The following is a 57,671-nucleotide window of genomic DNA, read 5'->3' on the forward strand; positions in this document are numbered from 1 at the left end:
TACTGAAGTAGGAAAGTCAGTAGTTGGTGATGAACTGTATTCCTCGCAAGGTGCTAGTTGGCAGCTAAATGGGCGCTATGATTATGGTTTTACAGAAGACTTTGCGGTATATGCAGGCTATCAGCACATCAAGGGTAAAAATACTCTTAACAATGAGAAGGCGCTGACTGCAGGATTGAGCGCCAATGTGAATAAGAGTGTGTTGTTAGATGTCGACTTAAACCACGGCGAACAGGAAGATTATCTGGCATTCAACATGAGAAGTAAGCTTTGGGGTCAACAAATCAGCTCAAGATATGAAACAAGGCGTGACAGAGAAGAAAGTGATAACTCTAACCGTATTAATCTAAGAGTGCTAGGAGGGGTTTCACTGGCTAATATGCCTAAAATTGCTTATCGTTTTGAATATAATGCTTTGCAAAATGAACAACAGGCGGATCGCCAGAGCTTGCAATCGCTCGTGAGTTTAGGAAATCAATGGGGGCGATTTAGTAATCAGCTCACTTGGCAGCAAATCGATGGTAATAACTCTGATGTAGGTGGCTACTTCCGCTGGCAAAGAAGGCTTTTTGGAATATATAGCCGTTTTACTGCTCGCTATGAAATGCAGCCTAAGGCTGAGTTCAGCTCTTTGCAGGCTGAAATTAGTAAACAGCTCACTGATGATGTCGATATCAGTTTCACTCACTTTAGTAATTATCAGCAACCATATCGTTACAACAAAATGGGGCTCAGTTGGAACCACGATGATTTTAGGCTTTTTAGTGACGTTAAACATGACAGTAACGATGAGTGGAATATCAGCCTATCCAGTCAATTGAGCATTGGCACATCACAAAGTCTCAGTGATGTTTTTATTACCTCTAAACGCTTAACTAGAGCTGGTTCGCTGATGGTAAAAGCTTTCATAGATGACAACAATAACGGCTATCAAGATCAAGGTGAAAAGCCGCTGAAAGGGGTTGTGGTCAAGGCTCGACAAAATTATGCCAGAGCCAAAACCGACGCAAGCGGCATCGCTTTGCTCCCTTCTATGGTCAATTATAAAAAAACGGACATTGTGGTTGAGCCAGACAGTATTCCAGAACCCTTTTTGGTGCCAGCTTCTGAAGGCTTTTCTTTTACTCCTCGCCCCGGCTACGTAGAGTACGCAGAAGTTCCATTTGTAAACTCATCTGAAGTAGAGGGGATCGTTGAGTCTTCTGCGGGAGGTAAACGTAAAGAGCTGAGCTTTACCAATGTCAGTCTTTATGACAGTCAAGGAAATGAAGTAGCAAAAACGAAAACCGCATATGATGGCTTTTATTATTTCTTAGGCTTAAAGCCTGGCACATACAAAGTGGCTGTTTCAGACACAGAAAAACTTGGGCTGGCAAGCGTTGAGGAAATCCAAGTAGAGTTAAGTGCCAAAGGGGATGTGCTGTTAGATGTCAATCATGAGCTAAAAGCATTGCAAAAGTATGAGCAGGAGTACGCAATAGCTGGCCGCTTTAAAACAATGCGGATCCTCAAAGTTTATGCTGCGATTTTAGCACAGCGTTACCCCAACATCTTAGCCTCTGGATTTAAATACGCGAAAAAGCATGATGAAAATGAATACTTACTTATTCTTGCACATGCAAAACAAGGCCGAGCGGCAAAGGTTTGCCAAGCATTGGCACCATTCAATGTTGTGTGCAATCTAGAATCACTCACTATTTATGGAAAGGATAACAATGAAACGAGTTAGTAGGCTTGCTATTGCCATGGTGACGATTGGATTAGTTGGCTGTGAAGCAACGGCAGAAAAAGCCCAGCTTAAGCCCCTAGAAATAAAAAAACAATTAGCTCTGTTGAATTCTCAGGTTGCGGAATTACAAAAAGAGGTGGCACAACTTAAAGAGGTCAAGCAACAAGTCGCGCGCTTTGAAGAGGTTCAGCAAGACTTAGATATTATTGCTGAGCAACTTACTGAAACCCTAGTTCTAGCACAAGACGGTAGTAGTAAGGTGATAGATAATAATGGGCAAAACACTAAACCGGGCCAGGGAACACAAACGTTAAAACCTGAGTTTGCAATTCAACTGGCTTCTACGACTAACTATACAAAAGCAAAGCACACTTATAAAAAGCTAAAAAAGAAACTTCCCGCACAGTTTCAGCATAGTGAAGTTAACATTGAGCAGGTAAGAATCAAAAATACGGATTATTACCGGCTGAAACTCGGTGCATTTCAAGATAAAGCAGCGGCATTTAAAGGTTGTCAAAAGTTGAAAAATATTGGATTAAATTGCCTAGTTAGCCACTATACCAGCCATAAGCTATAACTATGGTGTGACTTTTGCATTGGATCAAGCCAAGGTAACAATAGGCTTGGTATGATGAAATTTCTAATTTGGTTTACAGTCTTATTTATGGTTGCGTGTAGCAACACCAGCACGACCTCAACCAGCAATAACACAGTAGATGCAAACACCCTTCCTAATATTGAGAGTTATGGTGCGCAGCTGGCGCAATCACTGGGACAGCATGTGAGGCCATATAAACCCAACTCCACGGTTGCCGTGACGAGCTTTTTCAAAGCGGACGCATTGCAGCAAGTGACAACAGGGCAAGGGGCAGGGTTGAGTGTGGCACTGCAAGAGTCATTAATTACTCACCTCACTCAAATGGGAGCCGATGTTGTGGAATATCGTCTGTCTGAGTCTTTATCTTTACAAGATGCTGCCGATAACATGCTAACAAGAGAGTTAGCTAACGTGGTTCAACGCCAGAAAATTGACTTGGTAGTAGTAGGGACGATTGTAGAAACTCAAGATGCCTATCTGGTTAATGCCAGACTAGTTGGTACCTTACACAATAAAGCCGTTTCTGCAGCAGCAGTCAGCATTCCAAAGTCGGTCATGTGGGGGACGCAAAATGTCACTCACCGTGATGGCCAGTTGATCCGAAGCCAATATTAGTGGAGCAGGCAATGTTTAAAAATTTAGTTAGTGTCATTTTACCGCTTACATTGATGGTCGGTTGTGCCCAAGGGAGCTTTTTCGCTGTAGAGGGGGCGCCTGAACAGCAGTCGAGAAATGGCTTTGCAAAGGATTCCATGTTTCAAAGCAACCCCAGCGGAATGAAACAGTTTTCGATTAGTCAGCAAATGGCGGGCAAAAACGTTACCCATTATGTCCAAAGCATTATGCAAGACATGGTGGCCAACATAAAACACGTGAATGAAAAAACGCCCATTGCCGTTACCAGTTTTGTTTTTTTGGATAAAGATTTTAATCAAGCGTCGTTATTGGGCAATCAATTAGCAGAGAGTTTTATTCACGAATTGCATACCTTTGGTATTCCAGTTGTGGATTTCAAAACCACGGATTACATCCGAGTGACCCCAGAAGGGGATTTCGTATTTAGTCGAGACTTCCTTGAGTTATCAGACGACCACCCATTTTTATATGTCTTAGGTGGTACCTTGGTTAACCATCAAGGTGGTGTAATGGTAAACGCCCGTATAGTTGGTCTGCGCAGTAAGAGCGTGGTCGGTACCGCGCAAGGCTTTTTACCACAGAATATCGTAAACGCCTTAGAAGATGGTGCGGCCTATGACGGTATTTTGCTTGAGCAAGCGAATTAGGAGCAGAGACATGAAAAACGCAGTTCTGTTCGCCACCACGTTAGCTCTGTTAGGTGGCTGTGAAATGACCGAACAGCAAGCTCAGCAAGGAGACAGCAAAGAGCAATCTGATATTGATGCCTTGTACGCCATGATGGCCGCACAAGAACAGCAAGCATTGGATGAGCAGTCGGCAATGACCCAGGACATGGGGTTCGTAAGCTATCGCCATCGTAAGCAGGTGGCAAATTATGCCAGCCAAATTGCGCTAGAGCTATCTGATACTATATTAGGACAGCAGCCAGAAGCGATTGCGGTTGCCAGCTTTGTAAACTTTAATGAGTCATTACGACAAACCAATCAGTTGGGGAACCAGCTGGCAGAGTCGTTAATGCATCAAATGCAAAAGTTGGGCTACCAAGCACTGGATTTTAAAGCGTTAGGAAAAATTGAGGTGACGCCCAGTGGCGACCTGAATTTTTCTCGTAAAGCCAGCCGCCTAAAGGTAGCTCAAGCACCAAGCCATGTACTAACAGGTACCATGATTTACCGCGCTCGCGGAGTCGAAGTGAATGCTCGACTGTTGGAGTTTGATAGCAACCTCGTGGTAGCGACTACGGCGGTGACTATTCCCTACTTTATCTTAGATGGCCAAGCAACGGCATCGAGATAACCCTAACCGCGCTGAGTGAGCTTTAGTTCCCTTTTGGACTGACAAAAAGCTCACCATTCCCTAAAGAAAAGCTTCAAAAAGTGATAGTAATCAGTATACTAGAAGCTAATAACGATTCCTTAAATGAATTGACTGTTTGCGGTAAGAAACTTGAGTGTAACAGTGGCTCCCGCAAATGGCGCAAGTATCAATACGGAACGTTATAAAGCTGCTAAGTGGATGTCCCCATAGTTTAATGGATAAAACTAGGCCCTCCTAAGGCTTCGATGTAGGTTCGATTCCTACTGGGGACGCCATTCTTCAAAGAGCAAAATCCTCCTCTTGCTCTACCTGAATTTCTACTAAGTCGTTTATTTGTACGTTGTTGAGTGGGCGTTTACTTATGTTCACCGCCACTGCATTTTGGGCGTTAACTTGTGTAACTCGAACCTTATTAATGGTCTTGATTTGGCGCATGTACTGCTTGCCGCGTGCGTTGGTAACTGGGCTGCTGTGCGCGATATTCAGTACTTGGCCATTTTCCAGTCCATGCATACGGCCAAGGTTAATAATCACTTGATCGCCGTCAACGTGCAGAATTTTACCGTTCGTTGCCAAGCAAGCCACGGCGGCATTTAAGTCTATGGTGACTTGTTCGAGTGTTAACTGGATTTCGTCGGCATAATCTGTGCGCCAGAAACGTTCGCTGTACACGTCTATTAGCTTGGTCTTTTTAAATGGCCAAACGCCTTGTGTGGCGTATTGCTTTTGCCACACACGTTCGTGCGATAAGGCATCAAAAAGGGCAAAGTCGATTTTAAAGCTACGCAAAAACTTATCGCTCTGCCAAAATGCAAAGTCACTGTTAAGCTTATCCACACTGGAAATATCGCTGATCTGGGAAAGCAAGACATATTGGCTATTGGTATTGGCGGTAACGGTTTCAATTAAACGTTCGTTATAATCAAAACGCTGGCTAAAAAAGCGTTCAACATTGATGGTTTGTGCGAAGTAGGGCACTGGCTCTAAGCTGGTGCTTTGGCTATTCATGGTTTGATAGAGCTTTTTACTCACCACCTTGTGTATGTCAAAGATTTGACCCAAGGTTGCTTGGTGTTTGTTCTTTAATTGACTTTGGGTGATGGCGATTTGTTTATTGTAGGCGCTGATAGGGCACTGCTGATCCTGTGGCATAATATCAATGTGTAAGGTGACGTGCCAGCTATCACCTACCCGTGACTCCGACACCACATTGGCGCTTTGCACTTGGGCGTTGGAGCGTATCTTTAATTCATCCTGAGTCAGCACACCATCGGTGACGGTTTGTACACTGCTGACATTGGCGCCAGAAAATAACAGAGCCTGGGTAATGGCATCGTTGACAGCCTTACGTTTGGCTTTTTGCTGATCACCACTTTTGATGTCAGCAATACCTGTTACTTCAAACCACTCCGCGCTAGCGCCACTGGCGTAAGATAAACTGATGAGTGATAAGCTTAGTACAATATGCTTGTTCATTTTGAGCAACCTAATTCATTAACTACCTTAATATCAGCAATACCTGTGCCAAATTTTGGCAGGATTCGTGCATATATCAACTAAGTGAACTCTTATACCAGTTCGCTTAACAAGTGGCCTACTCGAGGCGAACAAGGCGTAATGCGGACTGGTATTGTATTTATTGATTGTAGTGGAGATGGTTAGGATGAGGGTATTTAAATCACGTTACGTACTGCTTTTGGTCACCACATTCGCCTGGCTTAACGGCTGTGCCAGTATTGCAGACAAACACATCGAGTACGAAACAATAAAACCTGATAGCTATCCGGTACTCAAAGCCGTGGGTTATGCGCCGTTAAGTGCACAACCGGGAGCGACGGATGGCGAGAAACAGTTGATGGCAATCAAGGTTTCTAAGCTTGAAGCGTATCGTGAATTAGCGGAGCAACTGTATGGACAGAAGCTGACTGCAACAACCACGGTAAAAGGGGCCATTGCGCAAAATGATGGCTTAAAGAGTCAAGTTAATGGCCTTATCAGAGGCGCGAAAGTGCTCAAAAGCTACTCAGTCGGTGATACCTATGCCACGGAATTAGAGCTGGATATGAAAAGAGTGTACGACCTTTATATAGCGCAAACTAAGCCAAAGAAAATAAAAAAGATCCGCTACAGCATCAAATAACAGCTAACACATTGAAAGCCTAGTTTAGGCTTTCAAGTTCTTAACTAGCTTATTATCACTGCTTTTCACGCTGCCGTCTTCACCATAAGTCACTGACGCAGGCACACCTATCAAGATTTCTTTCAGCTCTCTGGTGCTAACATTGGCATGGTGAGCCGCTTTGGCGTTAACTTCATTTTTGCGCTTACAATCATTTAGCAGGGATTTAACTTGATCTACTAGGGGCGTTAGTTCTTCGTTTTTGAACAGTTCAACATCGACTTGAGCGAGTTCTTTGTCGAGTTGTTGTAGTTTTGTGATGTGTGAGAGTTTTTCCCGAGCGATATCTTTTAAGCTATCACCGCGGCGAGAGGCGAGTGCCTCAAGCTCGTCCACTAGAAGCTGGGTCAAAGCTTCAAGTGCACTAATTTGTTGCGATAGTTTGTGGTGGCAAAGCCGAACCGTATCATCCATAAATCTCGAACTCAAATGCTGCTATGTTTTTTGCCAGTTTATCGGCATCAATCTGGTACTTGCCTTCGGCAATGGCTTTTTTCAGCTCTGCGACTTTTTTATCGTCAAAACCGGAAGACTGTTGCGCCTTATCATTTACAGACTTCAACTGTTGTGCCTGTGGTGTTAGGCTCACTGAATCCGCAGCCGCTTTAGGTACTGCAGGTGCTTTATTATTGGTGGCATTGGCTTCGTTACGTTGTAACTCGGCTTTTTGTTGCTTAACATTGTTAGCAACGGATGTAGATTGATTTTGACCGTTAACTTGATTAACCATGATTGTAGACCCAATACTATTATACTCTCAGCCACTTTATCGGCTTGCGTAAGCATTACTTTAGCAAATTTTTTATAAATTCACCTCAACAGTTTCTACATCGATAACTCTAGCACGTAAGGTCTTGCCAGAGCGAGCATTTTTTACCCGAACTAAATCCCCTTTATTGCCGTCTTGCAGTGCTTCACCGGCTGTTTTTATGACCAAACCTCCGGATTTGGCAAAAATAGTCACGCCATCACCTTTGCATACCATACAAATATGACGCTGGGTGAAGGCTTGCCCCTCACGAATGTTGCGTTTACTGCGGCTGCCAATAATGAGCTTTGCTTCTTCTATATATGAAACTCGACGAAAACGTTTGGGTTGATACTCTTTTTTGATGTCTTCAGCCGTAATGATACTGCCTTTTTCGAGCATGTTGGCACTAACTAATACTGGGAATAGGCGGTCGATCCGGACATGGACGTATTGCGTCCAGCTGACTAAATCGTTGCAGCGTAATTGTACGGTAACCTGAGTATTAAAAGGGGGAGTCATGGCCGTAGCGCGCTCTAATGGCTGTTGACACTCTCGGGTCGGGATGCGGTCATCCAGCGGTATGGTGGTAACCGAGAGCTTGCTATCAGGGTTTTGTTCGATTTGAGGAGTAATAAAATCAATGGCAGCTTGCTCCAACATGTTGTTGTCATATTGCTGACAATGGGCATAGCCTATGCCTATAAAATAAGCGAACAAACAAAAAAATTGATTGTAATAGGTTTTTTTTAACAAACTCATGATGTTTCGACTATGCTTATGGGGTGAAACAAGGTATAAAGATTCTGCTTTAATAACTGCACCTAATCAAGGGTGTTTAACCATATCAGAGTCGAAGCAAAGATCGTTCCGATTAGCGGTTTATTCAGTAGGAGATTGAAATGGCAGGTGTTTTAGATTCGGTGAACCAACGTACCCAGCTGGTTGGGCAAAACCGACTCGAGCTATTACTTTTTCGGCTTCAAGGTCGACAACGCTTCGGTATTAATGTCTTTAAGGTCAGAGAAGTGCTGCAATGTCCTGCCCTGACCAGCATGCCAAAGTCTAATCCGCTAATCCGTGGTGTGGCTCACATTCGTGGTCAAACTATTTCTGTGATTGATATGTCGCTGGCGGTAGGTGGGCCTCCTATCCAAGATATTCGCAATTGTTTTATTGTCATCGCCGAATATAACCGCTCAGTTCAAGGGTTTCTAGTGAGTGCTGTCGAGCGTATTGTCAATATGAACTGGGAGAAAATAATGCCGCCACCATCGGGGGCTGGTCGTTATTCTTACCTAACCGCAGTAACAGAAATTGAAGATGAATTAGTCGAGATCCTTGACGTAGAAAAGATCTTAAACGAAATTTGTCCTATAGACACTGAGGTCAGTGCAGGAATTGTCTCTGATGGCGAGATGCAAAAAGATTTGGGTGAGCGTATTGTGTTTATTGCTGATGACTCGGCAGTAGCGCGAAACCAAGTCAAACGTGCATTAGAACCGTTAGGAGTGCAAACCGAGTTGGCTAAAAACGGTAAAGAAGCGCTGATCAGGCTTAGAGAAATTGCCGACATGGACTGTCAAAATAATGTCACCGAGCGCGTAGGCTTGCTGATATCGGATGTTGAAATGCCGGAAATGGATGGCTATACCTTAACGGCTGAGATCAAGGCGGATCCAAAGTTAGCGCCACTTCATGTTATTTTACATACTTCGTTAAGTGGAGTATTCAATCAGGCTATGATTGAAAAAGTAGGCGCAGATGATTTTATTGCTAAGTTTAACCCCGATGAATTAGCCGCAGCGGTTAAGAAATGGGTTCATTGTGATTAAAGCTGGTGGTAGCACTTGGAAAATAAGCATTTAGAGCAAAAAGAGTACGATCAATTTCGAACCTTTCTGGAGCAGCAGTGTGGGATCGTACTGGGCGACAACAAATTGTACTTGGTTAAAAGTCGGTTAGCTCCACTGATGGCGCGCTTCAATGTTGAGTCTTTGTCATCGTTAGTTGCTAAAACACTTAGCCCCCATGAACGGCAACTTCGTGCCGCGGTGGTTGATGCTATGACCACCAATGAAACCTTATGGTTTAGAGATACTTATCCGTTTGAGTTACTGAAAAATCGCATCCTGCCGGAGTTCAAAGACTTAAGAAGGCCAGTGAAAATTTGGTCGGCGGCAAGTTCGTCAGGACAAGAGCCGTATTCCATTGCCATGTCAGCTAATGAATACGTTAGTAAGTCGCCTGGCGCCCTCAAGATGGGCGTGCAGATAGTGGGTACTGACATTTCTAATACCATGCTTGATATGTGTAAAAACGCTGAATATGACGCTTTGGCGTTGGCGCGTGGATTGTCTCCAGAGCGGCGCAAAAAGTTTTTTACCGACAGCGGTAACGGTATGGCCAAAGTGGTGGAGCCAATTCGAAAAATGGTGAGCTTTAGACACCTTAACTTGTTGGACTCTTATGCTTTGATGGGCAAGTTTGATGTCATCTTTTGCCGTAATGTACTGATTTATTTTTCCCCAGAAGTCAAAGCAAAAATCATTGCGCAATTTGCACAGTCACTCAATCCTAATGGCTATTTGTTTTTAGGTGCCTCTGAGTCAATGGCTGGATTGAGTGATGACTTCACTATGATCCGCTGTAACCCAGGTATTATTTACCAGAAAAAATAGTCACTCTGCCATTAAGTTTTGCAACAGTGTCTCAAAACACTGTTGCAAGCTAGATTTCTACCTTTCGACTTATTCATTGTTTTGCCTTTGCCTTTGCCTTGCCTTTGCCGTTGCCATTGAGTTGCTGTTGCCGAACCTTGTCTTGCTTAGCCTTGCGATACTACTTCTGAAAATAACTTTTTCTCACCATAGTAAACCGTTTGGTGCTAATTTTTAGTAATAAACTGACCATCAACACTTACTTTAACCTTTACTTTTTTGCTCTATTCACTGTGATTCTGAGTGAGCATAAGTTTAATGAATTAGCCTCAAATAGATATACATCTCGCCTTTAAAGTAATATTACTCATTGAAATAAAAAGGAAAAAATAAATTTATATTTTGGCCTAAAGATTGCTTAATCACTGTGAGTCAAATTTTTGGAGTTTAACTATGGCTATAAGTTTCGATAAAGCACTGGGTGTTCATCAGCATACCATGCTGATCCGCTCGCAACGTGCGGAAATGTTAGCGAGTAATATCGCAAATGCGGACACTCCAGGATACAAAGCAAAAGATATTGACTTCGCAGGTGCCTTAAAAGCGGCAAAAGCGGGGCAAAGAAGCGGCAATGATATGGTTAGAACCGATGCTAAGCATCTCAGTGGTGGCACTAAAATGACCAACGCAAATGAACTATATCGCTCGCCAAATCAAGCAGATACAGGTGATGGCAACTCAGTGGATATACAAGTGGAACGGAACTTGTATACACAGAATGCATTAGAGTACCAAGCCAGTTTGCAATTTTTATCTGGTAAGTTCAGCGGCCTTAAAAAGGCACTGGGTGGTCAAGGAGCATAATTATGAGTCTTTACAACGTTTTTGATATTTCTGGCTCGGGCATGAGTGCCCAAAATGTGCGCCTGAACACCACTGCGAGTAACATTTCGAATGCCAACTCGATAAGCTCCAGCCAAGAGGGAGTGTATCGCGCTAGGCATGCGGTATTTGCAGCTGAACTTTCTAAAGCTTCAACATCCCAAAACAATGCCATGGGATCGTCCGTTGGAGTTAAGGTGTTAGGTGTGGTTGAAAGCGATAAGCCGCTTCAGATTGAGTACAGCCCCAACCATCCTAGCGCTGATGCAAATGGCTACATTTATAAACCGAATGTGAATGTGGTAGAGGAGATGGCAAATATGATTTCAGCCTCTCGCTCATACCAAACCAATGTTCAGGTTGCAGATGCAGCGAAGCAAATGTTGAGCAAAACCCTGCAGCTTGGTCAGCGCTAGATTGGGAGTAACAGCTGATGAGTAATGATGTAAATTCCGCTACTTCGTCGTACATGGATTCTCTGCGGTGGAATAAAGAAAATCGCACCACAGAGGAACAAAAAAACCGAGACACCTTAACGCAGGAAGATTTCTTCTCATTGCTTACTCAGCAGCTGTCTTATCAAGATCCAAGCAAGCCTGCTGACAATGATCAGATGATCGCGCAAATGACCAACTTCACCATGGCAGAAGGTATTTCGAAGTTAAATACGAAATTTGAATCGTTAAGCGCGTCAATGACTTCTAACTCAGCACTGCAAGCGTCTACATTAATTGGCAAAAAAGCATTGCTTGAGTCAAACATGCTTGAACACGGCGATGATGCTTTGTCAAAAGGTTCAGTTATAGTCGAGCAGCCTGTTGAAGAACTTAATATTGGTATTTATGACCAATCCGGAGCCTTGGTAAGAAAACTAGAAATGGGTCCACAGGCTGCAGGTGCAGTTAAGTTTGAGTGGGATGGTAAAAACCAAGATGGTGAACTGATGCCGGACGGTGATTACGAAATTAAAGCTGAGGGGATGATGAATGGTCAATACACTAACTTCCCATCTGCAACGTTTAGAAATATCGATAGTGTTAATGTCAACGGTGCAAATGGCATTGTAATTAATACGAAAGAAGGCGCGGTGCGCTTAACTGATATAGCTGAAATAGCTTAATTTAAAGAATTAACCTTAACAAAGAGGTGACGAAATGAGTTTTAATATTGCACTTACAGGTTTGTCAGCCGCGCAAAAAGACTTAGATGTGACGGCGAACAACATCGCTAACGTGAATACAACAGGCTTTAAAGAGTCTCGAGCTGAATTTGCTGACGTTTATGCAGCATCTGTATTTAGTTCAGGCAAGACTAAAAACGGTGATGGCGCTCAAACTACAATGGTAGCGCAGCAATTTCACCAGGGGTCTCTTAAGTTCACACAAAACTCGCTGGATTTAGCTATTACGGGTGAAGGCTACTTCGCAATGTCTGAAGAGTTTGGCTCTCAAGATTATGCTTTTACTCGAGCAGGAGCATTTAAGTTAAACAAAGATAACTTCATTGTTGATGCCCAGGGTAACTTTTTACAAGGCTTCCCTGTGGATGAGAGTACAGGCGACAATGAGTCGGTCAGTCTTAGCACCGCCAGTGCTATTCAGATCCCTGACTCATCAGGCTCACCAAGAGCAACAACTAATGTCTACTCTTCTTTCAACCTAGATTCTAGAGAGGTTCACAAACCGCTAGCTTTTGACCCAGAGGAAAGTGCGACTTATAACCACTCCACTTCGACAACGGTATACGACTCATTGGGTCAGCCCCATACGATGCAGTTGTTTTTTAAGAAAACAGATGGCATTGCACCGAATGTTGACAACGAGTGGCAGGTGTTTGCAACCTTAGATCAAAAACCTTTTGATTTAAGTGGTCAGGAACAAACCACTACTCCATACACACCAATTACAACCTTTGTATTTGATTCCGCTGGTATTCCTTCTACGACAGATGGCAACCCAAATACGGGCAGTACCTTTAATGAGTTAACATTGCCAAGTGGTGCAGGTGGTGGTGCTGGCTTATCTGACTTGCTTGGAAATGGTGCTAGCTTTCCAAGCGATGTAACCTTGAATTGGCGTGATGAGTCGAATACAACGGGTAAACTACCAACACAATATGCAAGTAAGTACGAGACCAAAGCGCTTGAGCAAGATGGTGCCACAGTAGGTAGGTTGTCAGGTATCGATATCGGTGGTGATGGTAAGATTGTGGCTTCATACAGTAATGGTGATCAGTCTTTCTTGGGTCAAGTAGCCATGGTCAGGTTTCCCAATTCACAAGGATTGCAGCAGGCAGGTAACACCTCTTGGAAGAAAAGCTTAACATCGGGAGAACCCATTGCCGGTGAACCTGGCTCGGGAACGCTTGGTGCAATAAACTCATCCGCCTTAGAGCAATCTAATGTTAATTTAACCAATGAGTTGGTGGACCTTATCAGTGCACAGCGTAACTTTCAGGCCAACTCCCGTGCCTTAGAGGTTAACTCAACGCTACAGCAGAACATTCTGCAGATCCGATAAACTATTATGCCCTCCAAAGGCTGCGCTCGTCGCAGCCTTTTTTATCCCTGTCAAAAACATCACTCATAACTTGGCACTAAGCTTGCAATAACCAATACAAGTTAGAATTTTAAGGGTCATCGTTATGGATAAAATGGTATATATCGCCATGTCAGGCGCGAAGCAAAGCTTACGCGGAGTGGCATTAAAAGCGAATAACCTTGCTAATGCCAATACGACTGGCTTCAAAGCCGATTTTGCGCAAGCCCGCTCAATGCAAGCGTTTGGTGAAGGGTTACCGACTCGAGTGTTTGCTATGCAAGAACGCCCTGGCACCAATATGACCGGTGGCGCTATCGTAGAAACCGGCCGTGAGCTCGATATTGCTGTGGATGATAAGTCTTGGCTCAGTGTGGTGGACGCCAGTGGTGAAGAAGCTTACACCAAGGTAGGCACGCTCAACATCCGTAATGATGGCGCTTTGGTCACCAGTCATGGCCGTCAACTAATTGGCGAAGGCGGTCCTATCGTTCTTCCTATTCCAGTAGATAAAGTGGTGTTTAGTGACGATGGCTCAATTCAAGTAAGGCCCCAAGGCGCCCCTGCCAACTTTTTGGAAGTGGTGGATAGGCTCAAGGTCATTGAAGCAGATAACAGCAAACTGGCGAAAGGCAACGATGGCCTGTTTAGACCAAAAGAAGACAAACTTGAAGACGGCATTTGTGGTTTTTGTGAAATATCACCCACTGCCAAAGTCCAGAGTGGCTTCTTAGAAATGTCCAATGTTAATCCAGTTCACGAGATGGTGGATATGATCAACCATCAGAGACAATTTGAAATGCAAATTAAGCTGATGAAAACAGCTGAAGAAATAGACGAGCGACACACTTCGCTCCTACGCATAGTATAAGCGTGAGGTAAGAGTTATGAATCCTGCACTGTGGATAAGTAAAACCGGCTTAGATGCCCAACAAACCGATATTTCGGTGATTTCGAATAACTTGGCAAACGCCAGTACGGTGGGCTATAAGAAAAGCCGTGCTATTTTCGAAGATCTTTTATATCAAAACATCAACCAGCCAGGCGGGCGCAGCTCTCAAGATACTGAACTGCCTTCAGGCTTGATGCTAGGCGCTGGTGCCAAAGTGGTTGCCAACCAGAAAAACTTTTCTCAAGGCAACATGCTCAGCACTGAAAATTCTCTAGATTGGATGATCCAAGGCCCGGGCTTTTTTGAAATCCAAATGCCTGACGGCACCACGGCGTACTCCCGAAATGGTCAGTTTACCACTGACGAGGAAGGGCGAGTCGTGACCTCTGGTGCGGGTTTCCCATTGCAGCCAGAAATGAATGTGCCAGATGATGCTCAATCCATTACCGTCTCACAAGATGGTGAGGTGTCTGTGCGGGTTAACGGCCAAGCTGAAAACGTGGTCATTGGTCAGCTGGTGATCAGCGACTTTATTAATCCATCGGGTTTAGAACCCATCGGCCAGAACTTGTACACCGAAACCGCGGTAAGTGGTGCGCCAGTGCAAGGCAACCCCAGCGTTGAGGGGCTAGGAAAAATTGTTCAAGGGGCATTAGAAACGTCCAACGTGAATGTCACCGAAGAGCTGGTTAATCTGATTGAAACGCAACGGGTTTATGAAATGAACTCGAAAGTCATCTCATCGGTGGATCAGATGCTTAGTTATATTAATCAGCAGCTTTAATTAGGGGGTAGTATGCGTGCATTATATTTAGCCATCGCAACCGTTGCAGCACTCAGTGGCTGTAGCACAACACAGAATAAACATGTGGTGCGTGATGATCCTTATTATGCACCTATCTACCCAGAAGAAACACAGTCGCAAATGGTCGCTACGGGTTCATTGTTTAATACCCAGTTTTCCAATGATCTATACGCCGATAAAAAAGCGTTGCGGGTAGGAGATATTATTACGGTGGTGTTAAGAGAAACCACGCAAGCGACCAAGGCGGCAAACTCCACGCTGGAAAAAGACAGTGAAGTGTCAGTGGATCCTTTAATAGGCTTGGGGGGAAATGCCATTAATATTGGCAGTGAGGCGATTCAGTTTTCATCGGGCTCGGCCTCTTCTTTTGAAGGAGACTCACAAGCTAATCAGTCTAATAGCCTATTTGGTAATATTTCTGTCAATGTGACGCGTGTTTTACCTAACGGCAACCTAGTGATCCGTGGTGAGAAGTGGCTGACCTTGAATTCTGGCGAGGAGTTTATTCGTTTAGAGGGGCTGGTGCGGCCTCAGGATGTCAAAGCGGATAATACCGTAGAGTCTAACCGTGTTGCTAATGCTCGAATTCAATATTCAGGCAAAGGCGATCAGCAAGAAGTGCAAAGTGCTGGTTGGTTAACGAGCTTCTTTATGAGCGCGATAATGCCATTTTAAGGGTGTAACAAATGAATAAGTCGATAGCAAAACTACTGTTAAGTTCAGCGCTGTTCGCTCTGACTGTGATTTCTTTTGGCAGTAAAGCAGAGCGAGTTAAAGATGTTAGTATGGTTGAAGGCGTGCGTTCAAACCAGTTGGTAGGTTATGGCTTAGTTGTAGGCTTACCGGGCACCGGCGAGCAAACCCGCTTTACCGAGCAAAGCTTCAAAGCAATGTTAAATAGCTTTGGTATTTCGATGCCGGCTAATTTAAAGCCAAAAATTAAAAATGTGGCAGCCGTTGCTGTGCATGCGGATTTACCTCCGTTTGTAAAACCGGGCCAAACCATTGATGTTACTGTGTCTTCTATAGGCAGTGCCGGAAGTTTGCGTGGCGGTACCTTGTTACAGACGTTTTTAAAAGGCGTGGACGGTAATGTCTATGCCATTGCTCAGGGCAGCTTAATTGTCGGCGGCCTAGGTGCTGAAGGGGCTGATGGTAGCCGAGTGGTGATCAACACCCCAACCGTTGGCCGCGTTGCCAATGGCGCTACAGTTGAACGCGCGGTACAAAGTCCGTTTACTCAAGGGGATTATATCACTTTCAATCTCAACAACCCGGATTTCACCACAGCAAAGCGCTTAGCAGACACCATTAATGATTTAGTCGGACCAAACAGTGCGAAACCAATGGATGCGGCTTCGGTAAGGGTAATTGCCCCACGAGACCCATCACAGCGAGTGGCGTATTTATCCACCTTAGAAAATTTAGAGTTTAAACCAGCAGACACCGCTGCCAAAATTATCGTCAACTCGCGTACCGGCACCATTGTGATCGGCAAAAATGTGAAATTACAGCCTGCAGCTATCACTCATGGCGGCCTCACAGTAACCATCGCTGAGCAACAAAATGTTGCGCAACCCAATGCTTTGGCAGAAGGGGAGACTGTGGTGACACAGCAAAGCATCATCGATGTTGATCAAGATGACTCACGGGCCTTTGTGTTTGACCCAGGTGTTAGCCTAGACGATTTAGTCCGCGCTATAAACCAAGTGGGCGCAGCCCCTGGCGATTTAATGGCGATTTTGGAAGCCTTAAAAGAAGCCGGCGCGATTAATGGTCAATTAGTCGTCATATAAAGGTTGTTTTATAATCAATAAGTTAGCCCCACAAATGTGGGGCTTTTTTTTGGTCTGTTTTTTGCATTATCTAAGTATGTGTTTACAACAGTGCTTAACAGTATGAATACCGACCAGCTGAAAAATCAGAGCTTTTTTGACTTAGGCAATCTTGACTCTATCCGTAAGGAGGCGCTTCAAGGTGCTGGCGATAAAAATGCGTCCGATCAGGCATTAGAAAAAGCGGCCAAACAGTTTGAGTCAATTTTTACGCAAATGCTGCTAAAGAGCATGCGTAAAGCCAATGAAGCACTAGAAGATAAAGATAGCCCCTTTAATTCCAGCGGAGTGAAGTTTTTCGAAGAGATGCATGACCAACAATTGGCAATGCATTTGTCAGATAAAGGCAGCTTGGGCTTGGCGGATCTTATTGTGCAGCAACTCTCGCCAAGTACTGAGGGCTTTAAGCCAGCGTCGGTGCTGCGAGGAGATACCGCTTTGCCTGCACGCTCAGAAACCAAGACCAACACCACTGTTAAGCCGAGTGCTGAAGATAGCATGGTGGTGACTAGTCAAACTGCTAATGAACAAGCAGCGAGTTTTTCTTCTCCAGATGAGTTTGTTGAAAAAGTATGGGACTACGCCAAGTCAGCGGCTAAGAAGTTAGGGTTAAACCCAGCAGTCATGGTGGCACAAGCAGCATTGGAAACAGGCTGGGGACAGCACATTATTAATAAAAAAGGCGGTGGCAGTAGCCACAACCTTTTTAACATTAAAGCAGACAGTCGCTGGCAAGGCGACAGTGCCAAAAAGTCGACACTTGAATTTGAGCAAGGTTTGCCAGTGCGCAAACAAGCTGATTTCCGGGCTTATGACTCAATAGCGGATAGCTTTGATGATTACGTCAGTTTCTTAAATGAAAACCCACGTTATCAAGAAGCACTTAATAATACCGCAGAACCTGCAGCCTTTTTAGACTCGTTACAAAAAGCAGGTTATGCAACTGATCCAAATTATGCCGATAAAATTAAGCAGGTATTGAAGCGTGTTGAGCTTCAAAGTATCGCTGCTTCATTGGTACGTTAAGGAGTAGACCCTCATGTCATTTAGCATATATGACATAGCAAATGCCGGTGTAAGAGCTAACTCTGAGCTTTTACAAACCACCAGTAAAAACATCGCCAACGTTAATACCGAGGGCTATGTACGTGAGCGTACTGAGTTCACAACCATGATCGATAATCAAGTGGGTCGTGGTAAAACTTATCGCTTACTAAATGAATTTGCGCAAAAGCAATTAAATAGAGATACCTCTAATAAAGCATTCTTTGATCAGTTTGTAACAGAAGCAAGCCGAGTAGATAGCTTGTTTTCTGAAGAGTCAAACAGCTTATCAACGAGCGTCAATTCGTTTTTTAATAATGTACAAGAAAGTTTAAACCAGCCTTCATCATCTGTAGCACGGTCATTGGTAATGACGGATGCACAAAATTTGACTGATCAAATGGATAGATTGTCAAGCATTGTGGTTGACCAAAAAGCAGTGGTAAATGAGCAGCTAGAAATCTTTTCAGATGAAGCAAATAACCTGATCCAAAATATCAGTGATTTAAATACCAAGATTGCGTCGATTCATGGCAATGAACGTGAGTCATTATCAAGTGGTTTATATAATGAACGTGATAAAGCAATTCGTGACTTATCTGAGTTGATTGATATCGAAACACTCGATGGTAATAACGGTGAAAAGCAAGTGTACTTAGGTTCTGGTCAAGCACTTGTCATGCAAAGTGGCACATTTAATCTGTTTTCATTCAGTGGCGACCCTGATCCGAACTTTAAAGAATTAAAACTTGATGTAAACGGTGGCAAAGCTGTGCCGCTTGAAGTCGATACAAGTAAGTTGAAAGGCAAAATTGGTGGCTTACTTGCATTTCGTGACGATATTTTAGTGCCAGCGCAAAATCAACTTGGTCAAATTGGCTTAGCGTTAGCCGATGCCTTTAACCAACAAAATAGCTTAGGTATGGACGCTAATGGTGAGATTGGCGGTGATATTTTTGCTATTCCAACGGTTGATGCGTTCGGTTATCAAGCTAATACGGGCACATCAACAATGACGGCAACCATTGAACCTGGTAAAGGCAGCGAATTGCCAGCAAGTGATTTTATCGTTACCTATACAAGCGCAAGCACCGTTGAGATTCAGGCAATCGATAATAAAGGTGAACCCATTGGTACAGCATCAACAGCGAATGTAACAACAGGTGTGATTGACTCTTCAACTATCACTGGCGGTGAAGCATTTGGTTTACAGCTCAATGTAACGGGTACAGCTAATACCGGTGATCAATTTATGGTGAAGTTGAACTCTCAGGCTGCAACGAGTTTACAGCTTGCAACTGAACGCCCTGAAGACTTAGCGTTAGCATCACCTATTCGGACTGCGAACGATATCAATAATACCAGTGATGCAAGTATTTCTGCTGGCACAGTATCCGATATTGACAACTCAACGGGTATTAACGTGGGTCCACCACCGAGTTTAGCGAATGGCGATATCACGTTAGTGAAAACGGCGAATGCGAACGAATATCAAATCACAGATGGCAATGGTACATCGACGTTTACTATTACACCACCTGCTGAAAATATTCTTGCCCAAGCAGGGGCGCCTTATGATGCCTACGGGTTTGACTTCAATATTGAAGGTTCGCCTGCCACAGGAGACACTTTTACCGTTGAGTTCAATACCGGTGGTTTTGATGATAACCGTAATGGCTTGCAGTTGGCTGATTTACAAAATGGTGAACTAGTGCGTCAAAATGTTGTTGCTAGTAGTACTGCGGATAATCACAAAACTCTAAATCAAGCATACACTGGTTTAGTATCAGATATTGGCGTAGTTACTTCGGAGGCACAAACAAGCCAACAGGCGTTCACCGCATTAGCAGATCAGTCAGAAGCTTGGTATGAATCATTATCAGGGGTGAACCTTGATGAAGAAGCGGCAAACTTACTGCGATTCCAACAATCGTATGCTGCATCGGCACAGGTACTTTCAACAGCACGTACTATTTTTGACACCTTATTAAGTGCGGCGAGGTAATTATGCGTATTTCAAATAACATGATGTATCAAAACAGCGTTAATAAAATCCTTGAAGGCCAGCAAGGTGTTGTTAATGCCCAAGAGCGTGTAACAACAGGTAAAAAGTATTTATCAACTTCAGAAAGTCCGTCGGCTTATTCTCAAGCAGCATTATATACGAATAAAATCCAGACGAATGAGCAGTACACTAAAAATATTAATCAGTTGAACAACCGACTCAATACTGAAGAAGCTGTATTAAGCAGTATCACAGATGCAATCCAGAGGGCTCAAACACTGACTATTCAAGCCGGTAATGGTACGCTCAATGCTAGCGATAAAGCATCAATCGGCAACGAGTTAGAAGAATTACAACAAACTATTTTGAGTTTAATGAATACTCGTTCTGAAGATGGTAAATATATTTTTTCTGGTTATCAGGATAGTACACAGCCCTATCAGTTTGACACTAGCACCGGTAAATACACTTATAGAGGTGATCAAGGTCAACACAGTATTACAATTGCAGAAGGAGTTTCTATAAAATCAAGTGATAACGGTTTTAATACATTTGAAATGGTGAATGCCCGTTTAAATGTAGAGTCGAATACAGCAACAACAACTGGGGCCATTACAGCATCAGTGTTTGTTGATTCACAAGCTGAGTTTGATGCCTTTCACAAACAAAATTACAATTATGATCCTTCTGCAAGTGCTAGTGCAAATACTTATACTGTAAGAGTTACTGCGGGTGCCACAACTTCTGACCCTGATGAATATGAAATTTTGCGTGATGGCGCTGCGCTTGTACCTGCACAAACGGGTACTGTTTCTGAAAATGGCCAAATAAACTTTGCTGGCTTGAATATTGAGTATTCAGGCGCTGCGCCCGGGGACATTAATTTTACCTTAGAGAAACCTCAAAAAGAAAATGTACTTAATACTTTGGAGTCGCTCATTCAAGGTTTAAACGATCCAACTTTAAATAATCGTGAGTATCGACAAGTGCTATCAGACGCAACAACGCAACTAGGCAACGCAAATGAGCAGGTAGTATTTACCCAATCAAGTTTAGGTGGGCGAATGAACGCAGTGAGTGCTATTAGTGACTCTAACAAAGCATCTGATATACAAAACCATGCAAGCCGAGCAAACCTTGTTGAAGTTGATATGGCAGAAGCCATTAATGAGCTCACTAAACAAGAAACTGCATTGCAAGCATCACAAGCAACATTTGGCCGATTAGCTAACCTTTCTTTGTTTGATTACTTATAAGCAGAAATAAATTGCCGCTTTAGTTAAAACAAAGCGGCAAAAGGCTCCCCTCTAAAAGCGGCAATTTATTGTCATACCGATACTCAATAATTAATAACTCCTTACTTTATAACCGAAGAGTAAAATTTTTAATTTAAAAACAGTTGTTTGCGTCTTTTTTTAACTTGGCATGTTTCATGCTTTAAATAGTTATCAATTATTTAATAGTGGTTCCTGTTAGACGTGTTGAACCACACTCTGTTTAATCTTTGGAGATGGTAAAATGGCATTAACAGTAAATACAAATGTAGCTTCACTCAATTCACAACGTAGTTTGGCAAACTCAACAAATGAGTTAGGTACATCATTCCAGCGTTTGTCTTCAGGCTTACGGGTAAATAGTGCAAAAGATGATGCCGCAGGGTTACAAATAGGCACCCGCTTAGCCACACAAGAGAATGGTTTAAATCAAGCGGCACGTAATGCGAATGATGGCATCTCTATTGCCCAAACTGCCGAAGGTGCATTAGAAGAAACAACTAATATGTTACAACGCATGCGTGTACTAGCAATTCAATCTGCTAATGGTTCAAATAGTGCAGACGACCGTGCTGCGCTACAAAAAGAGTTTGCTCAGTTAAATGAAGAGATCACACGTGTTGCTGATACAACTACATTCGGTGGTGTGAACGTATTAGACGGTAGTTATGCTGAAAATTTCCAAGTAGGTGCAGATGCAAACCAAGTCATCAGTGTTCAGATAACTACCGCTATGGACTCGACAGGTTTATCAACAGGTACTTTGAGTATTGATACTGAGGCTAATGCGCAAGCTGCAATCACAGCGCTTGATGCTTCATTAAAAACGGTAAATGATGTTCGTGCAGATCTTGGTGCGAAACAAAACCGGTTTAGCTCCACAATTCGAAACTTAACGAATGTATCAGAGAATGTTGCAGCATCACGTTCACGTATCATGGATGCTGACTTCGCTAAAGAAAGTGCGAACCTTGCCCGTAACCAGGTACTGCAGCAAGCATCAAGTTCAATGCTTGCTCAAGCCAATCAACAGCCACAAATAGCCCTATCGTTGTTACAATAATTTTTATAGTAGTAAAGTTAAAAGCCAGAACAATGTTCTGGCTTTTAACTTTTTGAGTTTTAATAAAAAATAATTTTTTATAAAAAAAGCTAAAGTAACGTTATGAAGCGCCGATAACTTAACTGTAGGCAGGAATCACTGAAGCTAATTACAAACTGTAAGGCTTGATTCCCATCTAGTTAAATTATTAGGAGGCTATCATGGCTTTAAGTGTAAATACCAATGTAATGTCATTAAACTCACAGCGTAATCTGTCTAATTCAACAAATTCGCTTTCTACATCATATCAACGTTTATCTTCAGGCCTACGTGTTAACAGCGCAGCCGATGATGCGGCTGGCCTCCAAATAGGTTCGCGTTTAGAATCGCAAATGAAAGGCCTAGACCAAGCGGCACGTAACGCAAACGATGGTATCTCAATTGCACAAACAGCAGAAGGTGCTCTTGAAGAAACAACATCAATGATGCAACGCATGCGTGTTTTAGCAATTCAATCTGCCAATGGTTCAAATAGTGCAGACGACCGTGCTGCGCTACAAAAAGAATTTGCTGAATTGAATAAAGAGATTGACCGCGTTGCTGATACAACTACATTCGGTGGTGTGAACGTATTAGACGGTAGTTATGCTGAAAATTTCCAGGTAGGTGCAGATGCAAACCAAGTCATCAGTGTTCAGATAACTACCGCTATGGACTCCACAGGATTGTCAACAACTGGTTTGAGTATTGGTACTGCAGCTACCGCCCAAGCAGCTATTACCGGTTTGGACGCTTCATTAAAAGCGGTAAATGATGTGCGTGCTGATTTAGGTGCGAAACAAAACCGGTTTAGCTCTACAATTCGTAACCTGACTAATGTATCTGAAAATGTGGCAGCCTCACGTTCACGTATTATGGATGCCGATTTTGCGAAAGAAAGTGCCAGCCTTGCGCGTAACCAGGTACTACAGCAGGCGTCAAGCTCAATGCTTGCACAAGCTAATCAGCAACCACAAATTGCACTTTCTCTTTTATAATCTATAAATTTTAAACTAAAATTAGAAGGACTTGTGTACTGGTTTGGCTAGTGTACAGGTCCTTTTTTGGTTTTAGAGGTGTCAAAATGGAAAACATTAATGCAAATCTCAATAAAGACACATTTACTTCGTTGAATGCCAAAGATGCAGAGCATGATCAAGTTACTAAGCTATCTGAGCAGCAAGGTTCAACCCCTAAAATAACTAAATTAATTGATAAACAAGCTGAAGATAAAGGGGTGGAACAAAGCTTGCTTAGTTCTGTCGATAAACTAGAAACCCTAGCTCAGCTAAATTCAAAGCAATTTAAGTTTCATATTGATGAGCAAACAAAATCTTCAGTGGTGGTTGTAACAGATAAAGAAACAAATGAGGTTATCAGGCAAATACCGAGTGAAGAAGTATTGGAACTTGCAAGTAAGATAGATGAACTTCAAGAGCAAATATTCGGGCAACCTTTAGGGGTTTTGTTTGATCAAAAAATTTGAGGAGTAAAGTATGGCTAGCATAACTTCAGCGGGCGTTGGTTCTGGGCTTGATCTTGAATCGATTATTTCTGCAACTATTAATGCGGAGAGAACAGTAAAAGAAAGCCAGATCAATGAGCGTGAAATCAATTACACCACAGAATTATCAGGAGTTGGTTCGTTTAAGGCTGCCTTAGATACGTTTAACAAAGTTTTTGCAAAACTGGGTGATGCTGAAACTTATAATTCGCGTAACGTTACATTCAGTAATGGTTTGGAGGAAACAGAGCAAGCGTTTGATGTTGAAGTTGGCAGTTCAATGCAATCGGGGGATTTTTCTGTTGAAGTTTTACAGCTTGCTAAAGGCTCTAAATTACAATCAGCTTCACTTGGTTCTTCGCAGGATACGGTTGGCGCCGGAAATTTGACATTCAATGCTGGGGATTCTGAATTTACGGTTGCTATTGAAGCCTCTGATACACTTGAAGACATACGAAATAAAATAAATAAAGCGAGTGAAAACTTTGGTGTTAGCGCGAATATTGTTAATAGTGACAGTGGTGCTGTACTAACATTTAGTTCATCTATTTCGGGCGATGGTAACACTCTTTCAGTAACTTCTGATGATGACTCTTTAGCTAGTATTGCTACAAGCACACCTAGCGGTAGTTCGGGTTTAACTATTCAACAGCAAGCTCAAGATGCTAATGCGTTGATAAATGGGCAAGCGATTAGTAGCTCAACGAATGAACTAAAAGACAAAATTCAAGGCACTACTTTGACTCTTAAGTCAGTAACCACAGAAGCACAAGAATTTAGTGTATCTGTTGACCAAGATGTAGTGAAAGAAACGCTTAATGAATTTGTCGATGCTTATAATACTTTAAAAGGTAAACTGGACTCTCTTTCTAATTCATCATCGGGTTCACTTGCTTCTGATAGTACTGTTAGAACTATGGAACAACAATTGCAGAGGATGTTTACTAATGAGTTAGGTGGTACTAATGATATTCAATCTCTGATGGAAATAGGTATAAGCTTTAACCGTGAGGGTGAAATGGAAATATCATCTATTGGTATAGGCTCAATGCAAAGCGGTGAAGAGTTATTAAATACCACAATTTCAGAAAAATACAGTGCATTACAAAGTTTTTTTAGTGACGATGATGGGCTGGTTCAAAAGGTTGATGGTTTAGTTGAACTTTACACAGGAAGCGGTGGTTCATTACTTAAAAGGGAGCAGGCTTTAAATGAGTCATTAGAGAAAGTTGAAACTGACCGTGAGGCGTTAAGTGAGCGCTTGGCAAACCTTGAAGCGTCACTAAGAAGCCAATATGCCGCTTTAGATAGTGTAATGGCACAGTATCAAACATCTAGCTCATATATTTCGAGTATTTTAACTAATACATCCCAAAGTTAGATAGAAGAGGTGAAAATGAATTTACGCGCAAACACTTATCAAAAAGCCCAAAAAGAGTTTTCTCTTACCGAGGCAGATCCGCACAAGGTTATTCAAATTTTGATGCGTGAATTTTTGACTCAAGTTTATCAAGCAAAAGCGTTCATAGGTCGTTCAGAAATTGAAGCGAAAAATAATAGTATTAAGAAAGCGATAGGCATTATAGGAGGCTTAAAAGGAGGCTTGAATTTTGAACAAGGTGGAGAGATAGCTAGCAATCTAGATAATTTATATGATTATCTTGTGATTAGGTTGTCAGATGCAAATACACAAAACTCTATTGAGATACTTGATGAAGTTTATGAGTTATTTTCGCCAATAAAAGAAGCTTGGGATGGTATTTCTGAAGAAGATAAACAAAAAGGCTTTGCACTTTTAGAACAAAGTGGTTCGTAAGTGGACAAGCCTCTAGATGATAAAGCCTTGCAAATTACTAAGCGTTTAGAAGAGCTACTTAACACAGAGTACACTATGACGAAGGATGAAAACTATAGTGGCTTAGTAGAGGTGATAGAAAAGAAAAATAGCTTGCTTGGCGAGTTACTTTCGCTAACAAATGGACTTGATCAGCAAAGTAAAGCGTTTATTAATGCATTTATAACTAAACTGCAAGTAGAAACTGAAAAGCATCACACCATGTTAGGTGATGATAAATCAAAGTTGCAAGACTTACTAACTTCAATGCAGAAAAAGAAAAAGCACTTACAAGTATACTCAGATGTTATAAGGACAAGCGATAATGAATGACCTAACTTTGGCTATAAATGAAAAGCTAAATGAGTTAGAACGCTACCAAGCATTTTTACAGTCACAGATTGAGAACCGCAAGAAGTATGGAGCAGCGTTAAAGGACTTTGTTCGACCTGATTTTGATTTAGAAAAAATGTTTCAATCTAATATGCAAGCTTTTGAGCACACCTATCCTGATATATACAATGCTTTTTTAAATTATCAGCTCAGTCGCTTCGAACTACATATGGATGACGGTAACGTTAATATTTACGATACCGAAAAAAAAATGAGCTTATATAAGCAAGATGTTTATCAAGATTCGTATGTACAGTATCTCGGTTTTTGCGATAAGCCCACTGTTTTAACTAATAAGTTTTCAGTGCGTGAAAAGTTAACTGATAGCTTTATTCATAGTCAATTTCTTAATGAACTTGCAATTAATTTAAAAGAGCAGAACGAGTTAAAAAAGCGTAATTATTTGCCTAAGGTTATACCAAGCTTAATGTTAATGGGCGTAGGGTCTGGTTACCATATCCAATCTTTTTTCACTGATCACATAGTTAAAAAGCTTTATATTTACGAGCCACATAGTGATTTACTTTATTTGAGCTTATTTTTAACTGACTGGGCGACTATTTTTGAGCAATTAAATTCAAATAATACCGAATTGCATTTCAGTATTGGTGAATTTGACAGCGAGCTTGGAGTTAGTAAAGAAGTTGAGTCTGTTTTTAAAAAGTTTGGTCGCTTTTTCTCTGGGTATGCTTTTTTATATAAACATTACCATGATGACTATTTAGATCATGTTACTAAACAACTGTCAGTACAGTTTGTCGGTAATATTTTAGGGTTTGGCTTTTATGATGATGCGATTTTAAGTATAGAAAACTTTTCAAAAAATTTTAATGTGCCTTTTCTTAGGCCTGATAGTTTAGACGAGTTAAAGGATGTACCCGTCTACTTAATTGCTAACGGCCCATCATTAGATAAAGACATTCAGTGGCTGATTGAACATCAAGATAACGCAGTTATTATTAGTTGTGGCACTGCACTGAGCGCTTTATACAAATATGGGTTAAAGCCAGATTTTCATTGTGAAATGGAGCGCTGTCAAGTAACCCATGATGTTTTGGCGTCTTTTTATGACGAAGAGTTTTTTAGTGGGATTACCTTACTTGCATTAAATACGGTATTACCTTCTGTTTTTGCTATGTTCGAAAATAAAGTACAAGGCGTAAAATGGGGAGAAGCAAGCACCAAGCTTTTTGTTCAAGGTCTTGGATTACAACAAAAACCTGCATTATTGGTAAACTGTAATCCGACCGTCAGCAACTGTGCACTAGCTTTTTGTGAAAAAATAGGTTTTACCGATATTACCTTATTTGGTGTTGATATGGGTTATAAGTCTGAGCAACACCACTCTAAAAACAGTGTATATTATAAAGGTGAGCAAGATTCAGGCTTATATAAACATAAAGCTAAATATAAACTAAAAGGTAATTTTGATAATGACTCTTTTGTAGAAACTGATGAGATATTTAAGTACTCTCATTCTGTACTTGAAAGGACATTAGCACAAAACCCGCATTTAAAGATAAAAAATTGCAGTGATGGTGCCTACGTTGAAGGCGCAAAGCCAACTCAGACCAACTCCTTAGTTAGTGCAGCAATAGAAAACAAAGCAGAACTGGTTTCACATATAGCTGACACTATTAAAAGCTCAGAAACTTATACTAGTGATGCTTTTGCAGCGCTTCATAATGATGTACCGTTGTTTTTAGATTTGTGTGATTTATTTATTGAGCAACTATCTAACCAACCGGCTTCTATTGATGCAGTATTAGATGTATTAGATGATCAACTTCGTCGCCTTTCAAGTTTTAATAACACAACTATTAGTTATTTTGATGAGTTATTGCGCGGTACTATTTTACATACCCACTCTATGTTGGTTAACTCCTTGTATAGTCATGAACAAGAGAGCAAGGCGCTCGAAAACTATTGTCATAGCGCACAAACAGTTTGCAATTATTTGGAGGCGATAAAAGAAGATTATACTACTAGGTTTGGTTAATAGCCTTATGAGTTACACCTTAGGTGGTGCTGGCATCACCTAAGGTGGATGAACTATTTCTTAGTTAGCTCTAATGAAAGTGGCGTACCTTTCTTTATTGCTATTTTACTACGTTTTCCTATTACATCGTTTAAATACTTCGGTGCTAACCCGTAACCAGGCCTGATACTTCTTACGTTCTCAGTGGTGAAGTATTCACCTTCTTCGATATCTTTAACCGCATAAAGTGAACGCCTGAAAACCATGTTTCCTTCTTCACTTTTTTTGCGTTGATAATTTACTTTTCCAAGTGCTTGCCAGGCTATTTTGCTGTCTCTGCATAGTTGGGTTAACTCAGGCTCTTCGAGTGAAAAACTATCATCAGGGCCGCCGCCTTTCCTGTCTAGTGTTACATGTTTTTCAATTAAGCAAGCCCCTAATGCCACAGAGGTAATTGCCGTTGTATTGTCGATAGTGTGATCTGAAAGCCCAGTCAAAACGGCAAAACGTTTTGCCATATCAGGAATGGTAGATAAGTTATAATCTTCTGCAGGGGCGGGGTAGCCGCTAACGCAATGAAGTACAACTAATTCTTTACATCCCGCATTTTTTGCCGCATCTACAGCTTCGCGTATTTCTTTTTCATTGGCCATGCCAGTTGAAATAATCATCGGTTTGCCTGTTTTAGCAACGTATTCGATAAGGGGTAAATCTATTGCCTCAAATGAAGCTATTTTATAAGCTGGAGTGCCTAATTCTTCAAGCATGTCGACTGCTGTATAGTCAAATGGCGAACTAAAAATTGTGATGCCCAATTCGTTAGCTTTTTCAAAAAGCGGTTTATGCCACTCCCACGGCATATGTGCTTCGGTGTATAAATCGTATAAAGTGCGGCCGTTCCATAAGCCACCTTTAATTTTAAATTCTGGTTTGTCACAATTTATCGTCAGCGTATCCTGAGTGTAAGTTTGAATTTTTATCGCATCTGCACCACTACGCTTGGCCATTTCTAAAATTTGCATTGCTCTTTTTATATCACCGTTATGATTTGCAGATAATTCAGCGATTATATAAGGAGGGAACTGAGGACCAACCTTTCTGCCTCCTATTGTAATGTACTCATTCATCAGAACATTTCTCTATTTTAACGTTATATTTGCAGCCACGAATGTAAAAAAAAGCGGGGAATCTATTTGGGTCGCATACTCTTAGGAGATCAAACTGTGATTCAAGAGATTTTGAGATATCGAGCTCACTGTCTTTTGCAGTACGTTTTGGTAAATAATTGGCTGCGCTACTATTTTGCAATGTTGGTGTGACGCAACCAAGGTTTTTACATGCCCAAGATATTAATTGAAGCTCGCTACTAAAGAGTTTTTCATTAATTTCGTCGTACAGCTCAGTACCATTAAGTTTAATTTTTGTTTTTTTCCATACCCGCCCCGTATCAATTTTATCCTCAGCTTCTAGTAAAGATAGAGTAATATCATTTTCTCCGTTAAGAATTGACCAGATATGTGGACTCCACCCTCTATTTTTAGGTAGGTCGCTTGCGTGTAACACTAGGCTGTATTGAAACATCTTTCTGTGCTCTTTTGTGACAATTTCAGAGCAAGAAACTAAAAAAAGCAGGTCCCCTTCGCTGGTTATATCAGCTAAGCGCGTGAGCAAGTTAATAACATATTGATGCTCATTTTCTGTTTTCCACTTATGCAGCCACCTAAATACAGGATGATTTTCATCTGAGCAGACTAATGTAACCTTCAGCATGTTTGCAAGGCCTCTTGTAGTGTTTGTGTAACCCTTTTAACGCCCATACCATCACACAGTGCTAAGTTTTGCTTGCTGTAGTACTGCCAATACTTAACTAGGTACTCAATGGTGGAGATAAGCTGATTAGAAATATCTTCTAGTTTTATGAGCTTTACAGCTTTAGCATTAACTAAAGCTTTTGAGATGTCATTTTGATTATCTGCTATGGGTACTAATATTGACGGAATACCTAAGCAAGCTCGCTCCCAAGATGTAGAACCTGGCGCACCTATCGCAAGGCTGAATTGGCTCATAAAACTGGCCATATTATCAACAAATTCAATATGTTTTACCCAGTCAGGGTGCTTTTCTGCAAACTTTTTTATCGCTGAGTAATGGGGTGCTCGTTGGCTTATAAGCACTGTCGTTGGGTGTGGTTTTTTAACTGTTGCTAATGCCTTTAGTACTTCTAATGTAGCATTAGGTTTATCAATTCCTCCCATCGTTATTAAGATATTATGGGAGCTTGGACTGTTTTGTTGCTGATTTTGTCTCTGCTTTGTAAATTCTGGACTCAATAGTGCGTAATCAGTTCCTGTCAGTGCTTTACAAGGAAATATTTTTTCATAACTAGTGGGCTGTCTGTTTAGTGTTTGATCAACGACGATGTGGGCACGATGTACTCTAACAAGGTCATCTATCACCGTTAAAATACAATTTAATTTATTTTTAACGATTTCATGCCAAGTTGCGCCAATTCCATAATGATCAACAATAACTAAGTCTGCATATTTTACTTTTTTTATAAAATCAAGGCAGTCTTGCTCTTCAGTCATTTGCAGCCAAGCTGCGTAGTCACTTGAATGACTTGGAGTGGACCATTCGTAGGGCTTTTGCAGTGCGATTACTTCAAAACCTCGGGTATTAATTAATGTATTCAAGTCTGCTTTTTGTTCTCGTGTTGCAAATAATACATTATACCCTATGCGCTTTAACTCTTGAGCGAGTACTAGGCACCGCATAACGTGACCACTCCCTATGTGTATTGAAGCATCCACACGAAACACAACTCTCATTTTAGTGCCTTAAACAGTGCTTCTGCTAGTTCCCAGTCTTCTTGTGTGTCAATATCTTGTACGTATTTTCTGGGTAACAATATAGCTTTAGCTCTCGATGAGAAAAAGGGTTTGCGATTTATAAATGCAGGTGCGGTTCCCCAATAAAACTGCCCAGCATCATGATATGCTTCTTCTAAATCTTGAGAGCGAGTTGATAAATGCTCTGGCTGAAACATTTCTACGGTGCCCTGTTCTGTAAGTTTTATTGCTCTTTGAATAGGGAAAGAATAACTGGTTGCGCTAAATGCATAATCTAAATCATCACTCTTAAGCGCTGAAAGTCCATTTTGTAATGCTTCCGGTGTTATAAAAGGAGCGGTTGCGTATATACAACACACGTGTGTAATAACCCTGTTATTTTGTTTATACCAGTTAAGTGCATGTGTCATCACATCTTGGGTGCTTGCATAATCGTCAGCAAGTTCTGTCGGCCTTATAAAAGGAATGGTAGCGCCGTAACGTAAAGCTACTTCGGCAATTTCATTATCATCTGTTGAGACACATACCTCATCAAAGCAGCCACTGATTAAGGCGGCTTCTATAGAGTAGGCAATCATTGGCTTACCATGAAAATCTTTAATATTTTTACGAGGAATACGTTTACTACCACCGCGGGCAGGAATAATCGCTATATTCATGTTTCACATCTTAATAAAGTTCTCAACTGATTTATCACTTCACCTTGTTGCTCAATAGTCATGCCATGGAAAAGTGGAACTGTAACGGCCTGCTTGTAGTAGGTTTCAGCATTAGGAAAATCACCTTCCGAGAAGCCTAAAGCTTGATAATAAGGCTGTAAATGGATGGGTATATAATGCAAGTGAGCAATAACTCCATGCTTGCGCATACCGGTAATGACTGACTTGTGCTTTTCTACTTCACACTGTGTTAAACGAACGATATATAAATGGTAGCTCGAGTAACAATCATCCGATTGTGATAAGTGAGTTATACCTAAACCTGAATTTACAAATGCATGATTATATTTGCTTGCTATATCGTTACGTGCTGATACAAAGTTATCTAGCTGTTTCAACTGACTCAGCCCTAAAGCTGCTTGCATGTCAGTCATTCTATAATTAAAACCAAGCTCTAGTTGTTGATAGTACCAAGGGCCGTGACTTGGCTCGGTCATTTCTTCAGGAATATTAGTAATACCATGACTTCGCAAGCGCTTCATCTTTTTATCAAGCGCTTCATAGTTGGTAACCGCCATGCCCCCTTCAGCAGATGTGATTATCTTTACTGGATGAAAGCTAAACACAGTAATGTCTGAATAAACACAGCTGCCAACAGGCTTGTCTTGATACCTGGCGCCAATAGCATGCGAGGCATCCTCAATAACCTTAAAACTATACTCTTTGGCAAGTTCATTGATTGCTGCCATATCACATGATTGACCAGCTAAATGAACAGGGATCACAACCTTAGGGAGTCGCTTGTTTTGTTTCGCTAATGTTAGCTTTTCTTGCAGCGCTGCAACAGACATATTGCCTGTTTCAAGATCAATATCAACAAAGTCGACGTCTGCACCACAATACAGAGCGCAGTTACTCGATGCGACAAAGGAGATTGGTGACGTCCATACAATGTCACCTTTGCCAACACCTAAAGCTAGGCAAGCAATATGTAAGGCTGAAGTGGCGCTGTTAGTGGCACAGGCATGGTTAGCACCGCAATACTCTGCAATAGCATTTTCAAATGCCGGAACAGCTGGTCCCTGCGTTAGCCAGTCAGACTCTAAGACATCAATTACGGCGTTGATGTCATCTTGAGAAATACTTTGTTTGCCGTAAGGAATTACCTTATTCGTCATAATAAATTTTACAATAATGCTTGAACATTGAAGTTTTTAATTTCTTCAACACTCATATAATCAGGGTTATCAAGCGAGTTATACTCGAAACCTTGGGCAACTTTTTTACCTTTTTCACCAATAGCATTCACAGTAAAATCATTACTACGACTACTGAACTTAATACCCGGAGCGATAACAAAGTGGTCGCTATACTCGTACGTTTCAAAGCATAAGTCGACAGGGCACATAACTTCGTGTAACTTTTCGCCTGGACGAATACCAATTATTTTAATTGGTAAGTCAGGTGCCATGGCTTTGGCAAGATCAGTAATACGAATTGAAGGAATTTTGGGAACAAAAATTTCACCACCCAACATGCGTTCAAAGTTAGTTAAGACAAAATCAACACCTTGTTGGAGACTAATCCAAAAGCGAGTCATCTCTTCGTGCGTAATCGGTATATGGTCACGGCCTTGGTCGATAAATTTTTGGAAAATAGGGACCACAGAGCCTCGCGAACACACTACATTGCCATACCTAACAACAGAAAAAGTTGTTTTATGGCCGCCAGCAATGTTATTCGCAGCAACAAATAATTTATCAGAGGCAAGTTTTGTCGCACCATATAAGTTGATTGGGTTCGCTGCTTTATCAGTCGACAGTGCAATGACTTTTTCTACGTTATTATCAAGAGCAGCATCAATGACGTTTTCAGCACCATTAATATTGGTTTTGATACATTCCATTGGGTTGTATTCAGCGGCAGGTACTTGTTTTAATGCTGCAGCGTGAATCACGTAGTTCACGCCTCGCATAGCTCGACGAAGTCTTTCTTTATCACGAACATCGCCAATGAAGTATCGCATGCACGGTTGGTCAAACTCTTGCTGCATTTCAAACTGTTTTAGTTCGTCCCGTGAGAAGATAATGATCTTCTTAGGTTTATAACGTTCCAGTAGCGTTTTGACGTACTTTTTACCGAATGAGCCAGTACCACCGGTAATTAAAATCGTTTTATTGTCGAACATAGCGTTACCTAAGTTATTTATCATTGGCGTAGTTATTTATAAAAGTGAAGTACGCAAACTGAGAATTTTGACACAATTCTCAGTAATTTAACTATTAACCAATACTCTAGCAAGTCAGATGCCAAGTTAATTTATCTAAACCATGGTACAAAGTACAAAATTTGGCAAATTAAGCTATAATTTAAGCAATCGGCTTATCGGAGGTTGCCATGAAAATTCAATCATCCAATACTGGCTTTTTTAACCAAACTCAGCAAACGAGTAATAAGCTTTCTGAGCAACTAGCGTCAGGTAAAAAAGTAAACTCAGCGGCAGATGATGCCGCAGCATTGCAAATTATTGATAGATTAACATCGCAGCAAGATGGCCATATTCAAGCAATTAACAATGCGTACGATGGCATTTCTTACTCACAAGTGACAGAGTCAAATCTATCTGGTGTGAATGATGCTGTTTCTCGCATACGAGAGCTGTCTATTCAAGCGGGTAATGGTGCGCTCACAGATAATGATAGAGCTGCACTTCAAGAAGAAGTGTCGCAATTGCAAACGCAAATTTCAGAAACATTCGAAAATGCGACATTCGGTGGTAAACCTTTATTTGATGGTGAGCAAGTGTCGTTTCAAGTTGGCCCTGATGCCAATACCACACAATCGGTTACCCCTTCAGATGGCAGTATTGCTTCAGTTATTGCGGGGATCGATATTTCAACTCAATCAGGAGCTCAAGCTGCCATTGATATTAGCGACCAAGCAGCAGAGGAAATTAACACCCAAAGAGCTGAGTTAGGCGCTTTTCAAAACACCTTGGTGAGTACGATAAAAGGTTTAGGTAATCAGCAAGAAAATATTGCTGCCAGTCAAAGTCGAATTCAAGACACTGACTATGCCCGGGCGGTGAGCGACCAAGTAGCCAATGATATTTTATCTCAGGCATCCATAGCACTGCGTGGTCAAGCGAACCAGTCGGCATCATCGGTACTAGGGCTGCTTTAATTCATACCAAAGTATTGACCTAGAACAGTATCAGTGGCGATTTTTTGGCGTTTATGTCAAAAAGTTGCCACTTAGGTATTGCATCCCCCCACATCTCTCTTACAATCTAGTTAATACACACAGTTAAGTAGATTGGTATCCAAGCAATGGTCTTGATAATAGATAATAATAATAAGCGTGCGATTGGTCTGAGTGCAGCACTGAGCTTTGTTGGGCAAGGCAATGAGTTGCTCGACGAAGCAGACTATCGACCTGAAGTCGTAGAGCATAATCAAGAGCCTATCTTTGTCTTAGGTGCCATGCAGTCTCTAAAACATGAGAGTGTGATTAAAAGTCACCCAGCCACACCATTTCTACTAGTTGGTGAAACACTGCGGCCACTGCTTGCTTTACCCAATGTCATTGGACTTATCACTGAGCCATTTAGCCAAGAAGTAACCATGCAACTGCTGCACGACTGTCAGCAGTATTTACGCATGCTGCCAAATAAAGAAAACAAGCTGATGAACAAAAGCTTTGATGGTTTGGTGGGAGAAACAGAAGCAGTAAAAAATGTACGCTTTTTAATTTCGCAGGTGGCAAAAACCGACGCCAATGTATTAATACTGGGAGAGTCGGGCACAGGTAAAGAAGTCGTTGCTCGCAATGTCCACTTACTTTCTAAGCGTGCTCAGGGGCCATTTGTGCCAGTCAACTGTGGTGCTATCCCAGGAGAGCTATTAGAAAGCGAATTATTTGGCCATGAAAAAGGCGCGTTTACTGGCGCTATTTCGGCTCGTAAAGGGCGTTTTGAGTTGGCTCAAGGTGGTACGCTGTTTTTAGATGAAATTGGTGATATGCCGCTGCAAATGCAGGTAAAGTTGCTGCGTGTGTTACAAGAGCGCACTTATGAGCGAGTAGGGGGGACTAAGCCAATCCAAGCCGATGTCAGAGTCATTGCGGCGACTCACCGCAACCTGGAAAGCATGATTGAGGAAGGTAAGTTTCGTGAAGACTTGTTTTATCGCTTAAATGTATTCCCCATAGAAAACCCATCGTTGAGTGAGCGCGCTGAAGACATTGGTTTATTGCTTAAGGAGTTGACCCGCAGAGTCAACGAGCAAACCGGCAACACCGTCAAGTTTACCGACCGCGCGGTCGAGAGTTTAAAATCTCATCCTTGGCCTGGCAATATTCGAGAGCTGGCCAACCTAGTCGAGCGTATGGTCATTATGTTCCCCGATAAAGTGGTTGATGTCACCGACTTGCCACAAAAGTATCGTTATATTGAAGTTGAAGCCTTTGAACCTGAGTATCCAGAAGAGCTACTTGAAAAAGATGCCTTTAACGAGTTATTTAGTGAAGGCTTTAGCGACGATGACGACGACATGGTAGAGCAAGACTTTGCGCCACAAACACAGACGGTGGGCTTATTACCGGATGAGGGGATTGAGCTTAAAGAGTATTTGGCTGAGCTTGAAATTGATCTTATCACCCAGGCCTTAGAGCGCTATGACTATGTAGTTGCTCGCGCCGCTGAGATTTTAGGTGTACGTCGAACCACCTTGGTCGAGAAAATGAAGAAGTATAATCTCAATCGAGATTAGTGGCACTAAGAACGCGAAAGGGCGGGTTAGCAGTACCTGCCCACATTATTATCCCCTCATTTTGTGGTAAACATGACGTTCACAGCGTTAAAAATATTTCATTTATAGCAACTGAATAGCATGATCCTGCCACCAGAACGTCTTGCCTCAAATAGACCACTCAATTAAGCGAATTGACATAGGGGAAGCATCATCTCTATACATAAAACCGTTAAGTCTTCTTGTTACGTTGGCTTAACTGCGGTCATTATTGACCTTATTGCGTTTTCATTAAGCTGGAACCTATGGGATATCTGGGGCGGTAGGCCCATGCCTGGCGTACAGCTTATTCTTTTGCCCGGAAACTTCACACTGAAATATTTCTGGCATCCACTATTTACCGAAGAAGTTAACTTCTGGCCTAAACTCCTGATGCTAATGTCAGGACAATTTATTGTCAGTACAGTGAGTGCTGCCATTGCGGCGATGTTACTGCAGGTGATTAAAGGTAAACAGCGAGCCTAGAGCAATTATCTTACGTGCTTTTAAGCTGTTGTAGTTGCTCTAATGGATAGTTATCTATGATGGTTTGCTTACAAAAACAGTCATCAGCGTGATCGTTCACCATGCCACTGGCCTGCATATGAGCATACACCGTAGTAGAGCCGAGAAATTTAAAGCCCCGCTTTTTCAAATCTTTTGCCAAACTATCACTCAGAGGGCTGGTGGCAACAACATCACGGTCAGTGGCAATGGTATTTATAATGGGACTGAAATTAACAAACTGCCACTGGTAGCGAGCAAAGCTGCCAAATTCTTGTTGTATTTCTATAAAGCGCCTAGCGTTATTGATGGTGGCGTTAATTTTAGCGCGGTGTCGAATTATGCCATCAAACTGCAATAGCCGGTCACAGTCCGATTCGGTCATCTTACTGACACGGGTCACATCAAATTCGAAAAAAGCTTGGCGATAACCGTCGCGCTTTTTTAAAACGGTATACCAGCTTAAGCCCGCCTGTGCCGACTCAAGAGTGATAAATTCAAACAGGCGTTGATCGTCCAGCACCGGTCTGCCCCATTCAGTATCATGATACTCAACGTAATCAGGCTTTGTTTCATCGAGCCAACGGCAGCGTGTCACCATTTTTTAATCCCATAAAATCAGCATTCAACTAAGTGTTGTCTGGCACTTTTACCAGCACAAACCTCACTTAACTTAAGCTAGCATACACGTGTATATAAATACAGTGTCAATAAAGTAACAGTCTGATGTCAGTTATAACTTACTGTATAATATGAAAAATAAAGTTGGTTCGTTTCTTGCTTTTTATCAATTGAATTTAATTTTAAAGAGAGCGGACCAATGGCATTAGCACATGTTATTAATCCACAATTCGTGCCCACAGCGAATCAATTTAACCCTTGCTTGTTGCAAGAGGCATATGTTGGTGAGTTAAGTGATTTAAGACAGCAAGCCAGCTGGTTAAGCCATTTGGTTGATACCATGCCTGCAGGTGTCGTGGTACTTGATGGTCAAGGCATGATAGCCAAGGCCAACCAGATCGCAATTGATATGCTGGGCGAACCTTTGGAAGGAGAAAAGTGGTTTAGTATTATCCAACGTTCTTTCCGGCCGCAGCAAGACGACGGCCATGAGGTCTCTTTAAAAGATGGTAAAAGAATTAAATTAGACATCACAGCCCTGACCCCGGAGCCTGGGCAGTTGATCTTGATGACCGACTTAACAGAGACACGGCGATTACAAAGTCGGGTTGCGCACATGCAGCGCCTTAGTGCCCTCGGTAAAATGGTGGCATCACTAGCTCACCAAGTGCGAACCCCACTTTCTGCCGCGATGCTCTATGGCGCTAATTTAGGTTCGGCAAATCTGCCCAGTCAGTCACGAGAAAAGTTTCATGACAAGCTAATGTCACGGTTAAAAGACCTTGAGAGTCAAGTTAATGACATGCTGTTGTTTGCCAAAAGTGGCGACCAACAGGTGGTACAGCGGGTATCGATGCAACAACTATTAAGTGAGGTTAAAGCGGGTGCTGACGCTATGATTGAGCTTAATAAAGCCAGCTTAGAGGCACGTCTACCAGAGCCAGACATGCAGATCATGGGGAATAAAACCGCACTGGCCAGTGCCATCCAAAATTTAATTCATAATAGCATTCAAATAATTGGCAGTGATGCAAACATCGAACTCCACGCTGAGCGAGATGAGTCGGGGGAGCACGTTTGTATTTCGGTAACCGATAATGGTCCCGGTATCGATGAGTCTCAAGTTGACAAATTATTTGAACCTTTCTTTACCACCAAGTCGCAAGGTACGGGTCTTGGACTTGCTGTGGTCAATTCGGTTGCCAATGCCCACCAAGGCTATGTAAAAGCAGAAAACATAGCAGGCAAAGGGGCACGGTTTAGCCTAGTACTACCACTGACTGAAGCGGAGGAACTATGAGTAACAAAGTATTAGTTGTAGAAGATGATGCCGGCTTAAGAGAAGCACTCATTGACACCTTGCAGCTTTCCAATATCGAGTGTGTGGAGGCAAGCTGTGCGGAACAGGCTGTGCTGTTATTGAAACAGGAGTCATTCTCTCTCGTCGTGAGCGATGTGCAAATGGCAGAAATGAGCGGCTTAGATTTACTAAAAACCATTAAGCTCAATTATCCTGAGCTACCGGTGTTAATGATGACCGCCTATGCCACCATTGACGATGCCGTTGAGGCGATGCGCCTCGGTGCCATTGATTACATGGCCAAACCATTTGCGCCAGAAGTTTTGCTCAATATGGTGAGTCGTTACTTGCCCGAAAAGGCAAAAGAAACCGATGGTCCGGTGGTAGCTGATAATAAAAGTCTCAAGTTACTAGAGCTGGCCACCAAAGTCGCCAAATCAGATGCCAGCGTTATGGTACTTGGCCCCAGTGGCTCGGGCAAAGAAGTGTTAGCCCGCTTTATTCACGATAAATCGGAGCGAGCGCAAGAGCCGTTTATTGCCATTAACTGTGCAGCTATCCCTGAAAATATGCTCGAAGCCACCTTGTTTGGCTATGAAAAAGGGGCGTTTACCGGGGCTATCCAAGCTTGTCCGGGGAAATTTGAGCAAGCACAGAAAGGCACTATTTTACTCGACGAGATTACTGAGATGGATTTGGGCCTGCAAGCTAAATTGCTGCGGGTGTTGCAAGAGCGTGAAGTAGAGCGCTTGGGAAGCCGCAAAACCATTTCACTGGATGTGCGAGTGTTGGCGACCAGTAACCGCGACTTAAAAGAAGCCGTTGCTGAGGGCGTATTTCGTGAAGATTTATATTACCGCTTAAATGTGTTCCCACTTGAGTGGTTGCCATTAAAAGAGCGACCTGGTGACATTGTGGTGCTAGCGGAGCACTTGTTGACCCGCCATACTCAGTCAGTGTCAAAACCAACGCCACAGTTAAGCACCAAGGCAAAAGAGAAACTATTACAGCATAGCTGGCCTGGTAACGTACGCGAGTTAGACAATGTCATTCAGCGCGCCTTGATTTTATTACAAGGCAATGAAATTCATGAAGACGATATCTTTATTGAGCACTTTTCAGCCATGCCAGAAACGCTTGCAGATACTGCGGTAGTAGCCACTTCGATTACCCCAACAGAGCGGGAAAGTGAAGCGGATGGTATGAACTACAAAGAAGAGCTGCAAGACAAAGAGCATCAAATTATTCTCGATACGTTGGCTAAATTTAATGGTAAACGTAAACAAGTAGCTGAAGTGCTGGGTATGAGCCCCAGAACGCTGCGCTATAAGTTGGCCAAAATGCGCGACTTAGGGATTGCGTTGCCCGTTTAACTGAGTTGTTATCTGTTTTTTACTTCAGGCGCTGCAGTCAGCGCCTGCTTATTTCCCTCCTGCCAAAATTCCGTCACAGAAAGCTTCTATAAGTCATTGAATTATAGTGTTTATTTGTTGGCATGAAATGTGCTTTAACTAAGTTACGTATAGTTATTTTGGATAAAGCATCATGAAAGTACAATCATCAGCGCTATTTCAAGAAATGCAAGCGATGGCTGCACAAGCGACTAAAAATCCACAGCCTACGGTTGAGCCGGTTAAAACAGCCGCGTCGTCATCTGCGCAATTTGGCGATTTATTATCTGATGCCTTGAATACCGTTCATGGCTTACAGCAAAACGCTAAGCAAAAAGTGGTTGCAGTCGAAACGGGAGACCGTAGTGTGTCTTTGGCCGAAGCGATGATCGCCAAGCAAAAATCTTCGGTGGCTTTTGAGGCGACAGTACAAGTGCGTAACAAGCTTGTTGAGTCATATAAAGAAATTATGAGCATGCCAGTTTAATAGAGTGACTTTGGAGAGTAATCGTGGCTACTAATCAATCAACAGATCTAACGCTTTCCGACGGCGCTATGAATAACGATAGCGGCGCAGATGAGCAGCAAGAGCAAAAATCTGGCTACTTTAGCGCGTTAAGTGGTGTCGATATGTTACGCCAGGTTACTCTGGTCATTGCTTTGGCAATTTGTTTAGCAATAGCAATCTTCATCATTATCTGGGCGCGTCAGCCAGATATGCGCCCACTAGGCAAATATCCTACCGAAGAGTTGGTGGAAACACTCGATTTTCTTGATCAGCAGAAAATTGAATACGAGCTTGATGGCAACACCATTATGGTGGCTGAGTCGGATTACCAAAACATTAAACTCAGCATGGCCCGTGACGGTTTCTCGCAGTCACCCAGTTCAGGTACTGATATCTTAATGCAAGATATGGGCTTTGGGGTGAGTCAGCGCTTAGAACGTGAGCGTCTCAAGCACAGCCGTGAACAACAGTTATCTCGCACCATTGAAGAGCTGCAAGATATCAACCGCGCCAAGGTATTATTGGCTATCCCGAAAGAAAATGTCTTTGCTCGTCGTGAGAAAAAACCGTCAGCTACTGTGGTTGTGACCATGAAACGCGGTCGCACATTAGACGGCGAAGAAGTCGATTCCATCGTTGATATTGTCGCCTCAGCAGTGCAAGGTTTAGAGCCTGCACGTGTTACCGTGACCGATCAAAATGGCCGTCTACTTAATTCGGGCTCGCAAGACTCCCTGGCTGCACGCTCAAGAAAAGAATATGACCTTGAACGCAAGCGTGAACAAGAATACCTAGAAAAAATTGATAGTATTCTTATTCCTACCGTGGGCTTAGGTAACTTTACTGCCCAAGTTGACTTAACCATGGACTTTAGCTCGGTGGAAGAAACGCAGAAACGTTTCAACCCAGACTTACCTGCGGTGCGCAGTGAAACCACCTATGAAGAAAATAACATTGGTGGCTTGGCTGTGGGGATCCCTGGCGCATTAACCAATCAGCCTCCAGTGAACTCCAATATTCCTGAAGTCGCAGGTCAAGGTGGTAATGGTAAGGGTGCTACGCCAAGCAGTGTGCAAAAAGAAGCGACTCGTAACTATGAGTTAGACACCACAATCAGCCATAAGCGTCAACAAACTGGCGTTATTCGCCGCATCAGTGTCAGTGTGGCCGTTGATTACGTGCAAAAAGCCAATGCAGAAGGGAACATGGAAATGGTTCCACGCTCACAAGAAGAGCTAAATAATATTCGTCGTTTATTACAAGGTGGCGTGGGCTTTGACATGCAGCGGGGTGATGCCCTAGAAGTAGTAACAGTACCATTTGTTCGTGAAGACTTAATGGCGGTGGAGGAATTACCACTGTGGGAGCAAGACTGGTTCCAAAAAGTTATCCGTCTTGGCGCCGGAACATTGGTTATCATTGTGCTAATCTTAGCGGTAGTAAGACCTATGTTGAAACGTCTAATCTACCCAGAAGATACCTTGGAAGAGTATGACGAAGATGCATTAACCTGTGGCGTAGACCTCGGTGACAGCACCCTTGATATGTTAAATAATGACTTTGATGAGTCGGCAGTTGGCTTCTCCTCGGATGGTAGATTACAATTGCCTGACCTACACGGTGACGAAGACCTACTGAAAGCAGTACGTGCTCTGGTCGCTAACGAACCTGAACTCTCATCACAAGTTGTGAAAGCGTGGTTGACAGAAGATGACTGATCAAGAAGAAAAACAATTACCTGCGGCGTTCGACGTTGACAAGCTTGACGGCGTCGATAAAGCGGCCATCTTGCTGCTAAGTTTAACGGAAGAGGATGCCGCACAAATACTAAAGCACCTAGAGCCTAAGCAGGTGCAGAAGGTGGGGATGTCGATGGCGGCGATGGACGACTTATCGCAAGCCAAAATTGCCGCGGTACACAACCTGTTTATTGAACAAATTCAAAGCTTCAGTACCATTGGTTTCCAATCTGAAGACTTTATTAAAAAGGCGCTTACTGCCGCGCTAGGTGAGGATAAAGCGGCGAGCCTGATTGACCAAATTGTCATGGGCTCTGGCGCGAAAGGGTTGGACTCATTAAAGTGGATGGATTCTAAGCAGGTTGCCAATATCATCCGTAATGAGCACCCGCAAATTCAAACCATTGTATTGTCTTATTTGGAGCCTGAGCAATCAGCTGAAATTCTAGCGCAATTTCCTGAGAAAGTGCGCTTAGATTTAACCATGCGGATCGCCAACTTAGAAGAAGTGCAACCAGCGGCACTGCAAGAGCTCAACGAAATCATGGAGAAACAGTTCGCAGGTCAAGCCGGTGCCCAAGCTGCGAAAATGGGCGGCTTAAAAGCTGCAGCAGATATCTTGAACTACCTCGATACCAACATTGAAGGTCAGCTAATGGATTCAATCCGTGAGCATGATGAGGAAATGTCTCAGCAAATTCAAGACCTTATGTTTGTTTTTGAGAACCTCATGGACGTTGAAGATCGCGGTATCCAGGCGATTTTACGTGAGGTGCAACAAGATGTCTTAATGAAAGCCATTAAAGGTGCTGATGAAGGCTTGAAAGATAAGATCATGAATAACATGTCAAAACGTGCAGCAGAAATGATGAAAGACGATCTTGAAGCCATGCCGCCAGTTAGGATCAGCGAAGTGGAAGCGGCACAGAAAGAGATTCTGGCAACGGCCAGACGCTTAGCCGACTCTGGTGAGATTATGCTTGGTGGCGGTGGCGGCGAGGAGTTCCTATAAGCTATGGTCGATAAAAAGCTGTATAAAGGTCGTCCCGTCAGCGACAGCGCGATTGACGAGCTTTTAGAAAATTGGCCAATCCCAGACGTATCTGACAAATCAGAAAAATACAGAGGTCGTTCAACGGCCTACGGTACACCTTTGGAAGAAGTTTACAGTAAAAAGAAAAAGCCCCAAGAGCCAGAGCCACAGGAACCAGAGTTTCCTACTCTGACTATTGAAGAACTCGAGCAAATCCGCCAAGACGCCTACGATGAAGGCATTAAACAAGGTCATGAGCAAGGCTACATTGAAGGATTTGATAAAGGGGTCAGTGAAGGCAAAGAGGCCGGTTACAAAGAAGGCGTAGAAATTGGTAAGGAAAAAGGGCTGGAAGAAGCTCAGCCTCTTATCGAGGAGCGTATGAAAGCACTGTCGAGTGTGCTTGATGCCTTACAAGACCCAATTAAAAAAGTCGATGATGACTGTGAGAAGCAATTGGTTACTTTAGTCAATTTATTGGCGCAGCAAGTGATCTTCAAAGAGTTACAGACTTCTCCAGAACTGATTTTAAATGCCTTAAAAAAAGCCATGGACGCTTTGCCTATTCACGAGCAAAGTGTTCGCATCCACCTTCACCCCGACGACCTTACTTTAGTCCAGGAGATGTATGGCGAGGAACATATTGCAGCACAGCACTGGCAGTTAATTCCCGAACCCACCTTAGAAAGAGGCGGGTGCGAGGTAAAAACCGCGCAATCGTCAATTGATATGACAGTGAAAAACCGCATAAATGATGTGTTGGACTCTTTTTTGCAAGATAGCGGTATAGAGCAAAAGCAATAAGCTTCGTGCGACAATATTAGCGCGAGGCTTAACCTTAACGTACGGGTGTGCAAAATCATGTCAACATCGGCTGCAATGAGCGAGCGACTGGGAAAGTATCAAAAGTTTATAAAACCTTATGGCGTTGCCGTCGCTGGCAGCTTGACCCGTGTAGTGGGGCTAACCCTGGAAGCCAAAGGGTTAAACGCCTCAGTGGGCAGTCAATGTAAAATAGAGACCCTAGGTGGCTTTGTCGACGCTGAAGTCATTGGCTTTAACCAAGACACCTTATACCTCATGCCCAACGATCATATTACCGGTGTGCTTCCCGGTGCGCGGGTGATCCCTAAAGTCAAAGAAGCCGGGTTACCTGTGGGTATGAGCTTATTGGGCCGAGTTGTGGATGGCTTGGGCCGACCGTTGGATGGACTGGGGGCAATCGAGGCTGAACAACATTTGAAGTTCGCTGCATCGCCTATTAACCCACTGGCGAGAAGACCTATTGATGCGCCCATGGACGTTGGTGTGCGTGCAATCAACTCAATCGTCACCGTGGGGCAAGGGCAGCGAATGGGCTTGTTTGCTGGTAGTGGTGTGGGTAAGTCTGTATTACTGGGGATGATGACTCGAGGGAGTGAGGCCGATGTCATTGTGGTTGGCTTGGTAGGTGAGCGTGGCCGTGAGGTAAAAGAGTTTATTGATGAAATTCTTGGCGTTGAAGGTCGCCGCCGCTCGGTGGTAGTAGCTGCCCCTGCAGACGCTTCACCTTTGATGCGGTTAAAAGGCTGCGAAAGCGCCATTACCATTGCAGAGTATTTTCGTGATCAAGGTCTTAACGTGTTGTTACTGCTTGATTCCGTGACACGGTATGCCATGGCACAACGTGAAATTGCTCTGGCAGTGGGTGAACCACCAGCGACGAAAGGCTATCCGCCATCTGTATTTGCAAAACTGCCGGCGCTCGTTGAACGCGCTGGTAATGGTGGTGAGGGGCAAGGTTCCATTACCGCTTTTTTCACGGTTCTCAGTGAGGGGGATGATATGCAAGATCCCATTGCTGATGCTGCTCGAGCCATTTTAGATGGTCATATTGTGCTGTCCCGCGAACTGGCCGATAGCGGCCATTATCCAGCCATTGATATTGAAAAGTCGATCAGCCGTGTTATGCCACAAGTGGTCTCTGAAGCTCACCTACAACAAGCGAGAGTACTCAAGCAGGTTTACTCTATGTATCAGCAAAATAAAGATATGATCACTTTAGGTGCCTATCAAAAAGGCAGCGACCAAATGTTAGACCAAGCCATTGACATGATGCCAGCGGTAAATAGCTTCTTGCAGCAGGGCATGAAAGAAGTGATCAGCTACGATGATTGCCTGCAGAGTCTAGCCAAATTATTAGGGCAAGCATAATGGCCGGCAATAAACTGAATCTTTTGCTTAAGCTTGAACAGGATAAAGAAGAGCAACTAAAAGCCAACTTTGCTCAGGCACAACAACATCTGTCTATTAACCAACAAAAGTTGGCCGGGCTCAATGACTTTAGGTTGGAATACACCACACAGCTTCATGGTAAGGCTCAAGCGGGTTTAAGCAGTGGCGGTTTTAATCAATATCACAATTTCATTAATAAGATAGAGCAAGCGATCACTCAGCAAAGCAGCACAGTGAACACCGCCAAGCAGGTAGTAGAGCAGCGCCGTAAGCTATGGCTAGAGCAACAAGCCAAAACCAAGGCCATTGAAAAGCTGATTGAGAAACAACAATTAGCATATCAAGCAAAGCTAGCCAAAGCAGAACAGAAAATGCTGGATGAGTTTGCTACCAACCAGTTTGTCCGTAGACCATCAGCCTGGTAGAGGACTTACGCCTGACTCCAGTGCCGAGTCAGCTTTAGTGAAGTTGGCTTGAATTATGCAGTATTTAACTTAGTGAATTGGTTTATCTATGGGGTCAGAATATAACATCAATAAAATCATTGGGTTGTATTTTGATGTGCTCATAAAAAGGCAGAAACTTGCCACTTGTTGAGGTAGTTCAAAATGAATGTGATGCTTGCAAACCTGCTGCAGCGCGGCAATAGTGAAGCGAAAAGTGCTCCCTTAGACTCTGATGTGGAAGAGGCTCAGAGCAGTGATGACTTTAATGCGCTTATGGCAAAGCTAGAAAGCGTTGAAGAGACTCGGCAGCAAGGCAAGTTAGATAAACAGCTGGAGGTGGAAAAAGCAGCCTCACAGTTGGCTTTAGATGCAAAACAAAGCGAGCAGGAAACAACGAATGGCGCTAATACTTCAACCGCCAATGTTTCAGAGCAGACACACCAGCTAAGTAAGTTAGAGCAGAATGCCACTTATCCAGAGCAAGCGCACGTTAAAACAGATAACACCAGCGCTATTGCCACAGTAGCACAAGCGCCTACCGAGTCACATGGTAAGGAGGCCAATGCTGCAGCAGAGGGGCAGTTATTATCACCAGGAACAAAAGAGCGAGCAGCAACCGCGAGCGATAAAGTAATATTGAATGACGCAAGTTCACAAGATAAAGCAGCTAGCACTGCAAAAGATAACGACTTATTATCACAAATCACTGCAGCGAAACAGCAAAGCACAACATTAAAAGCGGCACCAAAAGAAGTATCAACGGCTGTACGTGCGGCACTGCAATCAAACAGCGGTCCATCGAAAGTAGCAGCGGATGAATCCACAGCTCTATCCAATGAAGCAAAACAGCAATACGCTGAACAACCATTATCAGCAGGCCAGCAAAAGGTTACTTCTGAGACACTAGTACAGGGGACTGAGGGCAAAGCGAAGCAGGCACCTGCAGTGACTGGCGATAACAATACCGAATCAACAGCAACACAGCATTCAAAGCCTACCAAAGAGCAACTTCAAGCGGCGCAAAAGTTGGTCGATGAAGTGAAATCTAAAGTAACAGAGCAGCCTCGTAATGAAGTGCCCAAACCTCTAGCAAATGGGCTGCCAGGGGGTCAAAATGGCACTGCTCAACCACGTCCAGAACTTGGAGCTGGTGAACCTGCTAAGCCTAGTGCGAGTGACCAAGAAGATACGACGCTAAAAAATCAACAGCAAACCATTATCGACTTGAGAAATAAAGCGGATATTGGTCCTATTTCTAGCCAGATTCAAGGCAGTACTAAGCAAATGGGGGTAGCTGGTCAAGCTGAAGAGTCTAATGCGACAGCGAAAGTGAGTAAGGTACTTAATAGTTTAAATCCAGTGCAGCAAAAAGAGCTGCAAGCGGTGTTAAATGGCGATGTCGATATTTATGATGCCTCACCTAGCGTGCAAAAGGCGGTGGCGCAGTTATTAGCCAATAAAAATATGGCTGCAGTGAAAGCGGTGAATGAACCGTTTAAGTCGGCTCAATCTGGGGCATTACCAGCAAATCCTGAATCGCAAAATGACACTGACATGGCGTTAGCAACGAAACCGCAAGATAAACCCCAGGGATTAATAAAAGCGGATAACGGCAGTGACTTTATTTCACCGGTTAAACAGTTAAAACAAGACAAAGTAATGACCAATGAGCGTGCTTATCAAGGTGAGTCTGAACAAGCCAAAGTAAACGAAAAAGCACAATCAGAAAAACAAGTAAGTGAAAAGCTATCGGAAAAGCTGAGCGACAAAGAGTTTAATGCCACCAATAGCCAAGAAAATGCAGCAGTAAAAGAGAACAGTAAAGCTGAAAGAGCGCCATTTAATAATATTTTTAGCACAACACGAACAGACGCAGCGCCTAACGCTGCATCGAGCACAGAACCTGCAACGCTAAATCAAACGATGAAAGAGGTACAGCAGCTGCAGCAGTCACAAAACTCAAGTAGCAACTCGGCAGCACAGACAAAGCCAACGGTAGATGCTAATCTTCAACAAGCAATTAATATTGCTCGTCATGATGCGGCAAAAGAGCTTAATCAACGTGTTGGGATGATGTTGAACCTGAATAATAAACAAGCTGAAATCAGGCTCGACCCACCAGAGCTTGGGGCGTTGCAAATTCGCATAAAAAGCGATGCTGAGCAAGCTCAGGTGAATTTTGTGGTACAAAACCAACAAGCAAAAGAAATGCTTGAGCAATCTTTACCTAGACTCAGAGAAATGTTGGCCGAGCAGGGTATTGAGCTTGGTGAAAGTCACATTTCACATGGTCAAAGTGAAGGCCAAGAGGGGCAAAGCGATGGCCAGGGTCAATACGGTAGCGGACAACAGGGCAGTGATGATGAGCAAGCAATGGCATCAGGCGCACAACAAAGACAGCAGAGAAATAGTGATTCGGCAATAGATTACTATGCCTAACACCTGCTATTATTGTTACTAATGAAAACTATAAGGGCTTGCTATGGCTGAAGAAAGCGATTTAGAAATAGAAGAAACCGGTGGCTCGAAGAAAAAGCTTATTATCATTATTGCTGCTGTGGTGGTTATTCTCGGCGGTGTCGCAGGGTTCTTTTTATTTTCTGGCTCAGATGCGCCACCAGAGACCTTAGCTGAAGAAACTACGGCATCAGAAGTGCAAGCTGAGCAAAGTAGTTCAGCGGAAATTGGCAGTGCCTTGTATGTTGCTATGCCGAGGCCATTTGTTTTTAATGTACCGGGCGCCAGCCGCGATAGAATCGTGCAGATTAAAGTACAACTGCTGGTGCGTGGAGAAGTAAACGAAGAAGTTGCCAAGAAGCATATTCCGCTTATCGAGGGCACACTACTAAGCGTATTTTCTACTACCACGGCCGATGAGCTGAGTACCAGCGCGGGTAAAGAAACACTGCGTTTGACCGCTTTAGATAAAGTGCAAGCGGCGATGGAAGGCGTTGAGGGTAGCAAGGTGATTGAGCGTGTGCTGTTCACCGGGTTTGTGATGCAATAAGGTAGTATTTGTGAGCGACTTATTATCTCAAGATGAAATCGACGCGCTACTCCATGGAGTAGATGAAGTCGAGGAAGATGAAGCCGTCGAGGGCGAGGAAGGAGAAAGCTCCGGCGCCCTGCAATACGACTTCTCTTCTCAAGATAGGATTGTTCGTGGTCGCATGCCGACGCTGGAAATCGTTAATGAGCGATTTGCCCGACATATGCGAATAAGCCTATTTAATATGATGCGTCGCACCGCCGAAGTGTCGATTAATGGCGTGCAAATGCTGAAATTCGGTGAGTATATTCATACCTTATTTGTGCCAACAAGCCTCAATATGGTGCGCTTCAGACCATTAAAGGGGACTGGGCTTATCACCATGGAAGCCCGCTTGGTGTTTATTCTGGTGGATAACTTTTTTGGTGGCGACGGCCGCTATCATGCCAAAATTGAAGGCCGTGAATTTACCCCCACCGAACGCCGTATTGTACAAATGCTGTTAAAAATAATCTTTGAAGACTACAAAGAAGCATGGGCACCGGTGATGGACGTTTCTTTTGAGTATTTAGACTCTGAAGTTAACCCAGCCATGGCCAACATTGTTTCACCAACAGAGGTGGTGGTGATCAGTTCTTTTCACATTGAGCTTGACGGCGGCGGTGGCGATTTCCATATTTCTTTGCCCTATTCGATGCTGGAACCCATTCGTGAATTACTGGATGCCGGTGTACAGTCGGATACCGAAGACACGGACTTGCGTTGGAGTAAGGCGCTGCGCGATGAAATCATGGATGTTGAAGTGGAGTTATCATCCCAGTTACTGGAAGTTGACTTATCGTTAGAGCAAGTTATGAAGCTGCAAGCAGGTGATGTGATCCCGGTGGAAATGCCAGAGCACGTTACTGTGTTTGTTGAAGAGCTGCCAACCTTTAGAGCGAAAATGGGGCGCTCCCGTGACAACGTAGCACTGCAAATAAGTGAAAAGATAAAACGCCCAGAGTCGGTGAAGTCTGAGCTTCACGTGTTTACTAAAGGCGGTAAAAAGCTCGATTCTGATGCCGAGCTGGCCGAATTAGAAGAAGATCTGCACCTTTCCGAAGGGGTGGATTTAGACTGGTAATAGCAATTGCAAAGCCTTAGCTTAATTGCCAAAACACATGAATTGAGTAAATAGATAACATAATCAGGTAGTAGTTAAATGAGCGATGATCAAGATACTATGGACGAATGGGCAGCGGCTTTGGCCGAAGCGGAAGACGCTGAGTCTGGTAGTGGTGAGCCAGAAGTTGCTGAACTAGATGAGTTACAAGATGCGAATTCATCATTGTCCTCTGATGAAAAACGTAAGCTGGATACCATTTTAGATATTCCGGTTACCATTTCCATGGAAGTGGGCCGTTCTAAAATTAATATCCGCAACCTATTACAGCTAAACCAGGGCTCAGTGGTAGAACTTGACCGCGTGGCTGGTGAGCCACTCGATGTGTTGGTTAACGGCACCTTGATTGCCCACGGTGAAGTGGTTGTGGTGAACGATAAGTTTGGTATTCGTCTCACCGACGTGATAAGCCAAGTTGAGCGGATCAAGAAGTTACGCTAATGGGGCGAGCAATAAACGGCTTCGGTATGTTAGTGCTACTGCTGTTGTCGAGTAGCGCAAATGCTGCGGCGACCAATGACACTAGCGCAAAAGTGGGCGCTGGCACCGCAGGATTAAGTTCTGAGCTACTTTCCATGGGGCTATCATTGGTGTTGGTGATAGCGCTCATTGTGGGCTTGGCATTTATCCTAAAGCGCTTAAACCCCAATATTGTCAACCAAAAAGACTTTAAGGTCGTACGCAGTATTTCACTGGGCACAAAAGAAAGGTTGCTGGTTATTGAGCTTGATAATAAACAACATTTACTCGGAGTTACTCCTAGTAATATCAACTACCTCTATCAACTTGAGACGCCACTCGATGGCTTAAATCAGGCACCTTTTGCCAGTGAATTACAGAAGTTTTTGGCCACTAAGATGACCCCAGCGAATAAAGATAATAAGAAATCCCATGATTAAAACGCTCCTTTTCTCACTGTTGTTATTTTCAGGCTTTGCCTCTGCCGAGGGCATTGAAGCCATTAACGTCACCACTAACCCTGACGGTAGCCAAGAGTACTCGGTAACTTTGCAGGTGCTGGCTATCATGACGGCACTGAGTTTTATACCTGCAGCAGTTATCATGATGACCTCGTTCACCCGGATCATTGTCGTCCTAGCGATTTTGCGCCAAGCCATTGGTTTACAACAGTCTCCTTCCAATCAAATTTTGCTAGGTCTAACGCTGTTTTTAACTTTGTTTATTATGGCTCCTATCTTTTCACAAATTAATGAACAAGCGGTTCAGCCATACATCAATGAAGAGCTCACTTCTATCCAGGCGCTTGAAAAAGCCAAAGAGCCAATGAAGAGCTTTATGCTATCGCAAACTCGGATTAAGGACTTAGAAACCTTCGCCAAAATTGCCGGGTACGATAAGCTTGATAGCCCAGAAGACACACCGTTTATTGTTATTATTCCAGCATTCGTGACGTCTGAATTACAAACCGCCTTTATTATCGGCTTTATGTTCTTTATCCCATTTCTCATCGTTGACTTAGTGGTAGCGAGTGTCTTGATGGCCATGGGTATGATGATGCTCTCCCCGATGATAGTCTCTTTGCCATTTAAGATTATGCTGTTTGTCTTAGTGGATGGTTGGAGCTTAGTTATGGGGACGCTGGCCAGAAGCTTCGGGTTGGGGGTTTAGCGTGGAACCAGAAGTATTTGTTGATATCCTAAGTGGTGCGCTATTTATTGTGATTAAACTCGTGGCAGCGATTGTCGTACCTGGCTTGCTAATTGGTTTGGTGGTGGCGGTCTTCCAAGCGGCCACTTCTATCAACGAACAAACCTTGAGCTTCTTACCGCGACTGATTGTCACCATTGTAGCGCTGATCGTTGGTGGCCATTGGTTTGTCCAAGTGCTGATGGATTATTTCAACACACTGGTACTGCAAATTCCTGAAATCGCGGGGTAAAGATGGAGTTTACCTTTGCTGTGATCATGCAGTGGCTCAGTGACTTTTTGCTGCCACTGGTCAGAATAAGTTCAATGATTATGGTCATGGCGGGCCTCGGTGCGCAAACGGTGCCGGCGCGAATTAAGTTTGCCTTGGCCGTGGTGATCACCTTTGCAGTAGTGCCGGTCCTTCCGAAGTCACAATTTACTGATTTATTCTCTTTTTCCATGATCCTAGTGGTGATCCAAGAGCTTATCACTGGTGTGGCGATTGGCTTTGGCTCATTACTGCTACTCAACACGTTTATTGTTGCAGGCCAAATCCTGGCAATGCAAACTGGCCTTGGCTTTGCTTCCGTGGTGGATCCTGCCAACGGTATGAGTGTCCCGGCGGTGGGTCAGTTTTATTTGATTTTGGCGACATTACTGTTTTTTGTTTATAACGGCCACTTGATGATGATCCAAATGGTGGTATATAGCTTTGAGACTTTTCCTGTGGCTGGAAACTGGTGGTCAGTGGATAAATTTTGGACCATAGTGAACTGGGGCGGCTGGATGTTTTCCACCGCGCTGGCACTGGCGTTGGCGCCATTAACCGCGATGCTTATTATTAATTTGTCTTTTGGTATTATGACCCGGGCAGCGCCGCAAATGAATATTTTCTCAGTAGGCTTCGCCTTTACTTTGGTGGCCGGATTAACCATTATCTGGATGACGTTAGGGAATTTCTTAGCGCAATACGAATTCCAATGGCTAAAAATGACCGAGCTAATGTGTAACTTAGTCGGTTGTACGGTATAGGAGCGCTGTAAATGGCTGAAGATTCGGGTCAAGAACGCACCGAGGAACCCACCCAGAAAAAAATTGACGACTCCAAGAAAAAGGGGCAAGTGGCACGCTCTAAAGAGCTTGGCACGACCTTCGTGCTGATGTTTTCTGCTATCGCGCTGTTAATGTATGGTCCGGGTATAGCCAAAGGGCTCTATAATGTCATGGGTCGCATGCTAACTCTCAATCGTAACGAAACCTATGACACCACCAAAATGTTTGCCCTGTGGGGCGAAGTCTTTGGTGAGTTAATTTTTCCTATGTCGATGTTCGTTTTTATTATCGCCATTGCCGGCATTGTTGGTAATACTTTATTAGGCGGCTTTAACTTTTCTTGGAAAGCTGCCGCCCCTAAAGCCAGTAAAATGTCTCCAGCTAAGGGCATTAAGCGAATGCTGGGGCCGCAAGCCGCTATCGAGCTATTAAAATCAATCTTAAAGTTTGTGCTGGTGGCAGGCTGCGCTATTTTACTGATTAATCTCTACTTCGACGAAATACTGCACCTGAGTATTGAACAGATCCCTGCCAGTATTGAGCATGCCCTAGAAATATTGGCTTGGATGTTTTTGGCCTTGAGTTGTACCATGATCGTTATTTCTGCGATTGATGCGCCGTATCAAAGTTATAATCATCATAAGCAGCTAAAAATGACGCTGCAAGAAGTCAAAGATGAATATAAAAACTCTGAGGGTGATCCACAAATTAAAGCGCGCATTCGCCGTACACAGCGCGAAATGTCCCAACGCAGAATGATGCAAGAAGTGCCTGATGCTGATGTGGTGGTGACCAACCCAACCCATTACTCAGTGGCACTAAAATACGATACTGAAAAGGCCGGCGCCCCTATTGTTATTGCCAAAGGGGTGGATGAACTGGCGATGCAAATACGAAAAATTGCCAAAGGCAACGAAGTACCTATTGTTGAGTCACCGATACTAACTCGTTCTTTATATCACACCACAGAAGTGGGCGATCAAATTCCAGAGCAATTGTTTACCGCGGTGGCACAAGTACTGGCCTATGTTTTCCAGCTGAGCCGTTTCCAAAAAGGCAGAGGCAAGCGACCGACCGCACTGAGTAAAGATTTGCCTATCCCAGATGATCTGAAGCACTAATCGCGAACATAAAAGAGTATTTCGCTGGCGAGTTTACCCTGAACCCCACAGGGTAGAAGCATCGCTCTCGACACCATTATTTAGCTGCAACCCGGCTTCCTTAATTCAGTAAAATAGATTGCATACAAGCACTGACGACACACTTGGAATATATATTGCTTTATTCACTGTGTGTCAATTTTTTGCATGTGTTAAGTTATGGAATTTAAAGCGGTTTTAGAACAACTCAATCGAGATAAAAAAGAATATGCTAAGGGCGTTGGTACTCCATTGCTGGTACTTGCGGCCTTGGGTATGGTGATTTTACCGTTACCGCCATTCTTACTCGACATTCTTTTTTCTTTCAATATAGCACTTGCACTGGTGGTTCTTTTAGTCACGGTTTACACCATGAAACCACTGGAATTTGGCATGTTCCCGGCGGTGTTGCTAATCGCCACCATTATGCGCTTAGCACTGAATGTTGCCAGTACTCGAGTGGTACTACTAGAAGGTCATACTGGTGGGGACGCTGCAGGTAAAGTGATCGAGGCTTTTGGTAGCGTGGTGATTGGCGGTAACTACGCCGTTGGTTTGGTGGTGTTCCTTATTCTTATCATCATTAACTTCGTGGTTATTACCAAAGGTGCCGGGCGGATTTCGGAAGTGTCTGCACGTTTTACCCTGGATGCCATGCCTGGTAAACAAATGGCCATTGATGCCGACTTAAATGCTGGCTTCATCTCTGCTGAAGAGGCCAGAACTCGTCGTGATGAAGTAACTCGAGAGGCTGACTTCTATGGCTCGATGGATGGTGCCAGTAAATTCGTTAAAGGCGATGCCATTGCGGGGATAGTGATCCTAGCAATTAATATCATCGGTGGCTTATTTGTTGGTATGATCCAACACGACTTAACTTTTGGTCGGGCCATGGAAGTGTATACCATGCTGACCATAGGGGATGGCCTGGTTGCACAGATTCCTTCTTTATTGTTGTCGATTGGTACTGCCATTGTTGTGACGCGACAAAACGAGTCGCACAACATGGGCGATCAATTTAAAACTCAGTTAGGCAATGAAAAATCACTGTTTATTGCCTCTGGGATCCTTATCACTATGGGTCTCGTCCCTGGCATGCCTCATGTGGCTTTTTTAAGTTTAGGCGCGCTGCTTGGCTATATTGCGTATTACACTCAGCAACAAAAGAAAAAAGCGGAAATCGAGAAAGCCGAACAAGAAGCCAGCGGAGCTCAGGGCAAAGGCGCGCAACAGCAAGAACAAAAAGAGCTGGGCTGGGACGATGTGCAGCCGGTTGATGTGATCGGACTTGAGGTGGGCTACCGACTCATTCCTTTGGTTGACCAAGCACAAGGTGGCGAGCTATTAAGTCGCATTAAAGGGGTTCGTAAGAAGCTTTCGCAAGAGTTGGGCTTCTTGGTGCCACCAGTGCATATCCGCGATAACTTAGAGCTCGATCCCAATGCCTACAATATTACTCTAATGGGCGTGGGCTCAGGAAACGGTGAACTGAAACATGGTGATGAATTAGCCATTAATCCCGGCCAAGTATTTGGCCCCATTAAAGGCATTGAAACCAAAGATCCGGCGTTTGGTTTGGATGCAGTATGGATTAAGCCGGATCAGAAAGACGAAGCGCACTCATTGGGCTACACAGTGGTGGATGCTGCAACCGTGGTGGCCACTCACATTAGTCAGTTGCTAACCAACAATGCTTCATTGTTGCTGGGCCATGAAGAAGTGCAAAACCTACTCGATATGCTCGCCAAGAGCCACCCACGTTTAGTGGAAGGACTCGTGCCGGATATTCTACCGCTAACAACAGTGGTAAAAGTACTGCAAAACTTACTCAATGAAGGCGTAGCCATTCGCGATATGCGCTCTATTGTTCAGACCCTAGTTGAGTATGGTCCAAGAAGCCAAGACCCCGATGTACTTACGGCTGCAGTGCGAATTTCACTGCGCAGATTAATCGTTCAAGACGCGGTTGGCGGCGAAGAAGAAATCCCTGTCATAACATTGGCGCCTGAGTTGGAACAGATGTTGCATCAGTCACTTCAGAACGCAGGTGATGAGGGGGCAGGTATCGAACCTGGCTTGGCGGAGCGGCTTCAAGAGTCATTACGAGAAGCGCACCATAACCAAGAAATGCTAGGTGACCCGTCCATCTTATTAACCTCAGGTATGTTAAGAAGTGTGCTATCTCGATTTGTTAAACACACTATCCCGGGCTTAAGAGTGATGTCGTATCAAGAAGTACCGGAAGAAAGACAAATCAAGATTGTGAGCTCGGTTGGACAATAGAGGATAAAGGGGCTGTAACATGAAAATTAAACGTTTTTTCGCAAAAGATATGCGTACGGCTTTAAATGAAGTGAAAGAAGAGTTAGGCGCGGATGCGGTTATCATGTCTAACAAAAAGCTGGCTGACGGTGTTGAAATTGTTGCCGCTGTGGATAATGACCGTGCTGCAGCGCCTAAGCCCCAATCACCAGCGCCTGCTACAAACAACGAAGCGCCAGCTAAACAACAGCCTAGTCGTTTTGTACGCCCTGAGCCACGTCAAGCGCAACCGAGCAAACAAGCGCAAGTGGCTGATAGCTTAGAAGCCTTGTTAGAGCGCCAAGCTCCACGGCCGCGTTCACCAGAATTGGCGTCAATGTTTTCACAGTCTGGTATTGATACTGAGCAAATGTTGGCGACAAAGCAAGAACCTCAGCGTCAACCACAACGCTCAGCTCAACCGAGTTATCACAGCAAGCCGCAACCAAGTCGCCAATCTTTTGACTTTGAAGACGATGACTTTGCCGAGTCGCAAAGCTGGTCGGAATCGGATGACTTAGACAGTGGTTTTGGCGATGAGCCAGCGCCAAGTCAGCGCGCTAAGGGCGATGAAATGAGCGACATGCGTGAAGAAATGAATGCCATTCGTCAGCTCCTAGAACATCAAGTTTCAGGATTAATGAGACAGGAAATGGCGCGCCGCGACCCAACTCGTGCATGCTTAGTTGACCGCTTAGAAGGCATGGGGATCGATAAAGATGTGGCAGAGCAAATGGCCTGCTTTATTCCCGATGATGTGTCACGCAAAGAAGCCTGGAATGCATTGTTAAACATGGTGATCAATCAAATGCACACCACCAACAACGACATTCTACGACAAGGTGGGGTGTTTGCTATGGTAGGTCCTACCGGCGTTGGTAAAACCACCACAGTAGCGAAGTTAGCTGCTCTTGGGGCACAAAAATATGGTGCCGATAAAGTTGCCCTGATCACCACAGACACTTACAGAATTGGCGCTTACGAGCAACTGGCCACGTACGGTCGCATTATTGGTTGCCCGGTTAAGCAAGTGAAAGATGCCAATGAACTTGCAGAAGTGCTTTATCATTTACGCAATAAGCGTCTAGTATTAATAGATACAGCCGGAATGAGCCAAAGAGATTTGCGCTTAACTGAGCAGTTAAATACACTTATGCGCAGTGCCCGCGTGGATATTCGTAGTTATCTTGTATTGAGTGCTACGGCGCAAATGAACGTGCTTCAAGAAACCGTAAGACACTTCAAAAAAGTAAATTTAAGTGGCTGTATTTTCACAAAACTTGATGAAAGTCTAAGTTTGGGCGAGATTATTAGTATTGCGATTCAAAATCGCTTGCCAATAGGGTATCTTACTAACGGTCAGCGAGTGCCAGAAGACATTCGCGTCGCAAA

Annotated in this window: 59 protein-coding genes and 1 tRNA gene (2 of these 60 cut by a window edge); 49 read left to right on the forward strand and 11 right to left on the reverse strand. The window is 43.5% G+C overall.

The genetic code is table 11. The features are described from left to right. The 6 genes from R3P39_RS03550 to R3P39_RS03575 form a co-directional block, all read left to right on the forward strand. On the forward strand, positions 1-1,729 hold the 3' portion of the coding sequence (locus tag R3P39_RS03550; protein WP_336565681.1) for a hypothetical protein. It extends 1,190 nt beyond the left edge of the window; 1,729 of the gene's 2,919 nt are visible here — the last part of the coding sequence; its start codon lies beyond the left edge, outside the window; the stop codon is at positions 1,727-1,729. Next, positions 1,701-2,306 (forward strand): SPOR domain-containing protein, encoded by a 606-nt coding sequence (locus R3P39_RS03555; RefSeq protein ID WP_336565682.1) that lies wholly within the window; start codon positions 1,701-1,703, stop codon positions 2,304-2,306. The genes R3P39_RS03550 and R3P39_RS03555 overlap by 29 nt, the downstream gene beginning before the upstream one ends. A 51-nt stretch (positions 2,307-2,357) precedes the next feature. Next, positions 2,358-2,942 carry a FlgO family outer membrane protein gene (locus R3P39_RS03560; protein WP_336565683.1) on the forward strand — a complete coding sequence of 195 codons (585 nt, stop codon included), beginning with the start codon at positions 2,358-2,360 and terminating at the stop codon, positions 2,940-2,942. Between the two features lie 11 nt (positions 2,943-2,953). Beyond that, positions 2,954-3,610: a FlgO family outer membrane protein gene (locus R3P39_RS03565; RefSeq protein ID WP_336565684.1), complete on the forward strand. Its 657-nt coding sequence runs from the start codon at positions 2,954-2,956 to the stop codon at positions 3,608-3,610. Between the two features lie 10 nt (positions 3,611-3,620). Further along, the gene (locus R3P39_RS03570) at positions 3,621-4,262 is read left to right on the forward strand and encodes a FlgO family outer membrane protein (RefSeq protein WP_336565686.1); all 642 of its coding nucleotides are present in this window, start codon (positions 3,621-3,623) and stop codon (positions 4,260-4,262) included. A gap of 221 nt (positions 4,263-4,483) precedes the next feature. Further along, positions 4,484-4,558 (forward strand) — tRNA-Arg (locus tag R3P39_RS03575). Positions 4,559-4,562: 4 nt separating this feature from the next. On the opposite strand, the gene R3P39_RS03580 is transcribed toward R3P39_RS03575, so the two are convergent. Then, the gene (locus R3P39_RS03580) at positions 4,563-5,759 is read right to left on the reverse strand and encodes a flagellar assembly protein T N-terminal domain-containing protein (RefSeq protein WP_336565687.1); all 1,197 of its coding nucleotides are present in this window, start codon (positions 5,757-5,759) and stop codon (positions 4,563-4,565) included. A 187-nt stretch (positions 5,760-5,946) separates the two neighbouring features. Here R3P39_RS03580 and R3P39_RS03585 point away from each other — a divergent pair, with 187 nt between their 5' ends. Beyond that, on the forward strand, positions 5,947-6,423 hold the full coding sequence (locus R3P39_RS03585; protein WP_336565689.1) for an LPP20 family lipoprotein: 477 nt from the start codon (positions 5,947-5,949) through the stop codon (positions 6,421-6,423). Positions 6,424-6,447: 24 nt separating this feature from the next. Here R3P39_RS03585 and R3P39_RS03590 read toward each other — a convergent pair whose 3' ends face one another. The 3 genes from R3P39_RS03590 to flgA all read right to left on the reverse strand — a co-directional run bounded on the left by R3P39_RS03590 (position 6,448) and on the right by flgA (position 7,972). Further along, positions 6,448-6,876, reverse strand: a complete 429-nt coding sequence (locus R3P39_RS03590) for a flagella synthesis protein FlgN (protein WP_336565691.1) — start codon at positions 6,874-6,876, stop codon at positions 6,448-6,450. After that, complete coding sequence (flgM, locus tag R3P39_RS03595) at positions 6,869-7,192, reverse strand: flagellar biosynthesis anti-sigma factor FlgM (protein ID WP_336565693.1); 324 nt, start codon at positions 7,190-7,192, stop codon at positions 6,869-6,871. The genes R3P39_RS03590 and flgM overlap by 8 nt, the downstream gene beginning before the upstream one ends. A gap of 72 nt (positions 7,193-7,264) precedes the next feature. After that, the gene (gene flgA, locus R3P39_RS03600; protein ID WP_336565694.1) at positions 7,265-7,972 is read right to left on the reverse strand and encodes a flagellar basal body P-ring formation chaperone FlgA; all 708 of its coding nucleotides are present in this window, start codon (positions 7,970-7,972) and stop codon (positions 7,265-7,267) included. A 140-nt stretch (positions 7,973-8,112) separates the two neighbouring features. On the opposite strand from flgA, the gene R3P39_RS03605 reads away from it, so the two are divergent. The 20 genes from R3P39_RS03605 (at position 8,113) to R3P39_RS03700 (ending at position 27,955) form a co-directional block, all read left to right on the forward strand. Continuing rightward, entirely contained in the window at positions 8,113-9,045 is a 933-nt protein-coding gene (locus R3P39_RS03605) for a chemotaxis protein CheV (RefSeq protein WP_336565696.1), read from the forward strand. A gap of 15 nt (positions 9,046-9,060) precedes the next feature. Next, a complete protein-coding gene (locus R3P39_RS03610) occupies positions 9,061-9,891 on the forward strand; it encodes a CheR family methyltransferase (RefSeq protein ID WP_336565698.1) in 831 nt (276 codons plus the stop codon). A gap of 432 nt (positions 9,892-10,323) precedes the next feature. After that, entirely contained in the window at positions 10,324-10,734 is a 411-nt protein-coding gene (flgB, locus tag R3P39_RS03615) for a flagellar basal body rod protein FlgB (protein WP_336565700.1), read from the forward strand. A gap of 2 nt (positions 10,735-10,736) precedes the next feature. Continuing rightward, on the forward strand, positions 10,737-11,168 hold the full coding sequence (gene flgC, locus R3P39_RS03620; RefSeq protein ID WP_336565702.1) for a flagellar basal body rod protein FlgC: 432 nt from the start codon (positions 10,737-10,739) through the stop codon (positions 11,166-11,168). 17 nt (positions 11,169-11,185) lie between these two features. Further along, positions 11,186-11,872 carry a flagellar hook assembly protein FlgD gene (locus tag R3P39_RS03625; RefSeq protein WP_336565703.1) on the forward strand — a complete coding sequence of 229 codons (687 nt, stop codon included), beginning with the start codon at positions 11,186-11,188 and terminating at the stop codon, positions 11,870-11,872. Between the two features lie 34 nt (positions 11,873-11,906). Next, positions 11,907-13,271, forward strand: a complete 1,365-nt coding sequence (gene flgE, locus R3P39_RS03630) for a flagellar hook protein FlgE (protein WP_336565705.1) — start codon at positions 11,907-11,909, stop codon at positions 13,269-13,271. Positions 13,272-13,395: 124 nt separating this feature from the next. After that, complete coding sequence (locus R3P39_RS03635; protein WP_336565707.1) at positions 13,396-14,160, forward strand: flagellar basal body rod protein FlgF; 765 nt, start codon at positions 13,396-13,398, stop codon at positions 14,158-14,160. 16 nt (positions 14,161-14,176) lie between these two features. Then, positions 14,177-14,965 (forward strand): flagellar basal-body rod protein FlgG, encoded by a 789-nt coding sequence (flgG, locus tag R3P39_RS03640; protein WP_336565709.1) that lies wholly within the window; start codon positions 14,177-14,179, stop codon positions 14,963-14,965. A gap of 12 nt (positions 14,966-14,977) precedes the next feature. Further along, positions 14,978-15,661: a flagellar basal body L-ring protein FlgH gene (flgH, locus tag R3P39_RS03645; RefSeq protein WP_336565711.1), complete on the forward strand. Its 684-nt coding sequence runs from the start codon at positions 14,978-14,980 to the stop codon at positions 15,659-15,661. Between the two features lie 11 nt (positions 15,662-15,672). Next, positions 15,673-16,782: a flagellar basal body P-ring protein FlgI gene (locus R3P39_RS03650; protein ID WP_336565713.1), complete on the forward strand. Its 1,110-nt coding sequence runs from the start codon at positions 15,673-15,675 to the stop codon at positions 16,780-16,782. Positions 16,783-16,884: 102 nt separating this feature from the next. Further along, entirely contained in the window at positions 16,885-17,847 is a 963-nt protein-coding gene (gene flgJ, locus R3P39_RS03655) for a flagellar assembly peptidoglycan hydrolase FlgJ (RefSeq protein ID WP_336565714.1), read from the forward strand. Positions 17,848-17,860: 13 nt separating this feature from the next. Next, on the forward strand, positions 17,861-19,870 hold the full coding sequence (gene flgK, locus R3P39_RS03660) for a flagellar hook-associated protein FlgK (RefSeq protein WP_336565715.1): 2,010 nt from the start codon (positions 17,861-17,863) through the stop codon (positions 19,868-19,870). A 2-nt stretch (positions 19,871-19,872) separates the two neighbouring features. Continuing rightward, entirely contained in the window at positions 19,873-21,126 is a 1,254-nt protein-coding gene (flgL, locus tag R3P39_RS03665; protein ID WP_336565716.1) for a flagellar hook-associated protein FlgL, read from the forward strand. A gap of 262 nt (positions 21,127-21,388) precedes the next feature. Then, positions 21,389-22,207: a flagellin N-terminal helical domain-containing protein gene (locus tag R3P39_RS03670; protein ID WP_336565717.1), complete on the forward strand. Its 819-nt coding sequence runs from the start codon at positions 21,389-21,391 to the stop codon at positions 22,205-22,207. A 200-nt stretch (positions 22,208-22,407) separates the two neighbouring features. Next, a complete protein-coding gene (locus tag R3P39_RS03675; protein WP_336565718.1) occupies positions 22,408-23,223 on the forward strand; it encodes a flagellin N-terminal helical domain-containing protein in 816 nt (271 codons plus the stop codon). Positions 23,224-23,309: 86 nt separating this feature from the next. Further along, positions 23,310-23,711, forward strand: a complete 402-nt coding sequence (locus R3P39_RS03680; RefSeq protein ID WP_336565720.1) for a flagellar protein FlaG — start codon at positions 23,310-23,312, stop codon at positions 23,709-23,711. 10 nt (positions 23,712-23,721) lie between these two features. Beyond that, complete coding sequence (gene fliD / locus R3P39_RS03685) at positions 23,722-25,110, forward strand: flagellar filament capping protein FliD (RefSeq protein WP_336565722.1); 1,389 nt, start codon at positions 23,722-23,724, stop codon at positions 25,108-25,110. A gap of 15 nt (positions 25,111-25,125) precedes the next feature. Further along, a complete protein-coding gene (gene fliS, locus R3P39_RS03690; protein WP_336565723.1) occupies positions 25,126-25,545 on the forward strand; it encodes a flagellar export chaperone FliS in 420 nt (139 codons plus the stop codon). Continuing rightward, positions 25,546-25,896 carry a hypothetical protein gene (locus tag R3P39_RS03695; RefSeq protein WP_336565725.1) on the forward strand — a complete coding sequence of 117 codons (351 nt, stop codon included), beginning with the start codon at positions 25,546-25,548 and terminating at the stop codon, positions 25,894-25,896. Then, positions 25,889-27,955, forward strand: a complete 2,067-nt coding sequence (locus R3P39_RS03700; protein ID WP_336565727.1) for a motility associated factor glycosyltransferase family protein — start codon at positions 25,889-25,891, stop codon at positions 27,953-27,955. The genes R3P39_RS03695 and R3P39_RS03700 overlap by 8 nt, the downstream gene beginning before the upstream one ends. A gap of 53 nt (positions 27,956-28,008) precedes the next feature. Here the strand turns inward: R3P39_RS03700 and pseI are convergent, their stop codons facing one another. The 6 genes from pseI to pseB are packed head-to-tail and all read right to left on the reverse strand — an operon-like array spanning position 28,009 to position 33,630. Beyond that, positions 28,009-29,061, reverse strand: coding sequence for a pseudaminic acid synthase (pseI, locus tag R3P39_RS03705; RefSeq protein WP_336565728.1), 1,053 nt, complete (start codon positions 29,059-29,061; stop codon positions 28,009-28,011). Beyond that, a complete protein-coding gene (locus tag R3P39_RS03710) occupies positions 29,054-29,704 on the reverse strand; it encodes a formyltransferase family protein (RefSeq protein WP_336565730.1) in 651 nt (216 codons plus the stop codon). Before R3P39_RS03710 ends, pseI begins: the two co-directional genes overlap by 8 nt. Continuing rightward, positions 29,698-30,762, reverse strand: coding sequence for a UDP-2,4-diacetamido-2,4,6-trideoxy-beta-L-altropyranose hydrolase (gene pseG, locus R3P39_RS03715; RefSeq protein ID WP_096041356.1), 1,065 nt, complete (start codon positions 30,760-30,762; stop codon positions 29,698-29,700). Before pseG ends, R3P39_RS03710 begins: the two co-directional genes overlap by 7 nt. Continuing rightward, positions 30,759-31,442 (reverse strand): pseudaminic acid cytidylyltransferase, encoded by a 684-nt coding sequence (gene pseF, locus R3P39_RS03720; RefSeq protein ID WP_336565731.1) that lies wholly within the window; start codon positions 31,440-31,442, stop codon positions 30,759-30,761. The genes pseG and pseF overlap by 4 nt, the downstream gene beginning before the upstream one ends. Then, positions 31,439-32,620, reverse strand: a complete 1,182-nt coding sequence (gene pseC / locus R3P39_RS03725; RefSeq protein ID WP_336565734.1) for a UDP-4-amino-4,6-dideoxy-N-acetyl-beta-L-altrosamine transaminase — start codon at positions 32,618-32,620, stop codon at positions 31,439-31,441. Before pseC ends, pseF begins: the two co-directional genes overlap by 4 nt. Positions 32,621-32,628: 8 nt before the next feature. Then, positions 32,629-33,630 (reverse strand): UDP-N-acetylglucosamine 4,6-dehydratase (inverting), encoded by a 1,002-nt coding sequence (gene pseB / locus R3P39_RS03730; protein WP_336565736.1) that lies wholly within the window; start codon positions 33,628-33,630, stop codon positions 32,629-32,631. Between the two features lie 209 nt (positions 33,631-33,839). Here pseB and R3P39_RS03735 point away from each other — a divergent pair, with 209 nt between their 5' ends. The 3 genes from R3P39_RS03735 (at position 33,840) to R3P39_RS03745 (ending at position 36,715) form a co-directional block, all read left to right on the forward strand. Next, positions 33,840-34,625 (forward strand): flagellin N-terminal helical domain-containing protein, encoded by a 786-nt coding sequence (locus R3P39_RS03735; RefSeq protein ID WP_336565737.1) that lies wholly within the window; start codon positions 33,840-33,842, stop codon positions 34,623-34,625. 146 nt (positions 34,626-34,771) lie between these two features. Then, positions 34,772-36,211, forward strand: a complete 1,440-nt coding sequence (locus R3P39_RS03740) for a sigma-54 dependent transcriptional regulator (RefSeq protein WP_336565738.1) — start codon at positions 34,772-34,774, stop codon at positions 36,209-36,211. Between the two features lie 309 nt (positions 36,212-36,520). Further along, complete coding sequence (locus R3P39_RS03745; RefSeq protein ID WP_336565739.1) at positions 36,521-36,715, forward strand: hypothetical protein; 195 nt, start codon at positions 36,521-36,523, stop codon at positions 36,713-36,715. Between the two features lie 10 nt (positions 36,716-36,725). Here the strand turns inward: R3P39_RS03745 and R3P39_RS03750 are convergent, their stop codons facing one another. Further along, entirely contained in the window at positions 36,726-37,334 is a 609-nt protein-coding gene (locus R3P39_RS03750; protein ID WP_336565740.1) for a DNA-3-methyladenine glycosylase I, read from the reverse strand. Positions 37,335-37,553: 219 nt separating this feature from the next. Between R3P39_RS03750 and R3P39_RS03755 the strand changes: the two genes are divergently transcribed. From R3P39_RS03755 to flhF, 19 genes are all read left to right on the forward strand, one after another. Continuing rightward, a complete protein-coding gene (locus R3P39_RS03755; RefSeq protein WP_336565741.1) occupies positions 37,554-38,654 on the forward strand; it encodes a sensor histidine kinase in 1,101 nt (366 codons plus the stop codon). Beyond that, positions 38,651-40,027 carry a sigma-54-dependent transcriptional regulator gene (locus tag R3P39_RS03760; RefSeq protein WP_336565742.1) on the forward strand — a complete coding sequence of 459 codons (1,377 nt, stop codon included), beginning with the start codon at positions 38,651-38,653 and terminating at the stop codon, positions 40,025-40,027. Before R3P39_RS03755 ends, R3P39_RS03760 begins: the two co-directional genes overlap by 4 nt. A 172-nt stretch (positions 40,028-40,199) precedes the next feature. Beyond that, positions 40,200-40,532: a flagellar hook-basal body complex protein FliE gene (gene fliE, locus R3P39_RS03765; RefSeq protein WP_336565743.1), complete on the forward strand. Its 333-nt coding sequence runs from the start codon at positions 40,200-40,202 to the stop codon at positions 40,530-40,532. A 20-nt stretch (positions 40,533-40,552) separates the two neighbouring features. Further along, positions 40,553-42,271 (forward strand): flagellar basal-body MS-ring/collar protein FliF, encoded by a 1,719-nt coding sequence (gene fliF, locus R3P39_RS03770; protein ID WP_336569227.1) that lies wholly within the window; start codon positions 40,553-40,555, stop codon positions 42,269-42,271. Continuing rightward, the gene (fliG, locus tag R3P39_RS03775; protein WP_336565745.1) at positions 42,264-43,304 is read left to right on the forward strand and encodes a flagellar motor switch protein FliG; all 1,041 of its coding nucleotides are present in this window, start codon (positions 42,264-42,266) and stop codon (positions 43,302-43,304) included. Before fliF ends, fliG begins: the two co-directional genes overlap by 8 nt. 3 nt (positions 43,305-43,307) lie before the next feature. Then, positions 43,308-44,129 carry a flagellar assembly protein FliH gene (fliH, locus tag R3P39_RS03780; RefSeq protein WP_336565747.1) on the forward strand — a complete coding sequence of 274 codons (822 nt, stop codon included), beginning with the start codon at positions 43,308-43,310 and terminating at the stop codon, positions 44,127-44,129. Positions 44,130-44,186: 57 nt separating this feature from the next. Next, positions 44,187-45,518: a flagellar protein export ATPase FliI gene (gene fliI / locus R3P39_RS03785; protein ID WP_336565749.1), complete on the forward strand. Its 1,332-nt coding sequence runs from the start codon at positions 44,187-44,189 to the stop codon at positions 45,516-45,518. Then, positions 45,518-45,964 (forward strand): flagellar export protein FliJ, encoded by a 447-nt coding sequence (gene fliJ, locus R3P39_RS03790; protein ID WP_336565751.1) that lies wholly within the window; start codon positions 45,518-45,520, stop codon positions 45,962-45,964. The genes fliI and fliJ overlap by 1 nt, the downstream gene beginning before the upstream one ends. A gap of 183 nt (positions 45,965-46,147) precedes the next feature. Continuing rightward, positions 46,148-48,424 carry a flagellar hook-length control protein FliK gene (locus R3P39_RS03795; protein ID WP_336565753.1) on the forward strand — a complete coding sequence of 759 codons (2,277 nt, stop codon included), beginning with the start codon at positions 46,148-46,150 and terminating at the stop codon, positions 48,422-48,424. Positions 48,425-48,467: 43 nt separating this feature from the next. Then, positions 48,468-48,992 carry a flagellar basal body-associated protein FliL gene (gene fliL / locus R3P39_RS03800; protein WP_336565755.1) on the forward strand — a complete coding sequence of 175 codons (525 nt, stop codon included), beginning with the start codon at positions 48,468-48,470 and terminating at the stop codon, positions 48,990-48,992. A gap of 10 nt (positions 48,993-49,002) precedes the next feature. Continuing rightward, positions 49,003-50,097 (forward strand): flagellar motor switch protein FliM, encoded by a 1,095-nt coding sequence (gene fliM, locus R3P39_RS03805; RefSeq protein WP_336565757.1) that lies wholly within the window; start codon positions 49,003-49,005, stop codon positions 50,095-50,097. 78 nt (positions 50,098-50,175) lie between these two features. Further along, complete coding sequence (gene fliN / locus R3P39_RS03810) at positions 50,176-50,577, forward strand: flagellar motor switch protein FliN (protein ID WP_336565758.1); 402 nt, start codon at positions 50,176-50,178, stop codon at positions 50,575-50,577. A gap of 134 nt (positions 50,578-50,711) precedes the next feature. After that, positions 50,712-51,035: a flagellar biosynthetic protein FliO gene (fliO, locus tag R3P39_RS03815; RefSeq protein WP_336569228.1), complete on the forward strand. Its 324-nt coding sequence runs from the start codon at positions 50,712-50,714 to the stop codon at positions 51,033-51,035. Next, positions 51,028-51,765 (forward strand): flagellar type III secretion system pore protein FliP, encoded by a 738-nt coding sequence (gene fliP, locus R3P39_RS03820; RefSeq protein WP_336565759.1) that lies wholly within the window; start codon positions 51,028-51,030, stop codon positions 51,763-51,765. The genes fliO and fliP overlap by 8 nt, the downstream gene beginning before the upstream one ends. 1 nt (position 51,766) lies before the next feature. Beyond that, on the forward strand, positions 51,767-52,036 hold the full coding sequence (gene fliQ / locus R3P39_RS03825) for a flagellar biosynthesis protein FliQ (RefSeq protein WP_336565760.1): 270 nt from the start codon (positions 51,767-51,769) through the stop codon (positions 52,034-52,036). Between the two features lie 2 nt (positions 52,037-52,038). Continuing rightward, positions 52,039-52,818 (forward strand): flagellar biosynthetic protein FliR, encoded by a 780-nt coding sequence (fliR, locus tag R3P39_RS03830; protein ID WP_336565762.1) that lies wholly within the window; start codon positions 52,039-52,041, stop codon positions 52,816-52,818. Positions 52,819-52,829: 11 nt separating this feature from the next. Beyond that, complete coding sequence (gene flhB, locus R3P39_RS03835) at positions 52,830-53,960, forward strand: flagellar biosynthesis protein FlhB (RefSeq protein WP_336565764.1); 1,131 nt, start codon at positions 52,830-52,832, stop codon at positions 53,958-53,960. 198 nt (positions 53,961-54,158) lie between these two features. After that, a complete protein-coding gene (flhA, locus tag R3P39_RS03840) occupies positions 54,159-56,261 on the forward strand; it encodes a flagellar biosynthesis protein FlhA (RefSeq protein ID WP_336565766.1) in 2,103 nt (700 codons plus the stop codon). A 19-nt stretch (positions 56,262-56,280) separates the two neighbouring features. Then, on the forward strand, positions 56,281-57,671 hold the 5' portion of the coding sequence (gene flhF, locus R3P39_RS03845) for a flagellar biosynthesis protein FlhF (RefSeq protein WP_336565767.1). The gene runs 109 nt beyond the window's last position; only the first 1,391 of its 1,500 coding nucleotides appear in the window; its start codon is at positions 56,281-56,283; the stop codon falls past the right edge of the window.

Source organism: Pseudoalteromonas sp. UG3-2, assembly GCF_037120705.1.
Lineage (GTDB): Bacteria > Pseudomonadota > Gammaproteobacteria > Enterobacterales > Alteromonadaceae > Pseudoalteromonas.

Bases quoted from the DNA above. Each gene is read 5' to 3' on its own strand.
- R3P39_RS03555 (WP_336565682.1), top strand. From the start codon at position 1,701: ATGGAAAGGATAACAATGAAACGAGTTAGTAGGCTTGCTATTGCCATG.
- R3P39_RS03560 (WP_336565683.1), top strand. From the start codon at position 2,358: ATGATGAAATTTCTAATTTGGTTTACAGTCTTATTTATGGTTGCGTGT.
- R3P39_RS03565 (WP_336565684.1), top strand. From the start codon at position 2,954: ATGTTTAAAAATTTAGTTAGTGTCATTTTACCGCTTACATTGATGGTC.
- R3P39_RS03570 (WP_336565686.1), top strand. From the start codon at position 3,621: ATGAAAAACGCAGTTCTGTTCGCCACCACGTTAGCTCTGTTAGGTGGC.
- R3P39_RS03580 (WP_336565687.1), bottom strand. From the start codon at position 5,759: ATGAACAAGCATATTGTACTAAGCTTATCACTCATCAGTTTATCTTAC.
- R3P39_RS03585 (WP_336565689.1), top strand. From the start codon at position 5,947: ATGAGGGTATTTAAATCACGTTACGTACTGCTTTTGGTCACCACATTC.
- R3P39_RS03590 (WP_336565691.1), bottom strand. From the start codon at position 6,876: ATGGATGATACGGTTCGGCTTTGCCACCACAAACTATCGCAACAAATT.
- flgM (WP_336565693.1), bottom strand. From the start codon at position 7,192: ATGGTTAATCAAGTTAACGGTCAAAATCAATCTACATCCGTTGCTAAC.
- flgA (WP_336565694.1), bottom strand. From the start codon at position 7,972: ATGAGTTTGTTAAAAAAAACCTATTACAATCAATTTTTTTGTTTGTTC.
- R3P39_RS03605 (WP_336565696.1), top strand. From the start codon at position 8,113: ATGGCAGGTGTTTTAGATTCGGTGAACCAACGTACCCAGCTGGTTGGG.
- flgB (WP_336565700.1), top strand. From the start codon at position 10,324: ATGGCTATAAGTTTCGATAAAGCACTGGGTGTTCATCAGCATACCATG.
- flgC (WP_336565702.1), top strand. From the start codon at position 10,737: ATGAGTCTTTACAACGTTTTTGATATTTCTGGCTCGGGCATGAGTGCC.
- R3P39_RS03625 (WP_336565703.1), top strand. From the start codon at position 11,186: ATGAGTAATGATGTAAATTCCGCTACTTCGTCGTACATGGATTCTCTG.
- flgE (WP_336565705.1), top strand. From the start codon at position 11,907: ATGAGTTTTAATATTGCACTTACAGGTTTGTCAGCCGCGCAAAAAGAC.
- R3P39_RS03635 (WP_336565707.1), top strand. From the start codon at position 13,396: ATGGATAAAATGGTATATATCGCCATGTCAGGCGCGAAGCAAAGCTTA.
- flgG (WP_336565709.1), top strand. From the start codon at position 14,177: ATGAATCCTGCACTGTGGATAAGTAAAACCGGCTTAGATGCCCAACAA.
- flgH (WP_336565711.1), top strand. From the start codon at position 14,978: ATGCGTGCATTATATTTAGCCATCGCAACCGTTGCAGCACTCAGTGGC.
- R3P39_RS03650 (WP_336565713.1), top strand. From the start codon at position 15,673: ATGAATAAGTCGATAGCAAAACTACTGTTAAGTTCAGCGCTGTTCGCT.
- flgJ (WP_336565714.1), top strand. From the start codon at position 16,885: ATGAATACCGACCAGCTGAAAAATCAGAGCTTTTTTGACTTAGGCAAT.
- flgK (WP_336565715.1), top strand. From the start codon at position 17,861: ATGTCATTTAGCATATATGACATAGCAAATGCCGGTGTAAGAGCTAAC.
- flgL (WP_336565716.1), top strand. From the start codon at position 19,873: ATGCGTATTTCAAATAACATGATGTATCAAAACAGCGTTAATAAAATC.
- R3P39_RS03670 (WP_336565717.1), top strand. From the start codon at position 21,389: ATGGCATTAACAGTAAATACAAATGTAGCTTCACTCAATTCACAACGT.
- R3P39_RS03675 (WP_336565718.1), top strand. From the start codon at position 22,408: ATGGCTTTAAGTGTAAATACCAATGTAATGTCATTAAACTCACAGCGT.
- R3P39_RS03680 (WP_336565720.1), top strand. From the start codon at position 23,310: ATGGAAAACATTAATGCAAATCTCAATAAAGACACATTTACTTCGTTG.
- fliD (WP_336565722.1), top strand. From the start codon at position 23,722: ATGGCTAGCATAACTTCAGCGGGCGTTGGTTCTGGGCTTGATCTTGAA.
- fliS (WP_336565723.1), top strand. From the start codon at position 25,126: ATGAATTTACGCGCAAACACTTATCAAAAAGCCCAAAAAGAGTTTTCT.
- R3P39_RS03700 (WP_336565727.1), top strand. From the start codon at position 25,889: ATGAATGACCTAACTTTGGCTATAAATGAAAAGCTAAATGAGTTAGAA.
- pseI (WP_336565728.1), bottom strand. From the start codon at position 29,061: ATGAATGAGTACATTACAATAGGAGGCAGAAAGGTTGGTCCTCAGTTC.
- R3P39_RS03710 (WP_336565730.1), bottom strand. From the start codon at position 29,704: ATGCTGAAGGTTACATTAGTCTGCTCAGATGAAAATCATCCTGTATTT.
- pseG (WP_096041356.1), bottom strand. From the start codon at position 30,762: ATGAGAGTTGTGTTTCGTGTGGATGCTTCAATACACATAGGGAGTGGT.
- pseF (WP_336565731.1), bottom strand. From the start codon at position 31,442: ATGAATATAGCGATTATTCCTGCCCGCGGTGGTAGTAAACGTATTCCT.
- pseC (WP_336565734.1), bottom strand. From the start codon at position 32,620: ATGACGAATAAGGTAATTCCTTACGGCAAACAAAGTATTTCTCAAGAT.
- pseB (WP_336565736.1), bottom strand. From the start codon at position 33,630: ATGTTCGACAATAAAACGATTTTAATTACCGGTGGTACTGGCTCATTC.
- R3P39_RS03735 (WP_336565737.1), top strand. From the start codon at position 33,840: ATGAAAATTCAATCATCCAATACTGGCTTTTTTAACCAAACTCAGCAA.
- R3P39_RS03740 (WP_336565738.1), top strand. From the start codon at position 34,772: ATGGTCTTGATAATAGATAATAATAATAAGCGTGCGATTGGTCTGAGT.
- R3P39_RS03745 (WP_336565739.1), top strand. From the start codon at position 36,521: ATGCCTGGCGTACAGCTTATTCTTTTGCCCGGAAACTTCACACTGAAA.
- R3P39_RS03750 (WP_336565740.1), bottom strand. From the start codon at position 37,334: ATGGTGACACGCTGCCGTTGGCTCGATGAAACAAAGCCTGATTACGTT.
- R3P39_RS03755 (WP_336565741.1), top strand. From the start codon at position 37,554: ATGGCATTAGCACATGTTATTAATCCACAATTCGTGCCCACAGCGAAT.
- R3P39_RS03760 (WP_336565742.1), top strand. From the start codon at position 38,651: ATGAGTAACAAAGTATTAGTTGTAGAAGATGATGCCGGCTTAAGAGAA.
- fliE (WP_336565743.1), top strand. From the start codon at position 40,200: ATGAAAGTACAATCATCAGCGCTATTTCAAGAAATGCAAGCGATGGCT.
- fliG (WP_336565745.1), top strand. From the start codon at position 42,264: ATGACTGATCAAGAAGAAAAACAATTACCTGCGGCGTTCGACGTTGAC.
- fliH (WP_336565747.1), top strand. From the start codon at position 43,308: ATGGTCGATAAAAAGCTGTATAAAGGTCGTCCCGTCAGCGACAGCGCG.
- fliI (WP_336565749.1), top strand. From the start codon at position 44,187: ATGTCAACATCGGCTGCAATGAGCGAGCGACTGGGAAAGTATCAAAAG.
- fliJ (WP_336565751.1), top strand. From the start codon at position 45,518: ATGGCCGGCAATAAACTGAATCTTTTGCTTAAGCTTGAACAGGATAAA.
- R3P39_RS03795 (WP_336565753.1), top strand. From the start codon at position 46,148: ATGAATGTGATGCTTGCAAACCTGCTGCAGCGCGGCAATAGTGAAGCG.
- fliL (WP_336565755.1), top strand. From the start codon at position 48,468: ATGGCTGAAGAAAGCGATTTAGAAATAGAAGAAACCGGTGGCTCGAAG.
- fliN (WP_336565758.1), top strand. From the start codon at position 50,176: ATGAGCGATGATCAAGATACTATGGACGAATGGGCAGCGGCTTTGGCC.
- fliO (WP_336569228.1), top strand. From the start codon at position 50,712: ATGGGGCTATCATTGGTGTTGGTGATAGCGCTCATTGTGGGCTTGGCA.
- fliP (WP_336565759.1), top strand. From the start codon at position 51,028: ATGATTAAAACGCTCCTTTTCTCACTGTTGTTATTTTCAGGCTTTGCC.
- fliR (WP_336565762.1), top strand. From the start codon at position 52,039: ATGGAGTTTACCTTTGCTGTGATCATGCAGTGGCTCAGTGACTTTTTG.
- flhB (WP_336565764.1), top strand. From the start codon at position 52,830: ATGGCTGAAGATTCGGGTCAAGAACGCACCGAGGAACCCACCCAGAAA.
- flhA (WP_336565766.1), top strand. From the start codon at position 54,159: ATGGAATTTAAAGCGGTTTTAGAACAACTCAATCGAGATAAAAAAGAA.